Raw genomic sequence first — 57671 nt, 5'->3', positions numbered from 1 at the left:
TCAATAGTAATAGTAAAAGGGGTATGAAACTTACTGGTATTTACCTGCACCATTGGGTGAAGTTCCAGCCGATCTGCGTGGTCGGCAGTCAGACACAGACATACGATACCGCTGCACTCGCGGATCATCAGGGCCATATCTGAAACACTCATGTTCTCTGCGGGAAAAATCAGATCACCTTCATTTTCTCTGCTCTCATCATCTACAACAAGGACCCCTCTCCCTGCCTTAAGGCTTTCAAGGGCATTTTCAACTCTCTCCTTATAATTATTCCCGAATAATGACAGTTCATTGTGATCTTCCATAAAAAATATTAATTGTGATTACGGCTGCAAAGGTGAAGATTAAACTGTTCATTTCAAATTAAAGAAATCATTCCCTGATTTTTCAGGCAGGGAAGGTCAGATAAAACCGGGTGCCTTTGCCCAAAGTGCTTTCCAGACGGATTTTACCATGCTGAATATCCATGAAATCTTTACACAATACCAGCCCCAAACCGATCCCTTTTTCCTGGTTAGTACCAAAAGTATTCTCGGACTGCAGGCGGAAGAGGCTCTTAATCCGGTCATCGGCAATGCCAATACCGGTATCAGAAATACAGATTATGCAGGTGCCTCCATCCTGGGACTCTTCTGCTTTAATCTGAATGAGCCCTCCCGAAGGGGTAAATTTGATGGCATTGTTCAACAGGTTCCTGATAACCAATTCCAACATATCCCTGTCTGCGGTTAACCGCATTTCTTCTGGCACAGACGCCTCTATGGTAATATTTTTTTGTGCAGCCAGGCTTCTTTTAAGTGCCAGCGTTTCTTTAATCGCCTCTGCCAAAAAGATTTGCTGCAGTTTGACATGGATACCTTCCATCTGACTTTTGCTCCATGCCAGGAGGTTTGTCAATAATTGTCCGGTATACTTTGTCTCTTTTAATAGTCCCTCACTAACCATTCTGGTCTCATCTTCGGTGAGATCGGTATGAAGAGACAATTCCAGATAGGACTGTATTGAATTCAAAGGAGAACGAAGGTCATGTGCAAGAATGGAAAAAAGCCGGTTTAATGAGGAGTTTGAATGCTTTAAAGCCGCCGATCTTTCTTCAACCAGAAAACGTTCCCGGTTATATTGATTGGTTAAAGTACGCATGAGGACATAAATAAAAAGCAGCGATAATGCGTAAAGAAAAACGGCATCCACATATCTGAGATACATACTATCGTATTTACCCTGGAGCTCATCCGGATTATGATACTGAAAATAAAACAAACCTGAAACAACACCTAAATTTACGATCATCCAAAACCAGCGTTGCTTTAATGGAACCATTGCCATGAGCAGGAGAAAAAAGACAAGGTAGATTGACAGACCCGGGCCGTCAATACCTGAGCTGTTCAGAAAGTAAAAAACGAACAACGCGTTTCCCTGAACTGCATAAATCAGAATACCTAACCCCAATCTACCTTTAAATCTCGACTGGTAACATGCAAAAACAAGTGCAACCGTCGCCGGCGCAAGAATAAACAGCAAGTTATCTAACCCTGCAAAAAAATCGAATAATAAACCGGAAATGAACAGAATAAGACTGGCCAGACAGGTGACATGAAAGATACGGCTCTCCTGAGAGTGTCCCAATGCCTTGTTCCTGATGGTTTTCCAGGTTTTCGAAGATACTTTACTGCTCATGCTTTTTCCTGCTCAAAATATAGTGTCCTGATATTTATGACGCAGATCACATTTTGCATGTATCAGTGTCATTTTTATAAAGCAGGATCAAAGCGACTTTTGAGGAATTTCCTCCCGTATGAATACACTTACAAAACCCAGCATTGAAACCAGCTGCTATCATTGTGGAGATAGCCTGCCCGCTAAACCCTATAACTCAGGAGGCAAACTATTCTGCTGCCTGGGTTGCAAAGGTGTTTACCAGATACTGGAAAAACATAACTTATCTGCTTACTATACTTATAATATTGTACCGGGCAAATTAGGAAAAAAAAATCATCAAAAATTTGATTACCTGGATGAAAGTTCAATTAATGAGAAACTCATCGATTACCAGGATGAAAAAATTTCTGCTATTACCTTATACATACCGGCAATTCACTGCAGCTCGTGCATTTGGCTACTGGAACACTTACATCAGCTGAACCCGGCAATTCTTCAAAGCAGAACGGACTTCCTGAAAAAACAGGTATCTATAACCTTCAGCCACGACATCACACTGCGAAAAGTAGTGGAAACACTTTCCGCTATTGGTTATGAACCACTCATTAGCCTGCAGGACATGGTACAAAAACAACAGGCCGATCAAAGTGGGCGTAAACTGGTGAGCAAAATTGCTGTCGCGGGTTTCTGTTTTGGAAATGTAATGCTGCTGAGCTTCCCCGATTATTTTGGACTTTCAGCCCTGGAATCAAATTTTAGAAATTTCTTCGGCTATATTAACCTGGCCTTATCTCTTCCTGTATTACTCTACAGTTCCCGGGATTACTTCAGCTCCGCCTGGAATAACCTCAAAAACGGCATACTGAACCTGGATTTCCCATTGGCGCTTGGAATTGCCGTTATGTTTATTAGGTCGGCCACAGAAATCCTGCTGCAAACGGGACCAGGTTTCGTGGACACCTTGTGTTCTCTTGTGTTTTTTCTGCTCATTGGCAGATGGATGCAGCAGCGAACCTATCATTACCTTTCATTCGAAAGAGATTATCGCTCCTACTTCCCTGTTGCGGTGACCAGGTTAATAAACGGCCTTGAAAAGTCTGTGCCTTTACAGGAATTGCAGATTGCAGATCGGATCCTGATCCGAAGCAATGAAATTATCCCTGCAGATGCAATTTTACTTAAAGGGGAAGCAAAGCTTGACTTTAGCTTTGTAACTGGCGAATCGGCTCCTGTAAATAAGGTCCTTGGCGAGATAATCTACGCGGGTGGCAGACAACTCAGCGGTGCGATCGAACTGGAGGTTGTTAAACCTGTATCTCAGAGTTACCTGACCAAACTATGGAATAATGAGAGTTTTCAGACTATTAAAGATCCAATCAAAACGTTCAGTGATAAAGCAAGTAAATATTTCAGTATTGTATTATTGCTCATCGCTTTTGGTTCTGGTTTTTATTGGGCAGGAACCGATTTAAACCGGGCAGCAGCAGCTTTCACTGCCGTTTTAATTATTGCCTGCCCTTGCGCTCTGGCACTTAGCTCGCCTTTTACACTTGCTGCAGTGCTTAGCATTTTCGACAAAAATAAGCTCTATCTGAAAAGTACGGAGGTTATCGAGGAACTCGCAAGAATTAATACTATTGTATTTGATAAAACAGGTACGATTACTAATCCAGACGCAGGGGATCTGCATTTTACAGGAACCCTCAGTCAGGAGCAGAGACAGGCTGTTTCGGATCTGGCCAGAAATTCAGGCCATCCTCTGAGCCGGGAATTGGTTAAATGGCTTGGCCTTTCACCGCGACATGACGTATTCCATTATCGTGAAATGGTAGGCCGGGGCCTGAGTGGGATGGTGAACAATCACCAGATCAGAATTGGAAGTGCAAACTTTCTCGGTTTGCAAACCACAGTTAAGGGAAGTGCGGTTCATATCGAGATAGACAATTATTATTGCGGTTATTTTATAGCTGCCCAGCAATGGAGGGACGGCTTTAAAGCACTATCGGGCCAGCTATCTGTCCGCTATGACCTGCATTTACTTTCTGGTGATCAAGATCATGACCGCCAATGTTTAAGCCCGTTTTTTCCGGGTACACAACAAATGAAATTCAGGCAGAGTCCGCAGCAAAAATTAGACTACATCAAAAATCTGCAGAAAAACGGCAGAAGGGTTCTGATGGTCGGAGACGGTCTAAATGATGCGGGAGCACTGCGCCAAAGCAATCTGGGTATTGCAGTAACCGACGACATCAATAACTTTTCTCCGGGCTGCGATGGAATTCTCGATGGTAAAGCCTTCGGCCGCTTACCGCTATTTATTAAACAGGCCAAGGATGCGGTAAAAGTTATTCATATGAGCTTTGCCATCTCCCTGCTATATAATGCTGTCGGGCTCTTTATTGCAGTTCAGGGCAAACTCTCCCCGCTCATGGCAGCTATCCTGATGCCCATGAGTACGATCACAATTATCCTGTTTACCACACTGTGCGCGAGGTATTACGCCAGAAAAAACAAACTCTTATGAACATGATATTTATTTTAATCGGTTTCAGCATGCTGCTGGCACTGATTTTCCTCATCGCGTTTTTCTGGGCCAGCAAATCCGGACAGAATGATGATCTCTATACACCCGGTGTCAGAATCTTATTTGATGACGACAAACCGGCAGAAGACACCTTAAAAAGTGACGAAGATCACCAAGCCAGATAACTCCTGTCACACTCCTGCACAGCGGTACAGGCTAATTTTACAACCATAAACTATTCACTATTTTTCTCATGACTGAAAAATTTCATTACGACAACAAGATCGTCAGAAACTTCGCTATCGCCACCATCGTCTGGGGTATAGTTGGAATGACGGTCGGGCTGCTCATAGCCATGCAGCTGATTAAACCAGCACTCAATTTAGGCTCACAGTACACAACCTTCGGCCGGATAAGACCTTTGCATACCAATGCAGTAATCTTTGCCTTTGTCGGTAATGCTATTTTCATGGGGGTCTATTATTCTTTACAAAGACTTCTAAAGGCAAGAATGTTTAGTGACGTGCTGAGTAAAATCCATTTCTGGGGCTGGCAGCTGATTATTGTAGCTACAGCGATTACGCTTCCCCTGGGTTTTACCACCTCCCATGAATACGCGGAAATGGAATGGCCCATTGATATTGCTATTACCGTGATCTGGGTTGCTTTCGGGGTAAATATGTTCGGGACGATCATCAAAAGACGGGAAAAACATATGTATGTGGCTATCTGGTTTTATATCGCCACATTCGTAACCGTCGCTGTACTTCACATTGTAAACTCTATACAATTACCTATATCTGCTTTCAAAAGTTATTATCTGTATGCAGGTGTTCAGGATGCACTCGTACAATGGTGGTACGGCCATAATGCTGTTGCATTCTTCCTGACTACGCCATACCTGGGAATGATGTATTATTTCCTGCCTAAGATGGCCAACCGACCGGTTTATTCCTACAAGCTGAGTATCCTGCACTTCTGGTCCCTGATCTTTATTTATATCTGGGCAGGGCCCCATCACCTGCTTTACACGTCGCTGCCCGGCTGGGCACAATCTTTAGGTGTGGCATTCTCTATTATGCTAATTGCACCGAGCTGGGGTGGTATGATCAACGGCTTACTGACTCTCCGCGGTGCATGGGATAAAGTACGTGATGATCCGAAATTGAAATTTATGGTCGTTGGTCTTACTGCTTATGGTATGGCCACATTTGAAGGTCCTCTGCTGGCACTGAAACAGATCAATGCAATTGCACACTATACAGACTGGATAGTTGCACACGTACATGTGGGCGCACTGGGCTGGAATGGATTCCTGACTTTTGGAATTTTATACTGGCTGATACCTAGGATCTATAATACGGAGCTTTATTCGAAAAAACTGGCTTCGTTCCATTTCTGGATCGGAACACTGGGGATTATTTTCTATGCTGTCCCACTATATTTCGCGGGCTTTACACAAGGCCTGATGTGGAAAGAGTTCACTCCGGAGGGTGTACTGAAGTATCCAAACTTCCTGGAAACTGTGTTGCAGATTATTCCAATGTATATGTTGCGTGCCATTGGTGGTGCCATGTACCTGACCGGTGTAATCGTCATGACCTACAATCTGATTAAAACCATGAAAGCCGGTCAGCTGGTTGCAGATGAACCTGCAGAAGCTCAGGCATTACAGGAAGACTATGTACCTCAGGGTGCAGAGAAAAAATTCCACCGCATGCTGGAACGCAAACCAATGGTATTTATGATCCTCTCTTTAGTGGTCATCCTCATCGGAGGTATGATTGAAATGATGCCAACTTTCACTGTAAAATCAAATATACCGACGATTAGCAGTGTTAAACCTTACAGCCCGCTGGAACTCCAGGGACGTGATGTATATATCCGTGAAGGATGCGTAAGCTGCCATTCTCAGATGATCCGTCCATTCCGTTCCGAAACTGAACGTTACGGCGAATACAGCAAGGCCGGTGAATTTGTTTATGATCACCCTTTCCTTTGGGGATCAAAAAGAACAGGTCCGGATCTGCAGCGCGAAGGTGGAAAATACGGTAATGCCTGGCATTATAACCACATGCTTGATCCTGAAACGATGTCTCCGGGAAGTATAATGCCACCTTATGAATGGCTGATTACTCAAAAACTAGATACAACAACTACCCGTTCCAAAATCAATGCTATGCGTACACTCGGAGTTCCTTATGCATTAGGATATGAGAACAAAGCGAACGCAGACCTTGATGAACAGGCCAGAATAATTGCAGCAGATCTGAAGCAGAATAATATTAAAGTCAAAAGTGACAAGGAAATTATTGCGCTGATTGCTTACCTGCAGCGTTTGGGTACAGATATTAAAGTTAAATAATTAAACGTCAAGACTATGTTTAAGCAATTTTTAGAACGGGCAGAAGGTAACCAGGTATACCTGCTCACTTCATTAGGTATTTTCATGCTCTTTTTTCTTGTGGTTGGTATTCTGTTGCTAACAATGAAAAAAGAAGAGATAAACTATATGAGTAACCTTCCTTTAAATGAGGAAGAAGGACAAAACCAAAACAATTCAACAGATGAAAGAAGTTACAACTAGCGCCTGGTTTACAGGTAGTATATCTACAGACCTGGTCATTTGCATGCTGTTGATTTTCGCAGTTCTGCTTTTATGGGTAGCCCTGTTGTTATCAAGAGTAATTAAACTGTATATCACGGAAAAAATCAATCCGCAGCCTTTTGCTTCAGCCGCCGAAAAAGCCGCTTTAGAATCGCTGAAAGTTGTGCTGGAGCCAAAAATAAAAAAACCGTCGATATGGGAAAAGCTAATGCAGCTTAAACCGCTGGAACAGGAAAAGGATCTGATGATGGACCATAAATTCGATGGCATCGCAGAGCTTGACAATCCTACACCTGCCTGGTTCATGGTCTTATTCTACGGTACAATCATTTTTGCATTCGCATACATGATGAATTACCATGTATTGGGTTACGGAATGTCTCAGGATGAAGAATATGCAGCAGAATTAGTGCAGGCCGAAGAGGCTAAAATAGCTTTTCTTGCCAATCCTGCTAATGCAGGAATGGCTGTTAATGAGAATAATATTGAAGACAATAATGAGCCTGCCGTACTCCAGAAAGGGGCTGCATTATATGCAGGCCGCTGTACTCCTTGTCATGGGGAACACGGTGAAGGAATTGTCGGCCCTAACCTGACAGATGAATACTGGTTACATGGCGGTACAGTAAAGGAAGTTTTCAAGACGATCAAATATGGCGTTCCCGATAAGGGAATGGTACCATGGGAAAAATCACTGAGCCCCCAGCAGCTCTCCGATCTAACCCACTATGTATTATCACTGCAGGGAACAAATCCTGCTGGAGCCAAAGCTCCGCAGGGCAACAAAATGTAAAATGTCACAAAGTCCGCTAAATTTCCGCGATCAATTACCCAGCATTACGCAGGATGGTAAAAAAAGGCAATGGATCTATCCAAAGCTGATTAAAGGTAAACTATACCAATACCGGTCGGCGGTCAGTTACTTCTTTCTGGGGTTGCTCTTTGCAGCCCCATTCCTTAAATTGAATGGAGAACAGCTTGTACTGCTGAATGTACTGGAGAGAAAATTCGTCTTTTTCGGTGTGATCTTCTGGCCACAGGATTTCTACCTGTTTGTATTGGCATTGCTCACATTCATGGTTTTCATAGTCCTGTTTACTGTTGTGTTCGGCCGCGTATTCTGCGGTTGGGCTTGCCCCCAGACGATCTTTATGGAAATGGTATTCCGTAAAATCGAGACCTGGATCGAGGGCGACAGCAAAAAGCAAAAACTATTGGATCAGGCACCTATGAGCGTAGAAAAGTTCTTCAAAAAACTAATTAAGCACATCCTGTTCCTGACCATTTCTTTCTTGATTGCCAACATCTTTCTCTCCTATTTGATCAGTAGTGAAACACTGTTGAAAATTATCACAGAGCCTGTGTCCCAGCATATCAGCGGTTTTATTGCCATTAGTGTATTTACATTCGTTTTCTATCTGGTCTTTTCCAGAATGCGGGAACTGGTTTGCACCGTTGCATGCCCATACGGCAGGTTACAAGGAGTGCTGCTCGATAACAAGACGATTCTTGTAGCCTACGATTATCAACGTGGCGAACCCCGCGGTAAGATTAATAAAGCAGAACAATCTGCCAAAGGCGATTGCACAGACTGTGGTTTATGCGTTCAGGTATGCCCTACTGGAATTGATATTCGCAACGGCACCCAACTGGAGTGTGTAAACTGTACCGCTTGTATTGATGCCTGTGATATGGTTATGCAAAAAACCGGCAGACCTCTAAGGCTCATCGGTTTTAAATCCGAAGATGAAATCGCTTCGGCTACGCCTTTCAAACTGAATAGAAGAATCTATGCTTACACTGCTGTTTTATTCGTTTTGATTACTGTGTTAAGTGTCCTGCTGTTTAGCAGAAATGATATTAAGACCACCATTCTCCGGGCGGGTGGAACGTTATATCAGCTTCGTAAAAAGGAAAAGGAGGTGAGTAACCTTTATAATGTGGAAATGGTCAACAAAACGACCAGAACACTTGATTTTAAACTTAAAGCAGACGACCCGGCTGTCAGGATTCAATATATACAGCAGGAAACTAAAATTGGACCTGGGGCAAGTACCAGAATGACTTTCTTCGTTATCATGCCGCAAAATCATGTGAACAGCTATAAATCAAAAATCTCTTTCTCCCTGCTGGCGGAAGGTAAAACTGCCGATCGGTTTGAAACCACTTTTATTGCACCAATAAACGAATAATTATGAATTGGGGAACAAAAATAGTACTTGGATTGGGCACATTTATGAGTTTTATTATTGTGCTCGCCGTTATGATGTTTAACAGTAAAACAGATGCACTGGTAGAACAGGATTATTACGAGAAGGGTATCCATTATGATGAAACCTTTGACCGCAAAGAACAGGTTTTGAAAGACCATGCTGCACCTTTGATAAGCATTAAACCGGAATTCCTGCATATTACCTTCAGCAAACCTGCAAAAGGCACTATCCGCATGGTGCGTAATTCAGATAAAAAGCAGGATAGGGTTATGCCCTTTAAAACAGACACAGCCATGCAGGTTAATTTACCATTGGGCGGGCTAAAGAAAGGAACCTGGAAATTAATTGCAGAATGGGACAGTGCAGGTAAAGCTTATCTTACTGAACAGGAAATACAACTGCCATGAACCAGTATTATCTTGCCTTTCTGATCGGTTTGCTTGGCAGTGTACATTGCCTGGGTATGTGCGGCCCGCTGGCACTGGCGCTGCCTTCGGGTAAAAGTACCTGGTTGGGTGTCTTTTTTGATAAATTCTCCTATCAGATAGGCAGAGTTATTTCTTATGCGTTGCTTGGACTTTTAACCGGTTTAATCGGTGGCCGGTTGTGGATGAATGGAATGCAGCAAACGATTAGCCTGATCTGTGGCTTTTTAATCCTGCTGGCGGCTATTTATCAACTCGGCAAATTTAATTTCCCGGTATTGCAGCAGTCTTTATTATTGCCATTCAACAAATTGTTAGGCTTTGCTTTCAAACAGAAAGCAGGCCATTTGGTAATTGGCATATTAAACGGGTTGCTTCCCTGCGGAATGGTCTATATGGCACTTGCCGGTGCCCTGAATACGGGAAGCATGCAAAGTGGAATGATCTATATGATATGTTACGGATTAGGCACACTTCCTTTAATGTTGTTCGCCGCTATGGCAGCCGGAAAACTAAATCAGTCTTTCCGAAGGAAAATGAATAAAGCGGTGCCTTATTTTCTGCTCTTACTGGGGGTTTGGTTTATTCTCAGAGGTCTGGAACTTCATATTCCCTATCTCAGTCCTGCACCTCAGGGAATCACCGTCTGCTAAGCCGGCAATTCCCTGATATTTAATCGGCCATACTAAATAACCTGGTTTCCTGTCTGCTTGCCCAGAGTCTGGCGTCTAATGCCATACAGATATTTCTGAGAAAGCGTTTCCCATCTGGTGTTACTTCCAATTCATTTCCGTTAACAGTAACCAGGCCATCAGCCGATAGGTTCTCCATTCTCTCCAAACCTGCGCTGATTACAGGATGTAACCGCTCCTGCTCTGTCAGTTTGGTTTTACCCTGACACATGAGCTGCAGTATATGTTTTCTGATGAGCAGGTCTTCTTCATTTAATAAATGGCCTTTAAATACAGGTATCTCTCCTTTGGCCGTCAGTGCTATATAATCCTCTACCTTTTTTACATTTTGTGCGAAGCCGGCCCAACTGTCGCTAATCGACGATACACCCAAACCAATCATCAATTTAGTAGATTGATGCGTATATCCCATAAAATTGCGGTGCAGCTTTCCGTTCACTGCTGCATGATATAAACTATCTGTCTTTAAAGTAAAGTGATCCATACCAATCTCTGTATAACCACCACTCCGCAGCATTTCCCTACCCATTTCATAAAGCTGTTGTTTAAGGGCCGGTTCCGGAAGGTGCTTTTCGGTATATCTGCGCTGTCCTGGTTTTACCCAAGGTACGTGTGCATAGCTATAAAAAGCAATCCTATCTGGCCGTAACTCCAGCACAGCGTTTATAGTTTCTTCCAAGCCGGCCAGCTGTTGTACAGGGAGCCCGTAAATCAAGTCATAATTAACAGAGGTATAACCAATCTGCCGGGCAAGCTCAGTAATATGCGCTACTTCTTCCACAGTCTGAACCCTGTTGATCATCAATTGCACTGCCGGATCGAAATCTTGAATACCCAAACTCAATCTTTTGAAACCCAACCTATACAGATCATGCAAATGCGCTGTAGTCGTATTACCTGGATGCGCTTCGAAGCTGAATTCTGCATCTTCATGTAAAACTGATTTCTCCAGAATACCGTTAATTAACAAACAAAGGTTCTCTGAACTAAAAAATGTCGGTGTCCCTCCACCCAGATGTATTTCCCTGATTAACGGAGCTTCTCCCAAAGTATCCAGGTATAGGTCGTATTCCCGTAGTACTGCCTGCAGATATGGTAACTCCACTCCATGGTTTTTAGTGATGCGGGTATTACATCCGCAATAGGTACAAAGATTTTCACAAAACGGCAAATGGATATAAAGACTAATTCCTTCTTCGGTTGTTGCAGCTGAAGAGAAGGTTTCCCGGACACTTTTCAGCCATCCTTCCCTGCTGAAAGTTTGTTCATCCCAGAAAGGAACTGTGGGGTAACTGGTATAACGCGGCGCAGGTACGTGATATTTCTCGAGCAGATCTTCCAGCTTATTCATCTCCTGACTTTTTAAGATTCACCTGATCACATGATCTGGAGCAGATACAGGCTTTACCTAAACAGCGGTTCTGCTGCCATTTATCCAGATTCAAAATAGTTTCCCTGGCCAGGGCCATAGCCTGTTCTTCCAGAGGAATGTTCTTCATCGACTGTTCTGGAACGCTGGCAACTCTGATATGCTGCCGTGCTGCCTCATCCAGATCAATATGACTGGATGTAGTAGACCGGGTTGCAATATATTTTACGCCCATTGCCGCGAGCTTCCCGATTACTTCAGCCGACACTTTGTCGTCATGCACAACAATCACAGCTTCTTTCCCCTGAGCATAACTGATTGTCTCTGCTGTCAGCGAGTTAGATATTAATGTAATATCATGTTTTTTATGATTGGCTATGGCAAGAGGTTCTTTTTCCGAAGACTTTATATTATAGGCTACTGCTCTCATTTGTTATTGATTTATACAATACCAAAATTAGCAGCTGGCCTGTCCGTATAGAATGAGTTTAGTCAGTCAGAAATATGATGTTTATCAGTTTTTCATTTGCTGCAGACGGATCAGGTCAAGAATTCCGATCTGACTTCCTTTTCTTTCGATAATTCCTTCATCTTTAAAATCACTCAGGATCCTGCTAACTGTTTCTGTAGCCATTCCTGCCATTGCAGCCAGGTTATCCCTGGAAATTTTAAGCAGAAACTTGTCCTGCTGTTTTTCTTGTTTGCATAAACGAATCAGGACTTCGGCCATTCTTTTACGTACCGAATGATAAGCCAGCTGCAAAAGCTGTTCCTCTTTCTCAATCAGATTATTCGACAGAATATGAATAAATTGCCGGCCTACATCCGGGTATTTATTTAATAACTCTTCCAATACTTCGCGGGGCAGCTGGCATACGGACGAGTCTTCTACAGCCTCTGCAGTTTCGGTATATGGTTCATTAAGCAGTAAAGATGGAATTCCAAAATATTCGTCAGCTACATACATTCCGGTAAGTAATTCCCGTCCGTCGGCACTTAGTTTTATCGTTTTTACTCTTCCGCTGATCACCAGGTAAATTCCCGAAACAGTATCTCCTTCGTAATAGATGATCTGCTTCTTTTTAATATGCCGAACCTTACGTTCCTGGATCAACTGATCGAGCTGCCTCACCCCGGGAGATCCGGCAACCAGGCTGTTTAACCTGGCAATAGACTGGCTATAAAAACTCTCCTGCTTGGCTTTTTTATCCAGCCGGCTTTCAATTGCATTCAGTAATTCTACGTCGTCGAAGGGCTTAATCAGATAGTCATCTGCACCCATTTCCATTCCTTTACGCATATCTGTTCTCTCCGCTTTCGCCGTCAGAAAAATAAAAGGCGTCGCAGAAGTTTCCGGATTTTTATTAAGCAGATATAAAACCCCGTAACCATCCAGTTCCGGCATCATAATATCGCACAGGATCAGATCGGGTAAGTGTTTACCAGCGAGCTCTACACCGGAACGCCCGTTATTCGCTTCATATACTTCGTATCCGGCCAATTCCAGTATTTCTGCCGTACTTTCCCGGATATCGTCATTATCTTCTATAATCAGTATTTGCTGTTTCTTCATTTTTGGGGAACCTGGTTAAAGGTGAGTATAAATGTTGTGCCTTGGTTTTGTTTACTTTCAAAGTCTACATTACCTTTCATTAAACCTGCGTAGCGCAATACAATATTCAGCCCCAGGCCTGTTCCGGGAATGCTACCTGTATTATGCGCGCGGAAAAATGGCTGGAATAAATATTTCTGGTCTGTTTCCGGAATGCCGATACCATTATCCCTGATCGTCACAATACACTGTGATTCATTAAGTTCGGTATTAAATTCGATAAAGGTATTTTCACCGGAATATTTAATCGCATTGTTAATCAGGTTAATCATACAGTTTTTTAATAAATTCTGATCCAATTCAACCATACTTTGCAAACCAGTGTGCTGATAAATAATATGCTGATCCTGTTTAGCAATCATCTGCATCTCTTCCGTAATTTCCTCACTCAGTTTGACCAGATCAAAAGCTTCCATTGCAGGCTCAACACGTCCGGCTTCCAGTTTTTCCAGCGATAGAAAATCGTTTAAAATGGTGGTCAGATTGCCGACTGCATTTTTAATTTTCTGAACGTGTTTTTCAATATGTTTATTTTCGAAGGGTTGTGCATACTTCTCAATCAGGGACGACGAAAGCTGCACTGAGCTTAATGGTGTTCTAAATTCATGTGAAGCCATAGAAACAAACCGGCTTTTCATCTGGTTCAGCTCTTTTTCTTTTTCCAGCGATAAACTCACTTCTTCTTTAGCTTCTCTTAAAGCTGTGACAGTCTTCTTTAAACTTTTGGTTCGCTCCTCGACGAGGTTTTCCAGTTCCGCAGCATATTCCATGAGGCGTTCTTCTGCCTCCTTCTCTTTGGATAAATCGTGGATAAAACCAGTATAAATGATGCGATCTTTATACTGTACTTCACTTACTGCCAGCCGAAAGGGAAAGGTAGTACCATCTTTACGCAGTCCTTTTACTTCCCTGCCTTTACCAATAATATGTTTTTCACCTGTATGCTGATAATGGGCTAAATAACCGTCATGGGAGGATTTATCCGGCTCCGGCATCAACATGGAAATATTGCGGCCGACAACGTCTTTAATTTCGTACCCAAATAGTTTTAATGCGGCAGGATTGAGGCTTTCAATCGTTCCACGCTGGTCTATAGTGATAATCCCATCAATAGCAGTCTCGATAATTGCCTGCAATAATTTAGCATTTTCCATGGTGTGTTTTTACAAATATAGAAATTTTAGCCTGATGAACAGATGCGACTAAAATCACCTTAAAACGTGATTTCTGTCATATTTTAGGCCATGATTTCTAGTCTATTTTGTAGTCAGATTTTAAATCCAGATTGCATGAACCATACTTTTCATATCCCCGTCCTTGGCTTAGGTTACTCTATCGACACTCCACTAAAAGTTGCCAGATACGGTATTTCTTCTGTCGTATCTATTGTAGATGATGAGCTGACAGAGAGAATGCGGATGTTCCATACCGTCTCTAATAATAGAACATATACACTAATCAGCAAAAATTCACCAGATAGCAGGGCCGCAAGGATTACAGCCTATCTGGACTTACTGGCAGATCTTGTTGATGAGCAATTCTGCACCTTACAGGAAAGCCCGTTTACAGCTGGCTCAGCCATACACCAATATTTTGAGCTGCTGCCGGAGTACTCCGAAGTTAAACAGTTATATAATGAACTTGGACAGGTGGCAGACCCGATCCTCAGGCTCTCGATGGAGACGCGTCTTCGTGAGAAGATGAAACCTGGAAGCATAGATGTTAATATCATGTCAAAAGTAGATAAGGCTAATTATAACACCGAAGGCGAAAACCTGGGTAATGACTACACCGACGCACTGGCAGCTATGCGCGGTTTTGCCAATAGTAAACTTAGCTCTGCTGTTGTAATTTCAGCAGGCTTGAATCCGCGTCTGTATACCTACATGGAGAACTGCCGCGATTTCTACCCAAAGGCAGACGGCACATTCAAAAAACAGATTATTTTAAAGGTGAGTGACTTCCGCTCTGCTTTAATCCAGGCCAAAATGTTGGCAAAGAAGGGTCTCTGGGTAAGCGAGTTCAGAATTGAATCCGGATTAAATTGCGGCGGACATGCCTTCGCAACGGAAGGACTTCTGCTTGGACCTATTCTGGAAGAGTTTAAGATAAAAAGAACTGAATTGCTTGACGAACTAAATGGCTTATATCAGCATGCATTGCTACAAAAAGAAATCAGTGGGATTAAACATCCTGGAATAAGAATCACAGCCCAGGGCGGAATTGGAACGGCTGAGGAGCATGAGTTTCTGCTAAACTATTATCAACTGGATGCTGCCGGCTGGGGAAGCCCTTTCCTTTTAGTTCCGGAAGCAACTAATGTTGATGACCAAACTATAAAAAATTTGCAAACCGCAGAAGCAGACGATTTTTACATTAGCAATTCATCTCCATTAGGAGTGCTTTTCAATAATTTCAGAAAAAGCTCCATAGAACAGCAACGACTGGAAAGGATTGCCAAAGGCAGACCCGGAAGCCCTTGTACCAAAAAGTTTTTATCAACCAATACAGAATTCACAGCCCTACCTATCTGCACAGCATCCAGGGAATATCAGAATTTGAAAATAAAAGAACTGGACAGTCTGGAGCTCCAGCCCGCCGTCCATATGGCAAAATTGGAAGAAATCACAGAAAAAATTTGTCTTTGTGAAGGATTGTGTGCTTCGGCCTATCTTAAAAATGGTTTAATGAAACCCAGAGAAAATAAGGCTGTAAGTATATGCCCAGGTCCGAACCTCGCCTACTTTGACCGCATTTATACGCTGAAAGAAATGGTGGGGCATATATACGGAAGAGAAACGATACGTTTCAAAACTCAAAGACCTAATCTGTTTATCAATGAATTGAACTTATACCTGGACTATCTGAAAAAAGATATGGGTTTGCAGTTAGAGGAATTTACAGCAAAAAGAATCAAGTATTTTGAAAAGTTCAGTACTCAGTTACGCAACGGAATTCAGTACTACAGATCAATGATCCCTGAACTGATTTCACAGACTAATATGGCCGGACAGGAAATTTATCAGCAACTGCTCCAGGCAGAGGAAAAACTGGGATATTTAACCGGCAAACTACAGTTTACGGAGTTAACTCCTGCAGCTCAGGACGATCAGGGAATAAAACTTTAACACCGATATTCTGCAATAAAATTAAAAAGGGCGAATTAAATTCGCCCTTCAGACCTTTCCATCGGATCCCTCGACCTTTGAAAGAGGATTTTTCGCCTGCAACAACATTTTATTTGAGTTGTGCCTGCAATGCTTTTGCTTTCTCAAAGTGAGATTCGATCGTTGGAATAGCCTTGATGGCAAACTCACTAAGTTCTTTTTTCCTGTTAGAAGCACCTGCTTTAAATAAAGCTAAAATTTCTTCGTGATCGGAGATCACCATACCAATATAGTGTTTATCAAGTTCTTGCCCATTTGTTTTTCTCATATTTTCTAAATGGGTTTTCTCTTCTGTAGTCAAACCGGTAGGTAATACAATACCCAGTTTTCCTGACAAGTTTTTAAGATCTTTATTCAGCTGTGTATGATATTTCTTCAGGTTCATTGCAAAATCTTTAATTTTAGGATCAGATGATTTTGCTGCTATGTCTGCTAACTGTAACTCCCACATAGAATTCGCGCCTGCTTTTTTCATAAAGTCTGCGCCTTCACTATCAATATTTGACTGCATTAAATTTCCTGCTGTTTTTCCCTTGCCGTCACTTTTTGAGCTATCATTTACAGTACTGTCACCCTGCGCAGTACTGTCGCTGGCGGTAGAATCACTGTCAACTGCTCTGCTTTCCGGGCTACGGCAAGACTGGATACCTAATGCAACCAGTATAATTAAACTTAAAAATCTCATTTTCTTCATCAGTATATAATTTAAAAGGATTAATAAGGGCTTATTATTAATCTTTTGCCCTATAATATAGCTAGAACACCTGCGGGGATAAAAAGTTTGTATAACAGTCCTTACAAACCGTATTTTTGGGAAAGCCAATCAGGCGTGATCTAACCACAATAATCAGTATAATTATGAAAACGATGTTAAAAACAACACTGGCACTTTTGCTTACCGCAGGTCTGAATTACACTGCTGTTGCCCAAGGAATTTCCCTGCCACAACCAAGTTCGGGCCAGACGGTTATCCAGGATTTTGGACTTGGTAAAATAACAGTTAAATATTCCCGTCCGAATACAAAAGGACGTGAGATATTCGGCGCGCTGGAACCCTATGGACAGGTATGGAGGACAGGTGCAAATAATGCGACTTCCATTACTTTTACAGAAGATATATCTCTTGAAGGCAAAAAAGTACCGGCCGGTGAATATGCCTTATTTACAATCCCTGGTAAAAATGAATGGACTATAATTCTGAATAAGACTGTTAAACAATGGGGTTCTTATGAGTACAAGGAAGCTGACGATGTGATCAGGATAAAAGTTAAACCGGTAACACTGAAGGACAAAACAGAAACTTTCTCCATCAACTTTACCGATGTGTATCCTACAAAAGCAACACTTCAGTTATTATGGGGCAGCACAATGGTACCCGTAAATCTAACTACAGATATTGATGCACGTGTTATGGCGAGTATTGATGAAGCAATGAAGGGCGATAAAAAACCTTACTTCCAGGCTGCCCAATACTACTTTGAAAACGGTAAGGACCTGAATAAAACGCTGGAATGGATGAATGCTGCAGAATCTGCAGATCCTAAAGCACCCTGGGTTAAATTGTGGAAAGGTCGCGTACAGTTAAAAATGGGCGATAAAAAAGGAGCGGCTGAAACTGCACAGGCAGGAATTAAGCTCTCCACTGAATTGAATAACGCCGAGTACATCCGTTTAAATACTGGTTTACTAGAAGAAACTAAAAAATAAACAAAAGAATATCATCAGAAGATGGTTCGACTATTGAGGTCTAAAGAGACCGTTTCTTAACTGGAAACGGTCTCTTTCGGTTTCATAAAGAATTGCAGAAGTATCGCAATCCCCACAACCAGCACACATCCAATAACATTCAGCCATAGATACGCAACCTGATCAAAATAGCCGCAGATGCAAACGATAGCCTCGGCGGCCAGTGCAGCAATAAATACTGCCCTTCCTCCGACATGTTTACAATAAAATGCGACTAGAAACACGCCTAGAATAGTCCCGTAGATATAAGAACCCAGAATATTAACAGCCTCGATCAGATTGCCTATTTTACTGGCATATAAAGCCATTATAATACAAATACCACCCCAGATCAGAGTTGACCACCGGGAGGCCCTCAGATAATTTTCCGGGCTCGCATTTTTATTAATCAGTCTTTTATAAATATCAACAACACTGGTTGAAGCCAGCGAATTTAGCGCACTTGCGGTCGAACCCATCGAGGCGAGGAAAATAATCGCAATCAGTAAACCAACTAATCCCTGCGGGAGGTAGCTCGTCACGAAACTCAGGAATATATAATTATTGTCATTGGTATCTGCTCCCGGATCATTTTTGTGCATCAGATCGGTCAACTCGGTTCTGATGGTCTTGGTCCGTTCATCAGCTATTTTTAAAACTTCACGCTGTTCATCTATTTGCTGTTTGTCGCCCTTATCTAACGCGGCATTCAGTTTCCTCAACTCACGTTGTTTACTTTCAAAAGCGGCATCACTTTTCTTTTCCAGTTGCTCGAGTTCCGGTTTATATGCACTCTTTTGCAACTTATTCAACTCAAAACTGTTAAAAAAAACAGGCGGCTTATTATACTGATAAAAGGTAAATACCAATACTCCGATAAGAAGAATCAGGAATTGCATCGGTATTTTAACTAAACCATTCATTAACAGGCCCAGCCTGCTTTGGTTGACGGAAGAACCAGTCAGATAACGTCCAACCTGACTCTGGTCTGTTCCGAAATAGGATAACTGCAGAAAAAAACCGCCAATAAGCCCGCTCCAAACCGTATAAGGATTATTAAGGTCAAACTTAAAATCAATAGCTTCTGTACGTCCCATCTTCCCGGCTATGCTGATTGCTTTACTGAACCCGATATCTGCAGGCAGTAAATGAACGACCATGATACCGGCTGCAAAAAGTCCGCAGAAGATAATACTCATTTGCAGCATCTGCGTATAGGATACTGCCTTTGTCCCGCCATAAGCAGTATAGGCTACAACAATTCCTCCAATCAGTAAAGTGGTAACCGTCGTATTAATCTGCAGGATTGTGGATAAGATAATAGACGGTGCATAAATCGTGATCCCTGTGGACAGTCCGCGTTGTATTAAAAAAAGGAAAGCTGTTAGTGCGCGTGTCTTCAGATCGAATCGTTGTTCGAGATATTCGTAGGCTGTATAGACCTTAAGCCGGTGAAAAATAGGCACAAAGGTTATGCAAAGCACAATCATCGCTAACGGCAGCCCGAAATAAAACTGTACAAAGCCCATGCCTGTAGAATAGGCTAAACCGGGAGCTGAAAGGAAGGTAATTGCGCTGGCCTGTGTGGCCATTACCGAAAGACATACGCTATACCACGGCATACTCTGATTACCAAGCAGGTAGCCATCTATATTCTGCGCTCCACGGCTCTTATAAACGCCGTAGGAAACAATCAGGATTAAGGTGAGGCTTAATACAGCCCAATCGGTATAACTCATTTATAGTATTGTGTAAACAGGTAAAATAAAACGATAAGCAGAATCAGCCAGTAAATCAGCAAGCGATAAAACTTTCGCCAGCTGCTGGCAAAAGGAGGTAGTTCCGGGTCTCTTTTATTGACTTTCATGATTTGGATTATTACTGGAAATCAGATTTACAAAAAGGCGATAGGCTCCCGGTACCCCAGCCGGTAATTCTCTGAAAAATGCAAGAGAAGTATAGACGAATTTCCCTTTTCCGTACTTCGTCAGCAGCAGGGACCCATTAGCTGGCGCAGCTCCCAGGTCATGCATACTGAATAAAGCTGTATAGCGTGAATCAAATTCAGAGGCAAAATATAATCCCCTCTCCTGGATCCAACCTTCAAAATCTGCTTTAGTTATTTTATTCGGATAATTTAAGGCCGGATGATCTGGATGCAGGAAAGTAACTTCGGCGTCTTCTTCGGTAACTCTTTCCCTGGTCAGTTTCATCGGATAAGGGCCAGGCGACTCCAATTTTAATGGCGAATCGACGTTATATTGTACAAGCAGTGTACCACCTGCGGATACGTATTCAAGTAAACGAGGCTGCATGGCCTTAATCTCATTACTTATATTGTACAACCTGACTCCGGTAATCACAGCATCATAAACAGAAAGGTCACTGCTTAAAATCTGCGCAGGACTTAACTGGGTAACTTGATAGCCAATCTGTTGAAGGGACTGCGGAATAAGGTCTCCGGCGCCAGCTATATAAGCAATTTTCTTACCGCCATAACGAAGTTCTGTCTGTACTGCTTTTGCTTCTGCTTCTGGAAATAAGGTCAATACCGGTATGTGGTCATAACGGATTTCCTGATAACCTTTCGTATAAGATTTCCCTCCTGTTTCGATTTCCAATGTTATCGTACCGCCTTTGCTGCTACGCTCAGGGGTCACAGCTACTTCTATATCCTGAATGACACCTTTGCCATTCAGCTGAAATGGTATATTATTCCGGTCCGCTTTCCAGCCTTGTGGCAAACGGATTTTCAGGTTACCTGAACTCCTGGTCATAAAGCTTCTGAGCTTAATTCTTATTTTTTTAGTTTCACCGTTTAAAAAAAGATAAGAAGCTGCGTTCATCGTCGCCGTTACGGGCGGAGCAATAACTGCAGGGTTAATCAGCTCGCCTTTTACCGGATCAGTTTCTGAGAAAACTAAAGACCTTTTAAGTTCAATCTCCTGCCCCCCGATTTCCAGTTTTAGCGGTCCTGTTCCCGCGCCGGGCGCTTCGGGTTGTCCCAGTTCTTCATAAGATTCTACTTTAAATGAACCCAGCGTATGTTTCTCTCTCAACCAGTAGGGCTGGCTAATTTCAAAAGTATTTGCGTCTATTTTCCACTCTGCCTTTAAAGGAATACCTGGTTTCAATGCTAATTTACGTCCATCGGATAATATCAAATTAACAGGTATTTTTGAGTCTTTTCCCAAACGCGACAAAACATCTAGTTTTATCGGAATTTCTTCCTGCAGGGCGTATATCGGTTCTGCTACTTTTGCCTGAATATAAATTCCTGCACAATCAAGAATCAGCTCATCAAGCAGTTCATGCCGGAACTCAAGGCCGCGGACTGCAGTCTTCAATTCAAGCAACCCGGGTAATGAGGCCGCCGGATCGGCAGAATCATAATTCCTGATAATTGTTCGCAGTAAGTCTTGTGTCTTTTGGGGGATTTTGTTGCGGCCGAGCGTAAGGTCTATACCGTCAAAAATATCCTGTTTTGCAGGTTCGCCGGCAACAGGAAGGAAATATTCGGGCGCCGGTCCTCGCTGCCTTGCCGTGCCGAAACCCTGGCTTTTGTGATTTGTACGGCTCTCTGCCGCTATCTCACCATAACTCTTACCTAGAATTGGGTTGTACACCCCAGCATCTATTTTCAACTGGTCTTCTGCTGTAGTATTTACAGAGCCAAAACTAAATGTATTCCACATTATCCTTTTCGCCTGCCAGGTTTTCACATAACGGAGTTGTTCGGGAAATTTTTTAGGATCAGCTGCTGCAATGAATGCCTCCCTGGCAATAATAGCAGATGCTGCATGATGGCCGTGACCTGCTCTTTCATCTTCTGGAAAACGTGTTATAATCACGTCCGGACGGAATGAACGGATAACCCAAACAGCATTCCCAAGAATCTTCTGGTGGTCCCAGATTTTGAGTGTCTCTGCTGAAGTCTTAGAGAAACCAAAATCATTGGCTGTGCTAAAAAACTGTACTGCACCATCCATTCTTCTGGCAGCCAGTAACTCCTGAGTTCTGATCAAGCCCAGTAATTCCCCTTGTTCGGTACCGATAAGGTTCTGGCCGCCGTCACCGCGGGTAAGAGACAAATATCCGGTTCTTACTTTTCTTTCTTTAGCCAGATAAGAAAGTAACCTCGTATTTTCATCATCTGGATGGGCTGCCATGTATAAAACACTGCCGGAAACCTCTAAAGCAGCCAGTTGAAGCCTGATCTCCGCTGAAGTTCGCTGGGTAGCCGGTTGCGCATGTCCGGATAGTGGAAACAGTATTAGCAGGCAATACAAATATTTTCGGTGTAGCATAGTCTTGTTTTACGACCGAAAATAATTAAAAAAACCTGTATCCAGGGATTTCGCAACAGCGAAATCCCTGGATACAGGTAACAATCCTGTCCGTTTAATCACAGCCAGGTAATTTCTCCGATTAGAGCAGAATTTTGCTGCTTACTTCTTTGTCAATACTGATAAAACCTGGGTATTTGATTAATGAGTTTCCGACCTTAATACTCGGTCTGACTTTAAGTGTAATCAATCCTTTTTTCTCGTTGGGACCACTTCCACCTTTTAAAAATTCTGAGATTTCAGCCATAACCTTTCTGTTGGAAACAAACTGATAAATATTAGCAGTCATATCAACCGGAACAACAATAGTCCCACCTGCAGGAATATTAACCTCCTGATCTACAAATCCTGTAGCCAATTCCTGTTTATTGATCAAAACTTTATATTCGAATTGATTAATTGCAGCGAGTACGCCAGAAGGATTCGTAATTTCAAGATTTAACCTCGCACGCAAAGGCACGTCCTTACGCAACAAGCTGAAAGCTACCGCGGGTAAACTGCCCAGATTGATTTCATTATTATTTAAAAGCTTCTTAATATCTGTGCCAGCGACACTGATCTGATCGGCAGATACAACTTTGTACCGGCATTTCTCCAACGCCTTAATTTGTTTCGTCTGCTGATTCAGCCCGCAGCCTGCAAGCGTAAATAATGCCAGGGCAATAATTAGTATTTTTTTCATGGGTAGAATGTTAACCTTTCCGGCAAATATATCCGGAATAGGTATAACGGCAAAATCCGGGAATATTGTCCCGGATTTAATAAATCGATCTTTCAGGCGATCTATATTTTCGGATCCTGATGTTTTTCTGGTTTAATCTCGGACTGCATCTTTTCCTTTTCCCAATTTTTACGGTCAGCACGATTTTTAATCATCAGCCATATAATCAGAATCAGTAAAAAGAGCGCCGCTCCTGCGATAAGCATTAAATCTATATTCATACACTGAAATTACTTCAACAAAATGAACCCTGTTTAAAGCGTTTATCATTAAACCGTTAAGTTTAACCGTTAATAATTAATACCCTCTTCTGGCTCTGGTAATCTTCCTGCTGAGTATCTTATCAATACTGAAGCCTCCTGCGCCAACAATAAGCAGTACAAGATAGGAAACCAAAAAGTGTATAGCCAGTTCTTTTTCTTTTAACCCATCATTGCCATGTGCAATAAAAATTGCGATCAGCATAGTTGTGATTAAAGGAAGCACCGCCAGTCTAGTCGCCAGGCCGAGCAAAATCAGAACAGAACAGAACACTTCAGCGAATACGGCAAGTATCAACGTCGTTTTGGCACCTATGCCGATAATATCCGGAAACTGAACCTCACCACCCGCAATCAAACTATTTAATTTAGGTATTCCGTGAGAAAGCATTAGTAATGCAAGGCTGATTCTGAAGATCAGAAGTGCAATATCCAGACTGTTATGGTTAAAATTGGTGTTAAAGATTCTATTCATAGTCTAAAAATAAAAAAATAAGGCTGAATTATACTAAAGATTTGCAAAAACCAGCCATAGCATCTTGCAAAACTAGTTTTCCTTTATGATCGGGTTGACGCCCTTTATCTATCATCTGTATGGAAACTAATCCGTGAAGGATTGACCAATAGGTATGAAACTTAAGGAAGAAATCCGCTCCGGGATTTGCTGAGACCTCAAGCGCCTGCTGAATAGTAGAGATCATAATATGCGTCATTTTTTTGATCTCTTCATGCTGATTAACCATCTCACAGGCAGGAATACCTAAACCGAACATCAGCTGATAATATTCCTTATGTTCGAATGAAAAGTCCCAGTAAGCGTCAGCCATTACTTTAAGTTGTTCTTCCGGCGTCGGCACCGTCGCTCTGGCTTGCTCAAGTTTACAGGCAAGCAGCTGATAACCCTCCTTCGAAAACTCCAGAAGAATGGCTTCCTTATTTTCGAAATGATTATAAATTACCGGTATGCTGTACTCTATGGCATCAGCAATCTTTCTGATCGAAAGAGACTGCCATCCTTCGGAAAGCACCATGTCCCAGGCAGCAGTCAGAATGCTTGATCTGAGTTCTTCTTTGTGTCTTGTTTTTCGCTCCGCTATTCCCATTGTTAAGGATTTAAGTTAACACCGTTAACAAACATAAAACTATTATATTTCTTTCCGGAATTTGAGAATGTATTTTGACCTGTAAACAACAAATATTAATTAAACAGAACAAATACCTGTTTTGAATTATTTAGCATTTAATAAAATACTAAATACCTAACGAAATGACAGCTACTCCGCACAAAAAATTCACTATTAAAGGTCTCTGGAAAGTTCTTAGTGACACTATTTCTGGATTTTCAGATCATAAAGTAACAAAGCTCAGCGGTTCTCTCGCCTACTACACCGTTTTTTCTATGGGCCCACTGCTCATCCTGATTATAGCGATCGCCAGTATAGTATGGCGCAAAGAAGCAATTGAGGGTGAGGTTTATGAACAGCTTGCCGGTTATCTGGGAAAAGACACTGCTTTGCAGTTACAGGGAACAATAAAAAGTGCGGCCATTAGTGACAAGAGTGTTCTTTCTGTTATAATCGGCGGTGCCACCTTGCTCATCGGTGCAACAACCGTATTTGCTGAAATACAAGATTCAATAAATACGATCTGGGGATTAAAACCCAAACCAAAGAGAGGCTGGTTAAAAATGCTTCAGAATAGGTTCTTGTCATTTTCTGTTATCGTAAGCCTGGGTTTCGTCCTGCTTGTTTCACTGGCGGTCACCTCGTTAATCGATGGTTTCAGTGCGAGACTGGAAAGAAACTTCAGCGAAGTATCAGTTGTTTTCTTCTATATTCTGAATCAACTGATCACACTGAGCGTGGTTACTGTTATTTTTGGGGTAATATTTAAAGTATTGCCCGATGCAGATATTAAGTGGAAAGATGTATTTTCCGGAGCACTGGTCACCGCAGTTCTATTTATGATAGGCAAATTTGCTATCTCAATTTATATCGGTAAAACTGATGTCAGCGGAACTTATGGAACGGCAGGGTCGCTGGTTGTATTGCTGCTCTGGACCTATTATTCTTCCATTATCTTATTCTTTGGCGCAGAGTTCACCAAGGCCTATGCAATCAATTATGGTTCCGAGATTAAACCGAACCATTATGCAGTTACCACGCGTGAAATTGAGGTGGAGACTGGAAATCAATCGATCCAGGAAAATGAAGCGAAGCCAAGCCTGCTCAAAGAAGAGAACGATAAACTTGTTGTTCATCCGGAAGATAAAAAAGATAAACCCATTACCTGAGAAGGTCATGGAAATTCATTAATAACAAAAAAGGCCTCATTTAAAACGAGGCCTTTAATAATTTAGGCTGTTTCCAGCTTTACAATATTCCTGTAAGGGAATGAATTGAAAATATGACGTCTGGCGAAGCGGCCAGGAGAATCTGCATTAACTAATTTAACATAAATCGCCTTAGGCACTTCGAAGTATTCATAAGCACTACCATCCAGGAAGTGAACAGTTAATACCAGGCCAGCCCAGTTATAGTCTGCAATTCCGCAAGATGAAATCGTATTGGTATATTCTTCAATAAAACCTTCTAATGTTTCCGGTGCGATACTTACCAGAAAATGGTATGCTTCAATAATTTCTTTACTTTTTACTTCAGCTGCTGTTTTGGCTTCGTCGCTTTCCTGAAATTTATCCGGATGATATTCCTTCATTAAATTTCTGTAAATCGTTTTTAATTCTTTAAGCTCGGCATCTTTTTGTACTCCCAGCAACTTTCTGTAATCTACAATCTTCTTCATAAAATTCTTTGTGTATTTGTTTGTGATTAACAGACTGAATAACAGGATTGAGCTGCGCCACAGGCAAACATTTTCGCAAAGGTACTATTTTTAAAATAATTTTTAGGTTAAGGAGCGATTAGCTTTATGTAATCATATTTTAATGTCGTTTTAATTTGCCTTTTTATAGATTTACCGCCTCATTAAAAACGGAAGAAAAATGATAAATACAACATTACTTGCTGCATTGGGCACACCAGAAATTTTAGTTATTCTGGTGGTAATTATGTTATTGTTTGGCGGAAAAAAAATACCAGAACTGATGAAAGGACTAGGTCAGGGTATCAAAGAATTTAAAGACGGGCAAAACGGGAAAGAATAGTTCCGTCGGATCTTTATCTTTGTATAAATCAATCGAATTGGTATGTACAGAATAGGGATTGCAGAAGATGACATTAAAATAGCTTCGCTGATTAAATCGGGTCTGGAAGAACATGACTATTCTGTTGAAACTTTCCCCGATGGAATTACTGCTCTCCAGGCTTTTCTGGAAGAAGAGTTCGATCTGATCATTCTGGACGTGATGATGCCGGGTATGAACGGAATGGAGATTTGCCGTAGACTCAGGAAAGTGAATACAGATGTTCCGGTAATGCTGCTGACGGCTCTTGGAACGGTTGACGATAAAGTTGCCGGATTGGAAACCGGAGCAGATGATTATCTGGCAAAACCTTTTCATTTCCGGGAGTTGCTTGCCAGAATCTCTGCCCTGCTCAGAAGAAAAAAATCTTCAGAACCGAAAAAGGCTACTAAATTAAGTTTCGAAGATATTGAGCTGGATCTGGACAGTAAAACTGTACAACGTTCTGGTACGGATATCAGACTAACAGCCAAAGAGTTCGTCCTATTGGAATTATTCCTTAGGAATACCAATAAACTATTGTCCAGACAATACATTGCAGAAAATGCCTGGGATATCAATTTTGATACCGGCACGAATGTTATCGACGTCTATGTGAATTTCCTTCGGAATAAAATAGATAAAGGATTTGAAAGGAAACTGATTCATACCAAAATAGGTATGGGTTATATAATGAAATAAAGCTGATGAAAATCAAAGACCGCCTGGGACTCTATTTCACGCTGATCAGCACATTAACATTATTAGGAGTTCTGACAGTAGTCTATTTCACTTTTCTAAAGGTGATGGAGGCCGAATTCTATGACCGGCTGACTGACCGGACCATGGTTACCGCCAAACTCTATCTAGAAGCAGATGAAATTTCCAGCGACGCTTTAGATAAAGTCCGTGAAAAATACCTGGAAAGCCTCAACAGTGAAGTAATCAGGATCTATAATGACCGTAATAGCGCTTCTTTTATTGGTGATGACGAACAGTTCTGGACCAACAATATCATTAATAAAGTTCGTAAAGCAGGAAAGCTTAGATTTAAAGAAGGTGATCGTCAGGTTGTGGGTATTTTTTATAAAGATAACCAGGGAGATTTCGTAATTCTGGCGTCTGCCATTGACAAGGGCACCGCTATGCGCATTTCAAAACTGCTGAAAGTGATGATCGTTGTGTTCATCATTATTTTTATAGTGTTGCTGTTTTGCGGTCGCTGGATTGCTAAAAGAATGCTTAGCCCGCTGACTATATTTATGGAGCAGGTGAAAATGATTAAATCTAATAATTTGCATTACCGGGTGGCTGAAGGCAGGAATAATGACGAGATCACTTTACTCGCCAGAAGTTTTAACAATCTTATGGAACATCTGGAGCACTCCTTTATCCTGCAAAAAACGTTTGTCGCAAATGCCTCCCATGAATTGAGAACGCCTGTAACGAGAATGGTAATCAGTGCAGAACTGGCTCTCAGCCGGGAAAGGGATATTCCTGCTTATAAAGGCACTTTGAATTCGGTACTGGAGGATGCGGAGAAACTTGACCAGATAATCACAGCACTGCTCAAACTCGCTCAGGCAGATCTGGAATACAGTGCCGCATTAAAGGAAGATGTGCGTATAGACGAACTCCTCTGGCAACTCCAATCAGAATGGAACGAGCGCAAGGGAAACGGAAGCCTTCAGATTGAGATGATCAATATGCCGGACACTGTAGAACCACTTACAGTCAACGCCAGCTATACTTTATTACAGATCGCGCTGGACAATATCATAGGAAATGCTTTTAAATTCTCAGCGGATAAAACCGTCACCTGTATTATGGAGGTTAGTCCAGCCGGCATCAAACTGGTAATCAGCGATAAGGGGATGGGAATTTCATTAGAGATCTTACCCGAAATTTTTAAACCATTTTACACCAACAGTGGTAAAAGCGGTCAGGAAGGACATGGCATGGGCTTATATCTGGCGCACAAAATTATTACTCTTTTCGGGGGAACTATCACTGCTTCGTCAAATCCGGGACAAGGAACTTCCTTCACAGTTACATTTCCTGCATTTTAATCTCGTTTTAATCTCACTTTAATTCCCCTTTAATGTACTGCGGATAGCTTTGTTCAAACTAACAAAGAAATGATATCCAATCTGGTTAAAATCTATACTTTGTGTGCCGGGCTACTCCTGCAGGGTGCATCCCTGCGGGCTGGCACACCTATAGTAACCGACACGCTCCATCTTACACTGCCACAGGCAGAAAAACAATTTCTCGAATCCAACCTTCAACTTATCTCCCAGCATTATCAGACCGATCAGGCGAAGACAGACATTATCACTGCCCGGCTGTTTGATAACCCCGAGTTCAGTTTTGAGAATCAACTATACAACCCACAGACCAAGCGTTTTTTTGAGACCTCAAAAACCAATGGACAATACCAGGCTTCAATCTCACAGCTGATTAAATTAGCAGGAAAAAGAAACAAAAATATTCAGCTTGCCCAAACAGGTGTAAAACTCGCAGAATATGAATACTTTGATCTGCTCCGAACCTTACGTTATAAACTGCGTACGGACTTTTACAAGACCTATTATGACCAGCAATCTGCCAAACTTTATGCCAGGCAGATCGCATCCCTTGAACAGCTAACAAATGTATCCGAACAACAACTAAAATCTGGCAATATAGCTGTCAAAGATGTGATCCGGATTAAATCTCTCCTTTACAGTCTCCAATCCGAATTTAATGCACTGCAAAATGGAATTGCCGATACAGAAAGTGAGTTAAAAATCATGACTGGCATTAATGCGGAAGCTGTTATACAACTGATTATGGATCCCGCTGCCGAACAAACTTATCAGCCACAGCAGACTGTGTATATACATCTGCTGGATTCTGCCATGGTGAACCGCGCAGATTTAAAACTTAGTCAGACAGGCATCAGTTACGCAGAACAAAATTTGAGGCTACAAAAAGCCAATGCTGTACCTGATGTAGCTGTATCTCTGGTTTATGATCTGAAATCCTCGTATCCGGACAATTATACCGGCTTGGGTATACATGTTCCCCTTCCCCTTTTTAACCGGAATCAAGGCGAAATTAAAAAAGCAAAGATTGCGATAGACGCAGGCAAAAATCAGCTTAAACAACAGCAGCTTACTTTGGAGAATGAAGTATTCAATAGTTATTCCGCAGCCTTAAGAACAGAAAAACTTTACACCGGGATAGACAAATCTTTTAGTACAGACTTTGACAAACTCATCACAGAAGTGATTAAAAATTTCAAAAACAGGAATCTCAGCCTGCTGGAGTTTATGGACTTCTACGAGTCCTATAAAGCTGCCACCTTGCAAATGAATGCACTTAAATACCAGCGCATGGATGACAAGGAAGAAATCAATTACGTTACCGGCTCTCAAATATTCAACTAATATGACCACTATTCAGATTAAACGCCTCAGCAATATGCTGGCTATTTTATTTGCCGTCAGCGTGCTTTTTTGCAGCTGTTCAGAGCAGGAAAAAGAAAAACCAAAAGAATTAAAATTCGAATTAACAGACTCCCTGATCAGCAGGCTTAAAATAGATACAGTCGGAGATCCGAACGGAGAAACCCAGCTCAGCTTTTCGGCAAAGATTACCCCGAACGAAGAAACAACTGCACGCATTTTTCCAATGGTTAGTGGAAATGTTCGTTCTGTGCCCGTAAGATTGGGCGACAGGGTCTCCGCAGGACAGGTTCTGGCGGTTATGGGCAGTCCGGAGATGGCCGGTTACGATAAAGAAGCGATCAGTTCTTCAGCGGAATTGCAAACAGCGTCAAGGAATGTGAAACAGGCGGAAGAAATGTACAAAAGCGGACTGGGTTCTGCGCGTGAGCTCGAAGAAGCCAGGAACGATTTTTTATCTAAACAGGCAGAGAGCACCAGAAGTAAGGCCGTATTACGTCTTAATGGCGGTGGTACGAACGGCAGTTATATTATCAAATCTCCGGTATCCGGTTTCATCATTGAAAAAAACGTAAACAATAACATGCAGCTCAGACAGGATCACAGCACAAGTCTGTTTACAGTAGCAGACCTGAGTCAGGTCTGGGGAATCATTAATATTTATGAGTCTGACATTGCCAGTATTAAAGAGGGAGATGAAGTTAAGATCTCTATCCTCTCCTACCCGGATAAAATTTTTACAGGAAAAATCAATAAGATTTACAATGTCCTGGACGAAGACAGTAAGGTTATGAATGCCAGGGTTATAATTCCGAATCCAGGTTTTCTGCTCAAGCCAGGTATGATGGCGACCGTACAAGTCTCTGCAAAAAATGATATCAGCCTGCCAGCCATAAAAGCAAACAATATCATATTTGATGAGAACAAAAACTACGTGCTGGTACTGGATAAGCAAAAGAAAATCCGCATTCAGGAAATTCAGCTGGAACGCAAATCCGGAGAAATGGCTTATATCAGCAAGGGTCTGAAGGCTGGAGACCGTATCGTTGCCTCCAAACAAGTATTTCTTTACGAGAGCCTGAAAGATTAGTCTGCTCCATTTAATCAAAAGATAATGAACAAATTCATTAAAGCTATTATAGGTTTTTCGCTGAAAAACAAATACATCATTTTCTTTGGTACTTTTTTGTTGGTACTTGCGGGATATCTGAGCTTTAAACACACTACAATAGAAGCTTTCCCTGACGTAACCAATACCAATGTTACTATTATCACCCAATGGCCGGGAAGAAGCGCCGAAGAGGTAGAGAAATTCGTTACGCGTCCTCTGGAAATAGCGATGAACCCAACTGAGCGGAGGACAAGTATCAGATCATCTTCTCTATTTGGGTTATCCATTGTCAAAATTACTTTTGATGACGATATAGACTATGCCTTTGCCAGGGTTCAGATTAACAATCATATTGCAGATGCAGATCTGCCAACTGGTGCCGATCCACAAGTACAGCCACCCTATGGGCCAACGGGTGAGATCTTCAGGTACACTTTAAAGAGTGACCAGAAATCAATCCGGGAGTTAAAAACATTACAGGACTGGGTGGTAGAACGAGAACTGCTTTCTGTTCCCGGCATTGCCGATGTCGTGAGCTTTGGCGGAGAGGTTAAAACTTACCAGATCACGGTCGATCCTCAAAAATCCATTCAATATGGTGTAACTGCTACGGAACTGTTTGACGCAGTATCCAAAAGCAATATTAACGTTGGCGGAGATGTAATCAATCAGGGCGGCCAGGCCTATGTCGTTCGTGGTATTGGGGTGTTGAATAACATTGATGAAATCAAAAATGTAATTGTCGACAACCTGAATGGGACACCTGTATACGTCAAAAATATAGCAGAGGTAACAGAAAGCTCATTACCCAGACTGGGTCAGGTCGGCAGAGATCTGGACCCCGATGTTGTCGAAGGCATCGTTGTGATGCGTAAAGGCGAAAACCCGAGTGAGGTTTTAACCAGACTGAAAGAGAAAATTGCTGACATCAATGAAAATATTCTGCCTGCAGATGTCAAAATCAATACTTTCTATGACCGCGAGAATCTGGTAGACTTCGCCGTTCATACTGTCATGCATAATATGATGGAAGGAATCATCTTTGTAACAGTAATTGTATTCCTGTTCATGGCAGACTGGAGGACGACGCTCATTGTATCCATTATTATTCCGCTAGCCCTTTTATTCGCATTTATTTGCCTGAAGATGAAAGGAATGTCAGCAAACTTACTTTCAATGGGGGCGATTGATTTTGGGATTATCATTGACGGGGCCGTTGTTATGGTCGAGGGAATATTTGTAGCCCTGGACCGTAAATCTCACCAGGTTGGTACAGATAAATTCAATAAACTGAGTAAGCTTGGGATTATCAAAAGAGCATCTCTGGAGAACGGAAAAGGAATTTTCTTTGCCAAACTGATTATTATAACCGGCCTGCTTCCGATTTTCACTTTTGAAAAAGTGGAGGGAAAGATGTTCTCTCCACTGGCATGGACCTTAAGCTTTGCCTTATTAGGTGCATTAATACTCACCTTTACCCTGGTTCCGGCATTGGCCAGCGTGCTGTTAAAAAAGAATGTCCGGGAAAAGGATAATATCTTCTTGCGCACAATTACCAGAGCGACCATGAGCACATATAATTGGTGTTTTAAGCGTAGAAAACCCGTATTTATCGCTGCCTTGATTATCCTGGTCCTGGGTATATTCAGTTTCAAATTTCTAGGCACAGAATTTCTGCCCTCATTAGATGAAGGTTCTATTTATGTGAGAGCGAGCGGCCCTTTAAGCATCTCATTGGAAGAGACGACTAAGCTGTCAAATGACATCCGTAAAATATTGCTTCATTTTGATGAAGTGAAGCAGGTCTTATCACAAACGGGCCGTCCTAATGATGGAACGGACGCAACAGGCTTTTATAACATGGAATTCATGGTTGATATCTATCCGAAATCTGAATGGAAACGTAAAGAAACCAAAGAACAGCTGGTCGAAAGGATGCAGGAAAAACTCAAAGGTTTTCCTGGTATAAGCCTCAACTTCTCCCAACCTATTTCCGATAATGTGGAAGAAGCAGTATCAGGGGTAAAAGGCTCTATTGTTGTAAAAATGTTTGGTGATGACTTTAACTTCATTGAAAATCAGGAAGAGAAGATTGAGAGCATTCTGAAAACAGTTCAGGGTATTGAAGATCTTGGAATCTTAAGGAACCTGGGGCAACCAGAATTGCAGATCAACCTTGATCAGACTAAAATGGCACTGTATGGAGTTCGTACTGAAGATGCTAATGCTGTTATAGAAATGGCTGTAGGTGGTAAATCGGCAACTCAGATCTACGAAGGGGAAAAGAAATTTGACCTGCGGATCCGATATCCTGATTCCTTCAGACAAAGTGAGGAATCAATTGGCAAACTCCGTATTCAGAGTCTGTCGGGAGCGAAAGTACCACTGAGTGAGATTTCCACTATCCACAAGGTTACGGGCCCGAGTATTATTTACAGGGACGGTCATAAACGTTACGGTGCTATTAAGTTCTCCATCCGTGGCCGGGATATGGGAAGTACCATTGCTGAAGCGCAGGCAAAAGTTAATGAAGCAATTAAAATGCCTAAAGGTTACCATCTGCAATGGGCCGGAGATTTCGAAAATCAGCAACGTGCAACAGCCAGATTATCTACAGCTGTACCTATCAGCCTGCTGCTAATTTTCTTTATCCTCTTTGTTCTGTTCGGCAATATCAAAGATTCCCTGCTCGTATTGAACAATGTACCTTTTGCGCTGGTAGGCGGGATTCTCGCGCTGCTCATCACAGGAGTGAATTTTAACATTTCTGCAGGGATCGGCTTCATTGCCTTATTTGGGATATGCGTGCAAAATGGCGTGATTTTGCTGACTAGGTTTAAAACTAATATCGCGGAGTTGAAATATCATCCGACCTGGAGCTTCTCAGATGCGCTGCAGGATGGTATCGCAACCAGAATGCGTCCGGTTATTATGACCGCTTTAATGGCTGCAATCGGATTAATGCCCGCAGCATTATCTACCGGAATAGGTTCAGAAGCGTCTAAACCACTGGCAATAGTTGTTATCGGCGGGTTGATTACGAATACGCTTTTCAGCTTGTTCGTCTATCCGATCGTATTTTACTGGTCATACCAGAAAAAAGCGAAGCACCTAACGGACACCAGAGATGAGTTCGGAGTTGCAATACATTAAAAAAGATTTGGTTTGCGTTTGGATATGGGGATATAATGATTGGCAGATTATTGATATCCCAAACAGTAAAAGGGGTTCCCGTTGGAATCCCTTTCTGTATTTAAAAAATTTCATTTTTTGAATTGAAGGCTATCGGTGTCCCCTATTTTTTCTGAAACAGAATTAACCTGTTTGCTGTTATTGGATTGTAACAGGTAAATCAACAGACCTTTAAACTCGAGAATATGGCAGATTTAGAAACTAACAATCCCACCTTTGAGATTGCTGTTAAATTGCAGCAGAATGAAAAGCTGATCAAGGTTCAGCAGGATGAAACCAGTGATGGAGTTCCCGTCTTCAAATGCTATTCTGACGGTAAAATGCTAACTGAAATCAGACAGGACCATGAAGGCACCTGGGATCAGTTGTGGGGTGAACTCGAACAGGAAGATATTAACCGGGTTGGTGAATCAATCTTAAACTATTTAGACTAATGGAAACACATCATCAGCTCAAATTACATTCAGGAAAATTCAGCATTGAAAAACAGCATCTGGTAAATATTGGCCTGACTGAACGCTTTGTCTCTGTGCTTGCAGGCGGTGTACTCATTGGCAGCGCACTTTCCCGGCCATTTAAATCACGTTTTTTATACGGCGCTTATCTCGCTTACAGGGGAGTTACCGGACATTGCCTGGTTTATGAACAATTAGGAATTGATTCAAAAAGGCCTCATGCAGTTAATATTCGGGGGGAATTTATTATTGACAGGGAGGCTTCAGATTTATACAATTACTGGAGAAATCTAAATAATCTGCCCGGAAGCCTTAAACATCTCCTGGATGTACAGCAGCTGGATGAAACCACCTCTGCCTGGAAGTCAAAAGTATTGGGCCATGTATTCCCGGTAAGATGGGCCGCTGAGATTGTTAAGGATGAGCCTGGCCGGCTTATTGGCTGGCGGGCGACAAACGACCCGGTCTGGAAGCATGTTGGCCGTGTTGAATTTGAACCGGTTGCCGAGACAGGACAAACCAAACTGAAAATTGTGTTATCTTATCATCCCCCGGCTGGAGGCTTAGGCCTTGGCGTGGCCAGGCTGATCAACCCTTACTTTGAAGGATTGCTCAGCAAGGAAATTATAAATTTCAAACATCATATCGAAAGCCAGCAGAATATCGGGGCTTAAAGCATTGAACTACCTACTCCGACAGCGAGTACCATTAGAATCATCATGATGTAAAACCCAATGACAACCATTGTGATGATTCCACAAAATTTAAAAAAGGACTTCAATTTCCCCATGGCAACACCCAGACTAGGCTGATCGGCGTAAAGCACAGCTGTATTTGCTGCTTTAGAAAACTTAAACAGCATTAGACTTGGGTAGAACTGAATAAGAGCGATAAGCAGATAAAAAACAGTGAAACCGGCAGCCCCCATTTTCAACAGCGGGTTTGCCGGGCTAACTGCTGAAAGCGTAGATATAATTGCACCTGCGGAAAATGCAGACATGGCTACCATAGCTGAGAAAACAAAACCGACAATCGAAAGAAACCTTGCCCATTTGGCCATATCATACAGGTAACTTCTGACATCTTCAGTAACCCATATCGCATTCACTTCCTCTTCTTCTTCCTGGTGTTGAGGTTTTATTTCTTCAAAGTTGTCCATAATATTATACTATTGGTAGTTTATTGGATAAACATAAAGAATATTTGAAAGCCCCGCAAGTTTATTAACAGCAGGATTTAAAAAAATTGATACCTTTGCGCCAAATCTAGAAAATTAAAATTCATGGCATTACAATGTGGTATAGTGGGTTTACCAAATGTTGGAAAATCTACCTTATTTAACTGTTTATCAAACGCGAAAGCGCAAGCAGCTAACTTTCCTTTCTGTACTATTGAACCTAATATTGGTGTAATTACTGTTCCTGATGAACGTCTGACCAAGCTCGCTGAGCTGGTTAAACCTAATCGCATTGTGCCAAATACTATCGAAATTGTAGATATCGCAGGTCTGGTTAAAGGAGCTTCCAAAGGTGAAGGATTAGGAAATCAATTCCTGGGAAACATCCGTGCAACTAACGCAATTATCCATGTGCTTCGCTGTTTCGATGACGGAAACGTAATTCACGTTGATGGTTCTGTTGACCCTATCCGCGATAAGGAAATTATTGACACTGAATTACAGCTGAAAGACCTGGATACAGTGGAGAAAAGAATTCAAAAAGTAGAAAAATTAGCTAAGACCGATAAGGATGCTAAAAAGACTTTTGAAATTCTAAGTGTTATTAAACCTCATCTGGAAAGCGGAAAATCTGTACGTTCTGCAGCACTGGAGGCAGAAGACTTTGCTTTTATCCAGGACCTGGGCTTGCTTACACAGAAACCAGTAATGTACGTATGTAATGTCGACGAAAACTCCGTCTTAACAGGTAACGCTTATGTTGACCGTGTGAAGGAAAGTGTAAAAGATGAAAACGCAGAAGTATTGGTTATTTCTGCTAAGATTGAATCTGAAATTGCAGAACTGGAAAGTTATGAAGAACGTCAGGAATTCCTGGGCGATCTTGGTCTTACAGAGTCAGGCGTAAATAAACTGATTGTTGCAGCTTACCGCCTGCTTGATCTATACACCTATTTTACCGCAGGTGTGCAGGAAGTTCGCGCATGGACAATTACCAAAGGATTTACTGCACCTCAGGCAGCAGGTGTAATCCATACAGATTTTGAAAAAGGATTTATCCGTGCAGAAGTTATTAAATATACCGACTTCGTAACCTTAGGTTCAGAAAATGCTTGTAAAGAAGCTGGTAAACTCGGCGTAGAGGGTAAAACATATGTCGTGGAAGATGGTGACATCATGCATTTCCGTTTTAACGTATAACACACCTCGTCAGTACCAGAAAGGTACACATGAGGATATAAAAAAAGAGGATACCACATGGTATCCTCTTTTTTTATATCCATAATTATAATTTTGATGAATTATCAGAGCAGTACACCACTCAGGAACATCACAGCTACTGAGAAATAAATGATTAGTCCGGTAACATCTACAAGCGTTGCTACAAACGGCGCCGAAGAGGTTGCAGGATCGGCCCCTAATTTTTTCAACAATAAAGGAAGCATAGAACCAGCTAGCGAGCCCCAAAGAACAACTCCGACCAAAGCCACACCGACCGTCATACCGATTAGTGCCCAATGTTCACCGTACATATCTGTAAACATGGTCCATACGAAAATACGCAGAAAACCAATTGCACCTAATACAATACCCAACATTAATCCGGATATGATTTCCCTGCGCATGACGCGCCACCAGTCTCCTATTGTTATCTCACCCAGAGCCATTGCCTGAATGATCAATGTAGAGGCCTGTGAACCACTATTACCACCGCTGGATATGATCAATGGCACGAACATCGCCAGAACCACAGCCTTCGCTATATCGGCTTCAAAATGCGCCATTGCAGTAGCAGTAAGCATCTCACCAAGAAACAAAACAACCAGCCACCCAATTCTTTTACGAAAAAGCCCAAAAATAGGCATATCCAGATATGGTTCATCAAGGGCTTCTGTTCCCCCGATTTTGTGCATATCTTCTGTATATTCTTCATTGGCAATCCACAGGATATCATCTACAGTAACAATCCCCAGCAAAACGTTGTGATCATCTGTTACCGGTAGAGCCACACGATTATTCATCCTGAATACGTTAATCGCTTCTTCCTGCGGATCATTTGCATTCAGCGCGATCAAACGATTATCTGTTAACTCACCGACAGGTACATTAGGATCGGCGAGTAAAATTTCACGGATCCGGATATCATCGATCAGCGTACCATCATTATCAATTACATACACGACATCAATGGTTTCCGAATCTTTACCATATCTTCTGATATGTTCCAGTACAGTTTTAACGGTCCAGTCCTTTTTAACGGCTATATAATCCGGCGTCATCAGACGACCGACACTATCTTCTTTATAGCCTAATAAGGAAAGGGCCTCTACCCTATCTTTAGCGGGTAATAGAATAATCAGCTTTTTAACAGCATCTCCTTTCAACTCAGAAAACAAGGAGGTCCTGTCATCCGGTGGCATGAGATTAATCAGCTGTGCCAGCTTTTCACCAGGAAGTTTTTTAATAATCTTTTCCTGAGTAGGAAAATCAAGGATACGGAATACATTGACCGCCCTTTTTATAGATAAGGTATTGATAAAATGGACTGCGTAGTGTGGAAGCTCATCTATGAGATGTTCGACATCTGAAATATTGAGCGTATCTAAATATTCCCCCAATTTCCCCTCTTCATTAAGCTCAATTAGTCTGGTGACTTCTTCAACTACTTGTTCTTCCATATACAGCCCTCAATTTTACATGTTTATAATTCTAACCTGATTGCAAAAGTGATGTTTTATTTTTAAAAACCGCAGCAGAGCTCACAAAAAATTGTATTTCTGAGAGGAAATATTTTTTAAACTTTTATAACTAAAAAAACGACACATGAGTCACTGACAATCAAAAACTTACATATCCATAAAATTTACCCCCGAATTCAAACAGCAGCAAACTCAAAGAATGATTCCGGCCCAATTGAACGACTAAACCTTTAAAAACTGCCGACTTCCAGGTTTCCTGACTCTGCCTGCTGCTTTTTCCATTTCCTTAATCTGCCTCTGGCATTTTTATAAGGCGATGAACTATTGAACTGAATCATTCTCCCCATGGTCCATTTACCATACCAGCCCTCTCCGTACAATTCCTGATCTGTATGGCGCGAAATTAAAGTCTCTAAAAGAGAAACAGTACTTGCTAATCTTTGGATTAGCTGCGGATAATCCAGGTCTTCGTAATCTTTATAAAATTTACCGGCAAGCCGGCCCAGCTCATTCCACTTATATCCTGTTTCAGGAAAATCTACAACTTGCCCCTTCTGCCGCATACTGTGCCATTTCAGTACAAGCTCTCCCCATCCGATCAGATAAGCAATCAGGTTATTAATTGATATTAAAGTACCCTTAGCGTGTCCATCCATAGATTTTTCCAGCATTTTACCTGGAGGAACTGTGCTCAACTCTTTCTGTAGCAGCGTGAAGCTCTGATGAATTTCAGCTAATAAAGCTGCCTTTGTAGTAGGAACTGCCATATAAGTATTATTTAAATCTTAAATTAGTAAAAATAACCAATGAGGCAAATACAGATTTAAACGGTTCATCTATGTAGAGTTATCATATGATTCAACAGGATCCCGAAAGTCATTTAAGGGTTAAAGTAAATGATATTGAATATATCCTTGACAGGATTTTATATTTTTCCGAAAATAAAAAAATGAAGATCTTACTTATCGAAGATACGCATGACCTGATCTCAGTGATTGTACGTGGATTAAATGATGCAAATATAGAAGTAAGTGTGGCTGTCGATGGTCAGACTGGATTGGAAATGGCACTCAATCATGAATTTGATTTGATTATATTAGATATTATGCTTCCTGGATTAAATGGTATTCAAATTTGCCGGGAGGTTAGAAAAGTAAAAGAAAACGTCCCCATTCTAATGCTGACTGCCCTGGCGAGTACAGAAAATATTGTTACCGGACTTGATAGCGGCGCCGATGACTACATGGTTAAACCTTTTAAATTTGCGGAGCTGGAAGCACGTATCAGAACTCTGGTGCGCAGAGGCAACAGGGATTTAATCAAGTCTGATATGATATCCATATCGGATCTGGAGATTAATACGTCTTCCAAAACTGCATTTAGAAATAAAAATGCAGTCAGCCTGACTTCTACGGAATACAGGCTACTTGAATATCTGGTCAAGAACCAAAATAAAGTGCTGTCCAGAATACAAATTTTGGAAAATGTATGGGATATTGATTTTAATATGGGTACCAATGTGGTCGATGTATATATTAACTATCTGCGCAAAAAAATTGACACCAATTACCCGGACAAATTAATTCATACAGTGTTTGGAATGGGCTACATTATGAAAACAGAAAATTTAAATGCGAATTCAGTCTAAAATTACATTACTATTTTTCACAATTGCAACCGCAGGTCTGATCCTGATCAATGCAGTTATTTTCTACTTTGTCTCAGCCTTCAACTTTGATGATTTCTTCAAGCGGCTCGAAGCCAGGGTTAATCTGGCTGCTGAGATCAATGTCCATCCGGATCAAAATTCAGCATCTTACAGAGAAGTAAGAACCCGCTATCTGGAAAAACTGGAAATGGAGCGCGAATACATCGTTAAACTCGAAAACTCCGGTCAATTCAAAAAACCGCTGGAGCTGCCCGCATCATTCTATCAGGATGTAATCCAGAAAGGTAAAGCCCGCTATAACCGTGACAAAGACTTTTTTGCAGGCTCGCTTTTTAAAACCGATCAAGGAGATTACATGGTGATCATTACAGCATCCAATCCATCAGGTTTTGAAGAGCTTACTACTTTAAAAAAAATATTGATTATTGTTTTCTTCATCGCAATCTTCTTAACCTACCTCGTCGGAAAAATTTTCTCTCATTACACGGTTAAGCCCGTAAAAACCGTTATCCGCAGCGTAAATAAGATTTCAGCTGATAATCTGCATATGAGACTGAGTGAGCTGGAGGGAAAAGACGAAATATCTGAACTGGTCCAAACCTTTAATAATATGCTTAACCGACTGGAAACGGCTTTTGCTACACAAAACAACTTCGTTAGTAATGCTTCTCATGAGCTCAAAACACCAATGAGTGTTATAACCAGCGAGTCGGAACTGCTGCTTTCTCAACCGGACCTTTCGGAAAAGGCAAGAGCATCGGCGAAAGTAATTCTTTCCCATGCTGAAAAACTTGCCGCTATAACAACCAGCTTACTGGGGCTTGCACAAACCGGTTTTGATGGTAAGAGACAAAACTGGCAAAAGATACGGGTAGATGAATTGGTGATGATGGTTGCAGATTCTGTCAAAAAAATAGATCCTGAAAGTAACGTCCAGATTAATTTTGACACACTTCCCGAAGATGACACTTCCCTTTACACGGATGGTAACATTAATTTATTGCAGCTTGCTTTAAGCAATATTGTACTCAATGCATGTAAGTATTCCAACAATCAGCTAGTGGAAGTCCGGGTTGCTTCTGACAAGGAAAGAATAAGTCTGATCGTGACAGATAAGGGAATCGGTATTCCACAAAATGAGCAGCAGCATATCTTTGAACCTTTCTTCAGGGCTTCCAACACCACAGAGTTTGATGGATTTGGTATAGGCCTGCCGCTGACCCTGAATATTATCCGCATTCATAAGGGTTCGATCGGTATCATATCTGAAGAAAAAATAGGCACAGAAATGCGAATAATCTTGCCCGTCTCCAGTGAATTCTAATCAAATTTTAATAACTCTAAATAACACCCCGCTAAAACGAGGTATTTCTCTTATAAGCCCCCTGTAATCTAATCAAAATCTAATAACTCTCTTATCCCATCTTAATGACTCTGCGGTAAAATTGCATAAGTAATAATTGTTATCCTAAACTTTTAAATAAAACTTATGAAAACCATTTTTATCCCCACCGACTTTAGCCTGAATTCGTTAGACTGTATAACTAACCTTTGTGAACAATATGAAAATGAATCCTTAAACTTCATTTTTGTTCATGCATTCAAGCTTTCTGATTCTATCAGCGAATTGTTGATGTTATCCAGAAGATCCAGAGAATATGATTATATCCCGGACGGTTTTTATGAACGGTGCAATCAGATTAAAGCAGAATGCCCTCAGGTAGTATCTATCAGAACCGAATTCTTCTTTGGCAGTACAATGGCCACATTCAGAAATTTTCTTGAAGCAAACGACGTGACCTGTATCCTCAATCCTAAGGATTGCTCTTATACGAGTCTGAATAAATCCAGCCTGGATCCTTTTGTCCTTACTTCCAAATGCGGGCTGCCGATCGTTTCCTTACTGACAATTAAAAAATTGGTTACCGAACAGGTAGAAAATGCTCCTACCGCAAAGCAGATGATTGCAGAAGCTTATTAAAAACCTTTTAAACTGAACACTATGTTATTAAAAGAGAATATACCCGTAAAATACATTTTCGGAAAAATTATAAAAGAGATAGTTTTCGTTACCCTATACGCTGGACTGATAGCGATTTTATATAATACCTTTCATTTTACCAGAATATCCATACCCATTGCCGTACCGACGATCTTAGGTACAGTTATTTCACTTTTGCTAGCCTTTAAATCTAACCAGGCTTATGACAGATGGTGGGAGGCGCGTACGCTCTGGGGGGCAATTGTCAACGATACACGTACGTTGACCAGACAGCTGATGACTTTTGTCAGCAGTCCTGATACGGAAGATGAAAAAGCATTCTGCATACGCCTGGCTAAAAGACAAATCGCCTGGTGTATCAGCTTAAGCAAACATCTGCGTGACCAAAACCCATTAGCTGGTATTGACCGGTTAATCAGCGCAGAGGACATGGAACACATTAAAAATTATTCTAATGTCCCGCTTGCACTACAGGAACTTCAGGCTATAGATATCCGGAATGCCCATAAACTTGGATGGCTTAATGATTTCCAGCAAATCCAGCTTGACAATACGCTTACTGCCTTTTCAAATGAAATGGGTGGTTGCGAAAGGATCAAGAATACTGTATTCCCGGCAACCTACAGTCATTATATCCATTTCTCACTGGTATTGTTTATTATGTTGCTTCCATTCGGCCTGATTGAATTTTTCGGAGTTATAGAAATCCCACTGGTGATTGCTATTGCCAGTTCATTCTTCCTGATTGAAAAAATGGCTATTCATCTGCAGGATCCGTTTGAGAATAAACCGACAGATACGCCTACTACTGCGATTTGCAGGACAATTGAGCGCGACATTAAGCAAATGCTGAAAGAAAATTACAAGCAGGATGAGAAAATAAGCGGTCCGGCTAGTCAGAAATCTAAAATATTCTACGTGCTATAACAGCTTCCAAAGCTCATTTATAGTTGACCAAAAAAACAGTCTTTAATGCCCCGGTAAGTTTCTAACTTGTTGGGGCATTCAAAGGTGTAAGATTGAAAAATGAAGCTTGAACACGTTTCAAAGTTCCCACCAAATGCAAAAAGTGGTATCTGAACGGCTTAAAAAGCTGAACACCAATGCCCTTATTGAAATTAGTCCAAGTTTGTAAAAATCGACCTCGAAGATTCAATCAATTTTTATATATTTGACCGAATGTTTCCGTAGTTCAATGGATAGAATTTTGGTTTCCGGTACCAAAGATGGGGGTTCGAATCCCTTCGGGAACACATTTTGAGTTTTCAAGCTCTAATCGTAAAACACAACACGCCTTAAATTATCTTTAAGGCGTGTTTCTCTAAAAAAGTCCTCATTTTTTTAACATCACGGTGTCAACATTGTGTCAACATCATTTTTGGACATTTTTTATGGAAAAGAGAATAGATACGATCTGTAGTATTTATACAATGATTAACAAGCAGCGGCCTAAACCGGACGGTACTGCAAGATTATATATTCGAATAACGATAAGAAAAGAATCTAGGAAAATCGCTCTTCCGATTTACTGGCCGCTTCGTTGTTTTAATGAAAAATCAAAGACCATCGAACCTAGGATGGAAAATGACAATGATTATCTTCCTTTTCTAGCAATAATCGAAACTGAAAAATCTAAGTATTGGAAAGCTGCTAAAATATTTCTATTAAAAGATATGAACTTTGGAGTTTGTGATCTGATATCAAGTGTCTTTATAACAGAAAACTCACATTTATTAGTGGAATGGATGAAGTATAAAATCCGTCAGCAAATTGTGGATGGAGAAATCAAAGTCAATACCTCAGGAAATCACAAGACAAGCGCAAACACTGTACTTCTATATTTAGGTAAAGACATCGATATGAGTTTAATCGATTCAAAATGGCTTACCAAGTATACAGTATGGTTGTTGAGTAAAATGTCATACGGTGGTGCTTGGGCAAGAGTCAAGGACCTTAAAACCTATATGAGGTTAGCAGAAAAATTAGGGACGACACTTCATCCTGATTTCAAAAATCATTGCTTGCCTAAACCAGAAAGTAACCCAATTTATCTAGAAAAATTTGAGTTGGAAAAACTTATACAACTATTTTCAGGTGGCGATTTGTCAATCGAAAACTTTGACTGTTTGAGATCTTTCCTTTTTGCCTGCTTTACTGGTTTAAGGATATCAGATCTGAAAAGATTTGACAACAACTGGATCGTTAATAATGAAATAATATTTAAACCGACAAAAAAAAGGTTGACGGACAAGAAGGATCATAATTTAAAAATCCCGTTAATACCGATAGCAGCAAATTTCTTATCGACATTGAACGGCCAAAACCTTGTAATTAGAAGTGATCAGAAATTTAACGAGCGACTTAAAACAATAGCGAAGTTGGCTGGGATCAATAAAAATTTAACCACTCACGTTGCCCGGCACACCTTTGCAACATCTCTTGCTCTTTTAGATGTTCCAGTGACGATTATTTCACAGTTACTTGGCCATAAAACAATCGCATCTACAATGATCTATATCCACATCGCTGACAGAGTTAAGTCTGATGAAATGCAAAAATTGCAAAATGCTTTCAGTAGTTTTTCCCTGAAATTGGCTTAAGGCTACCAAAACTAGATTTCATATTCCAACCGATCCATCGCCTCCAAAATGGTTTCAGGACAAGTTTTTAGCAATGGAACGGTTGGATGAAAATTAGAATCCTTCTGATATTGATGGTTTGCTCATATTCTCTCTGAAAGAACTGATTAAATTTTGAATACTTGATATTGATTCTTTCTTAATGAAATTGATACCTTTTTTCATCATCCCAACTTTCCAAGGATTTACTTCCTCTTCGAACGTCCAAGGCTTAAATTGACCATTACCGCTAAAAACTATATCAGTAATTGTATATCGGAATTTATTGTCCTTGACCAATATTATGATGTTGGCATCTACTGGCCCACCTTCGGAGTTATATACGATAAATGACCCAACTAATTTCCCTGCTTCTTTATCCTTTACCTGTAATACGTCCTTCGAAGATTTAAAATTTAAAGCGAACCAATCAACCGATTTGTCAAAAAGTTCTGCTTTTGATCCTTTGCAGTCAATCGTCTGTGTGAAACTTATTTTTTTTGTTGTTGAATCTATAGGTAAATTTGTTTGTGCGGTCAAACTGGCGGACGCGGTAATAAATAGTAGAAATGCAGTAAGTTTTTTCATAATTTTATTTAAATCTTGCATACGCCCCTGTAGATATTATAACTTTAATAAAGCTTCAATTTTCTCAAACAACGGTAAAAAGGCAATAAATTTTTCTTTAGGAAGCAACCTAATTGCTTCGGTAAACTCCCTTTTTTTATTTTCTTTAATAGCAACTATAGTTGTTTTAACTGCCGGGGATGACACGAAAAAATCACTTAATTCTTCAATTCCATAAAACAACAACTCTATTGTTAAGCATGATTTATTTTGGTAGGTTTTATATTCGTCTAAAATAACCTGCGAAGCTACTACGTCATTATAAGGAACTGGAAGTAGTATTTTATACGCATTATCACACAACAAACTCTTTCTAGTAAAACACTTCCTAGGATCTAGTTCCAGATTGGCTGTGAAGTTCGGATTTTTACCGCCTCCAGTTTTATTCCATTCGTTATATCCCTTTTCGTCAAAATCGAACAAAGCAATCATAATTTTTTCATCATATTGAATGAAAATACCGTCAGGTTTATCAGCGCCTCGTTGAAAAAGATTTCCCAAAAAACCGGCATCGAAACTATCTTGTATAAAAAAGTCCATTTCTTTTTCTTCGTACAACTTGCTCCATGCTATTTCTAAAATGATTTTATCAGTAATGCCTTCAGTGAAGAGGATATGTTTTTCTGATCGCTCTATGTTATGAGATATACTCAAATGTCCTTCTTGTAAGGTCATAGTAGCCATTCCATTACTTAAATTATGTACTGCTGTTTGTTGATTTGCTTTTACAGGATAACCAACACCTTTTTCCATTATAAAAATCGACTCCGCCGGTGCCAAAGCAACTGTTGATGGAGAATGTGTCGTCATTATAATTTTTAAGGCGTTTTTGCTACTTGATTGGATATTCAAAAGTATATCAATAAAAACCTTTGCAAAGCTTGGGTGTAAAAAAGCATCAGCCTCGTCCAATAATAATACGTCTGGAAACTTTCCTCCAGTTGAAGAACTATAAACTGCAAATATTAATGCCAGTATACTAGTCTCACCTGATGATAGGCCTTCAAACGGTACTTTTACGTTGCTATTGTCTAATCTAATTAGCTGAATACTTCCTAATTTATTATAGGAATCGCTTGGTGAGTATTCGATTTTATATCCGAACCCAGCATTTGTCGAAATGTCATTAAACACATCCCAAGGTGCCCTCACATCTACTGTTAGGTGCGGGTAATAGGTCCGTTTCAAACAAAATTGATGAAATAATAGTAGTAAGCTTGTGGAAAAAAAACTTGAACTGAATTCATAAAAAGTTAAAAAATCGATAAAAGTTAACTTTTGTATTTCTTTATTGCATTTAACAGCTAAATCTTTTACGATACGAATTTGTCCAGTGTCCACTATTATAGTGTTCTCGTACGCGAGTTGGCCTTTTGTAATTGTTTTAAATAAACTTTCGATCGTCTGATTTATAAGGTTTGCCTCTTCAGACGCAAACTCTATTTCAATTCCTGTTAGATCAATGTAACACTTAATAATTAGATTAAGCGGTGCCCATTCTGCCTGAATATTTTTAAATATCGAAAGTGTATCAAAATCTTGGTATAGCGGCGTGTTTTGTTCTGACCTCATCCCAGGCTTCGCATAATAAATATTTTTGAGAGCATTTCCGTTATCATCCGTTAAACAGGGAAATGTAGTTTCATCATCATTGTCAAATTGAAAATATTCTCGGAATTCATACATGTGATTATACATCCACGATAACAATTGTGTTTTCCCAGAACCATTTTCGCCAGTTAAAATTGTTAAATCTGGTAATTCAATGCTTTTAGCGCTTTTTATTGCCTTTCCATTATCAACAGTTCTTAATATCATCTCAAATCTTTTGTTTCTAAAACTAATTAATTTCAAATTGATTTTTGAGTATTCTGTCAAAAACAAAAGATTTCAAGCAGTGATATTTATCCCTTTTGAGAGAATTCTATTCTTTTCATTTCATTTTCAAAATCTTTATAATCGGAATAGATAAATTGTATTGGTTGTGCATTAACTTTATTCTGTGCGTCAATCATAGTTTGCATTAGGCTTTCAAGATTCGAAAAATCAAATTCCGTTACGGGATTCGATCGAGGTTGATCACCATTGTATCCCCCGGAGGCATATGATCTTTTCTCCTTTCTAGCCACTTCAAGCATATTTATTAGATTCGCATATCGAGGGCTAGTAACCATCCAGTTCGGTGCAATCCATTCTTTACCTGCCTCTCCAGCTTCAAATGGCCGTCCACTTGCTGAATTTTTGAATAATGTGCTCTGCCCAACAAATCCTTCTGGATCTTCATCTGAAAAACCGCCGGCTGCGAACTGCGGCGCAGGTGTTGCCATGATAACTGCAGTTTGAATTGCAGTTGCAGCAGCGATAGCAGGGATCGCAAATGGCGATAGAATACCCGTTTGAGCCAGTACTTTAGTTATTGCCAAAGCACCATTTACAACAGCCTGGGCTAAATCAGCAGCTTGTTGGGCTTTCCATCCTTTTAGCTTTTCCTCCTTGACCTTTTTATCATATTTCTCATTGATCTGCTCTTTTTGTTTCTCAGTGAGGTCTTTCTTTGATAATTCAGCTTTACGTTCATTCTCAATTCCAGCAAGCCTCTTTTCAGTTTGAGCTCTTTGGTTGTTGGCAATTATATTGAACGTGGCATCAGATGCTTGCTGAGCCATTTGGATTACGAAATCCCGCTCAGTTTGAAGTTCCTTTAGTTTAAACTGATCAGTTTCTCCCTTCCTATTTTTCTCAATCAAGTTTATGGCATCCTGATACTCACGTTTAAGCTGGATCTCTTTACCATATTTTTCTCTTAAAGCGAAAAGCTCGTCATCGTATCTTTTATTTATCGCAGCTAACTTATTCTCTCGTTTGTTGCCTGAAACGGTGTCATACCTTGATGCTATTTCAAGTTTCTCCTTTTCTAAACGTTCTTTTTCACGGAGCTCTGCATCGGATAATTCCTTTGCCCGGGCATTCTTTAATGCGGCTAAATTCTTATCATTTCCAATGTTCTTTTTCTCCTGCTGATCATAGAACTTATTGATCTGATTGGTCTGTTTAACCAGTTCTGATTCATGTACATCAGCAAGACTAGTGCGCAGCTGGGCGATACTCTCCAGCATTTCAGTTTCTTGGCGAATTCTCAGATTGTTTACAGCAGTTTGCTTATCGCTTTCTAAGCTTGATATCTTTTGCTCTGTGATCTTTTTCTGCTCAGCAGTAATACCTTTGAATTTGAGGAAGTCTGTCTCCTGTTTGATTAAAGCGTTATATTTTTGCGCTTCCTGGGAGACTTCTTTTTCATTTGCACTAAGCTGATCATCCAGACGCTGTAGGTTCAGTTTTTTATACTGCTCATCAAGTTTTTCGAATTCTTTTAGCGCCTGTTCTTTTGCTATCTGCTCTTTTGACTTGCCTGTTTTCTTTTTTTCGGTAAGCCCGCCTGTACTTACTCCTCCTGTGGTTAGGTCACCAACGCTTAAAAGACTGCTCGTATCGGACAATTCCTCTTTGTAGCGATCCTGAATTGTTTTGATACGTCTGACGTTCTCATCCATTTCAGCTTTAGCATTGTTTTTACCTTTTTGAGCCTTGCTTTTTTTGAAGGCGGCATAAGTTCCGTTTGTAAGCAAAGAGCCTGCATCTTGCCATATTGAAGTCTCGTCCTGGTTACCAGATTCGATCTCAATATTTTTTTGACGAAGCTTATTGATTTGAGCCTGTGCTGCCTCAGCAATGGATTTTTTCTCCAGGGCCTGGACATATTTGCTGATTGCAATTGTTCCCTTAGTGGTTAATGCTTCCTCCTCAGTTAAATGCTTCAGAGCAGCCGGCATAACTTCACGCAACTTCTTGATTGCAGCAAGCTTCTTCTCCCTGGTGGACGTTTCATTGATCAGGATCGCATTCAATGCTTTGATTCTGTCAATTTCTTCCATCTGCTTGCTTTTGGCAGCGGCATCGATAGCATTGAAATCTTCCTGAGAACGTTGTGCTGCAGATGTTGATTTACTATAAAGTGCCATCGCAGTACCAAGAGCAACAACAACGGCTAAGACTGCAGCAAATGGATTTGCGGCTGTTGCGATGTTGAGCGCTCTCATAGCTGCAGCTGCCCTGGTTAAATTACCAGTTAATAAAGCTTGAATACCGGCAAACGCGATTGCTGCATTTCTCGCTAAAATAGTCCGCAGAATATTTGCCTCCAGAGCAGTATTTACCAAGAAAATTCCAGTTGCGTAGGCACCCCAGGTTACGGCCCCAACGATCAGTAACTTAGTGATGTTAACGATCATCACAGAGTTTTTCTTCATGACATCTAAAAACTGGCTAAACTCGAAAACCATGTTTTTCAGGAAGTCCATGATAACCGGATTGGTGGCTAGTGCATCGAATTCTTTAACCAGCAGATCAGTTGTGGCTGCCAAACTTGCCATCTTCACATCAAACTCTTGCTGAAGGGAAGTTCCCAAGGCAAACTCCTCATTGGCTAACTTTTGCTTAGTAACAAGTTTGTCCAGGTTATTAGATAAAGCACCCAGGGCTGATACCGCTCTTGCACCTTCTTCACCAACTAGCCCCATTTTTTCAGCCAAGCCAGCTACACCCATCCCGGTGCTCTGCAGGTTTTTCAGTACCTCCAGTAAAGCTTGATTACCGTCTGTTTTTAGAATCTTCGTAAAGTCTTTTACACTTAATCCGGCAATTCTTGCAAATCCAGGGATGTCTTTACCCAAACCAACGATGAATTGGCCAATTGCTGTAGCAGAAGCTTCCAGAGGTTGCCCGAGCTCATCCATTGTTGCAGCTAATCCAAGAATACTCTGAATACTCATGTTAGCCTGGGGAGCAATACCACCCAAGCGGTTAGTGAACTCAACCATGTAAGATTCCTTGGCAGTTCCAGCTGCACCTACTGCATTGATTGCAGATCCCACCTTAATTAAGGAATCTTCCAGGCCGAATACATCTTTGATTTTAAATAAATCAACAAGTTTTCCTAAGCTGTTAACTGCTGCTTCTGCGTCGCCCAGATCTTCACCTAATGCGACTTTGATTTTATCAGCAGCACGCACGAAACCGAGAATATCCCTTTCTCCAGCTACACCTAATTTACCAGCTACGACTGCCAAACCGGTTAATTCCTCTCTGGAGGATCTAGTGTTTATTTTACCGAGCTCAGTATATAATCTGCGGACAGCTTCCTCACTCAAACCGGTGGTTTTACGCACATCTGCTAAACTATCCGACAGTTTAGCATTATTCAGAATGATATTTTGAAACTTATCGGTGATGAAATCGAATCCAAGATATCCAACAGCCAGCTGTCCGAGTTTTTGAATCTCTGCAGCAAGTAAGCTGAAGCCACCGCTAAGTCCTTTGATTTCGTCTTTTATCGCCTGCAGTCTTTTCTGGTGAAGCTGCAGCTTATCCATGCTTTTGTTATAGGCTTCAGATCCTATAACTAAGCCGTCTAATTCTCTTCTTTGAGCACGGACTACCTGAGTAAGATTTTTAAATGTATTCTCTACGGGTTTACCGTCGATATATAAGGTGGCCTTAATTGACCTTGGAGATTCGCCAGCCATTATTTTACCAGAATCCTTTCTAAACCTTGTAATACACGATCGCCATGGTATTCCGTAACAAGATTCGATAAAACAGGGAATTTCTCTTCTAGAACAGGGTTAAACCAAAGCTTTGCAACCCTCTTACCAGTAGCCATTTTATGCCAGCTGGTAGAATTGGTAGCTTTCTTTGTCCCATCGCGCCTTGTGAATTGGTGTACTGTGTTTCCCCCAAACTGATGGCCGGATCCACCATACCCACGACCTGCACCTTTGTGGACAAATACCAAATAGAATGGAAAAGTGAAACCGATTTTACTAGCCAGGCCCGCATAGTTTTTAACGCTTGATTCAAGCTCTTTCTTTGCACGACCGGAATAAACGGAAGTCATTTGAAGAATGTTGAGCTGGAGTTTTCGTTTAACGTCTTTTGTCCAGGAACGAACGTCCCGGTTATAGGTGTCTATGCGAGCCATATTACAGATTGATTTCTGCAAATGACGGGCTATGAAAAACCCTGGTAAACGACAGCCCGGTAAGCAGGTGCCATCGTTTAGTACAGTTAGGGAATAAACCTGGAGGTTTTTATTTTAAGGCGACAGAATACCGGAACTCTGAGCGACCAGGTTAAACTCCGGAAGCCCAAACAGGCGACAAGGTGAGCAGCTGCAGCTGACCGGCCACACCAGATCCGGAGGATATCAGGATCTGTGCGGGCGACAAAATTAAAAAACTATGAGAATTGGCATTCCATCTGTCGATACGAATCCAGGTGTAGTATAATAATCACCAACTTTATCAAACAGTACTTTACGTCCACCAGTATATCCGAATTTTGGAACCTTACCATAAATACGGTACGTATAGTTTGCAATCTCCGGTCTATTACCGGAAACAAGAATAACTGCACCAGCTTGGCCACCTACGCCATAAGGATCGCTGGGAGAGTTTGCTGCAGTAGTTGCAAATACAGCAGGTGAGCCAGGAGCAGGATATACTACGAGCTTGAAAGTCTCCGCCGGTAGGGATCCATCCTGGTAGCAAAATTTGTATTTGGTCAGGATTGACCCTATTGAAGTGTCTTCGGGAATTAAATAGCGTTGAATTGAAAACGGAGTCTTGAACGCAGTTACGATGGTTTGGCACTCTATTTTCACAGATAACAAGGAGGACTTGGAAGTTCCTAAGTTGTAAGAATGCTTTACGTTCATTGCAATCTTATCAGTTCCATTTTCAGATTTAAAACAAAACTTAGTTGTAGGTGAAAATCTGGATACTACATCGTATGGTATTTTAGCGCTTAAAATTCCCTTTTTGCTCTCATTTAAAAAGCGGTACCAGCTCGCATCATCTTCGGATAAATCATAGGCTCTGGCCTCGGGAAACATCTTGCCATTTGCAAGCCGCTTCATTCCCTTAAACTTTATCAGCCGTAATGGCCATTTTTCGTCAGGATTTAAATTGGAAAAATTGGTTAGTTGGTTCGCAGTAGGATAGAAATATCCTTCAGAAGATTCCACTTCTTTTAGGGTCGATACATCCATATTTAAAATACTTTCCCCTTCTCCAACAATCAATGTGTATAAGGGAACAAACACATCAATCTCAGAATCTTTCGCTTTTAGATTCTGATCTTTATCTGTATTATCGACAGCAAGCGTTACAGTATACCCCTTTTGTTCACTGGTACCGAGTTCTTCAATTCGTTCTACATATTTACTGATATCTACGTAATCATCGACTCGTAAAGCCGTTATTGGGCTCTCGATAGTCACCGTCCCATTATTCAAATTGTAAATGAAATTCAATTTCATCCGGTCACTAATTTGTTTGATAAAGTCAGAAATGGTCAACTCTGCAGGTAGGTAAAGCAAGCTAGGGAGTGTTGTTCTGCCAATTAATGGCCGGCGGGTATATAAGTATACTGAATTGAAATCCTCATCATTTAACAGATCGCCCTGCAGATCGAACTTCAAATATTTAAATATTGCTTTTAGAATGTAGCTTACTTTGAAAAACGGAACAATGGTGGTTCCTCTGGGATCATTTTCCCCTCCACCTCTGACATCAACAAATTTCTGTGCAGCATGATCCCAATTATTCATCCATGGATAAAGGATAGTCCCAGAGCCGGGATCCGTCCACCCGGAGTTATGTATCGGAAAAAATGAATAATTGTATTTACTCGGATTTTTACACGTATCCAACATGATATCTTGGAAATCTCCAACTTGTACGGATTGGTCGATATCCATACTCATAATTTCCCTTACAACAGTGTTTTTAACTTTTTTGGCAACTGTAGCGAAATTTACTTTTAATTCGAAGTTGATCTTGTCCGAAACTATTTTATACCTAAAAATTCCTTTAAAGAACATTGCACCGCGGTAAAGCACCGTTACTGGCTGCTCATAAACATCTATGTCGGCATCAATTCTATGCCCATGGGATATAAAGACCTTATTGCTTTCGGTGAGGCCGGCCTGAGCATTGTAAATAATCTCCTGGAATAGCTCGTTAGAAGGATTAAATAAGGGATTGTGTACTTCTACCGGCACCACAGTCTCCGGATCCGGCTGAAGCATTATTCCTTGATCATTTATGATTTCGATCATGCTTGTTATTGAAAAATGCGTTTTGGAAAATAAAAAAAACTACTTAAATCTTAATCTATAGCCTTCCTTAAAGTAGATGTGATTATTTTTATCTACCCAGGATATCTTAAGTTGACTGCCTAACTTTATCGCTTCCCATGTATTGCCCATATCTAAACTAACAGCATTACTACCTAACTGAAAGCCAGCAATTAGTATGTTATTCAAGTTCATTGTATATATGACCGGCTCGCTAATATCAAAAACAGATGCAAATTTGGAAGTGTCATCGATATCAGAAAGTTTTCCTTTGAGGATACCGGCCGAAGATCTAGAAGGGAGATTAGTACGGCCCGGTATTTTTAAAGATCCTCTATATCCTATGTAAGTATCAGAGCCACAGAACACCGTGGGATTTTCAGGGTCATCGTCAAGCATCCAAAAAGAGCATGGCCTCACAATTCCATTCGGCGCCGAATTTAGCCGATACGAGACAGGGTTTCTTTGATCAAGATTAACTGAGGCAGCGGCATCTATTAGTCTATTTTCTAAAAGCAGAGTCCACGTATAAGGATAATCTTCGCCTGTACCGAATGATATAAAATCTTTCAATGGATGGGTAAAATGAATATGTCTACATTTTAAATTATTTGACGGGTTGTATATATTTTCATGCAGTTCGAAGGTAGTTTCTGTCAAAACCCTCACTCTAAAAAACACACCGGTACCTTGTACAGCGTTTGTCTCACTCGCAGTATTGTTTAGTAACGGATCCCAATCATCAACGCTTCCTGATTTCCTTATCAAGCGCACTAACGGCTTGTCTAACGGTGAATTGACCATGCCGTGAGGCGATGCAGTTGTCACAACAGCCGGATCAGAATTCGTTATACTGCTGATCAAAATCTCCGGTTTAAAAGTGAATAACGACGCCGGTTCCTTTACTTCAGCATTAGGAAAATTGTTAAGTCTTTCTTGCATTGATAAATTGCCAGGCGTATAAGCATTGATCGCGCTCGTGTTAATAGTATTTCCGAATGATACATATGAATCAAATTCATACAAAACAAACATACTTCTTCCACCATCTTCTGTTCCCCATATACAAACCCTGCTTCCACTAAGCTGATAAACTCCCAGAGTACATAACTTAGGTGTCTTCGTTAAACTGCCCTGAATAACAGTCCAGGGGTTATCAACCAAATTGTTCGCCGGTTCTTTATATTGATAGAACCTTGATCGGACAAATGATCCTGTAGAATTTACTGCCGGATATCCTCCGTTTCCAAAGCCGTTATCTACATTCACACCTGGGGTAAATTCGTAGGCATAGTCAGGTAAGTAAGGAAAATACTTAAACCCCGATTTTGACTCTAATGGATCTTTGGAAGGATACCGACGAGACGTTACATTTGTCGGTAAATCCCAGGCAACGCTCTCATCAAATAGTAAATGATCCCCTGTTAAAATTATTCCTTGCGCATTCGCAGCTCGATATGGATAATTATGATATATCTGGCCCCGGTTGGTAATTATACATATTCTCGTAATACCGCCCTTAGACGGGAGAACATAAGCAGCTGAGATGCTACTACCTGTTCGTAAATTTGGAAAATTAGTAGCATTGAATAATACAGTGTTTCTTAAACCAGCGTAACCGGCTATTCCAAGTATGATTGACGAACTATTATATGAAAATACGAAAGTATCCATATAACAGTCTACAGTTACAGAATCTACCTTTTCTAAAATAAAAGTTTGCCCTTCATAAGCAACTTCCATTGCCTTATCTTTTAGTAGGCTCATCTCAACTTCAATCAGTCTAATTCTGATGCTCATAAACGTTCCGTTAAAAGCGAATTTTACGTCAGCAGTTTTTGTTAGGTCATAGTAATACGTTTGTTTTCCCCCGGTTTTCAATCTAAGATAATATCCCAATGCTGCGCTATTAACTGCTGCCGGAGCGAGTAAAGCATTTAGCTGGCTATCATATGGCGATAGATACATTGAACTAGCGGTATCAGTTACAATAAGTTCACTGTAGGGTGCTGAAGTATTTGGTGTCGTTAGTGGAGTAACTTCGACAATCAGGGTTTTAGCTGACCCGGTCTTAACTGCTTGTGCGGGAGAAATTCCTGCAAGCGTTTTCATTTTATAGTCAGAAGAACTATAAACCCCGGAAATTGGTTTCTGTATCGTGTCTTCCAACATTACAGCTCTTGCACTTAAATTAGCGCCGGTATAAATAATTTGTATTTTCTCGGCTTCGGTAATATTATAGTAAACAGTAATTGTTCCCTCTTGCGTTACCCGAATGTAAGTGCCCTGAGTAACCACCCTATTTAAGCCAGAACTACTGGCATCCGTTAAAGAATCAAAAGCTTCAAGCCAAGTTCCTTTATCTACGTTTACAACTCTAAACTCCGCAAATGGCGAACCTACTGGTGGAACGCTAAGTGTTTTTATTTCTAGCATGACAGTTTTTGCTGACCCGGTAGATAAGGTCTCAGCAGAGACCGGTACGAAAAGAGCTTTGATCTTTTTGCTGGGAAGCGAATATGCAGACTCGGGATCTTTCTTTTTCAAAAGAGGCGTAGCCATAACCCGACAAGACAAAAAGGCATTCCATTCAATTGGTGTAGTTCTACCGGCTAGCCGGATAAACAAAGTTCCAGTTTTAAAAAGGGAAGCGTCAAATTCAATGTCGTATGTTCCCGCTGTTGAAATCGATAAAAATGTTCCAGGTTGCAACACATCATTAAGAGTTATTGGCATTCTATCTATAACAGCCACCGATCCCTTCTCAATGCAGAAAATCTCAATTCTGCCGAAATCTAATGGTTGAGACACAATTAATTTGACAAATACTCGATTAATCGAGGCTATATTGCCTAAATCAGTGATTTCTTGCGTTGATATCTTTCCCATTACAGGAGTGAATATTTTTTGGCTCCTTAGAGCTACACTTGAATTAAGGTTCATTATGATAAAATTTTTAAAGGTATTATGATGATATCGCCGTCAATATTTCTGGTCACTTTCGGTTGTGCGAGCGTACGTGTTCTATCACTGACATGAGTAATGGTGTAGCCATCAAATGACATTATATCCTCATTATAGTCTGTCATGGTCAGCGTTCCAGAAGAACCGTCTTGCCAAACTATAGTTGCCTGAGACATTACCCCTTCTGCGTTGTAGGTTGCCAAAGAAATTGCAAAAATTTCATTCAACATCATGTCACCTACATTGGAGACTGGCTTAGATATTATTACGGCCTCAGCCAAATGAAGATTGAAATTTATTATGTCAGCGTTTGCGCAAGAGCACCTTATTGACTTAGCATTTGGAGGGGCTAGAATTATAAAATTTTTCGGATCAGTTGTGATGGGCGCGGTAATAACTTTTATCACCCGTAAGGAAGTGTCATAGAAAGCTATAGAAACACCTGAGCCGGCCAAATTACCCCTGTATCTGTACTTAATCTCTCCAAATGGTAATTCGATCCTATTTGTGGAGGAGATATTTCCTGTAGTGGAAGAAACAGATCCTAAAGAATTTATATAGGTTTTATCTGTCCAGACTAAACCATTTAAAGCTACAGAGTCACCTGACTTTGCGTAGGTGTCAGAGATGCTGGATATAAAATCATTAAAGACTGAAAAATACTCTACTAAGTCCGAGTCGCTGTAGCCACCATTCCACCAATACGTGACAAAACCTTCTAAGGAGTTGCCGATTTCAACAAATTTTCCTTCTCTGAAGTTAATACCGTTAACAACAATATTCTTAATAGCTTTATTTGCTTCTGCAATCGTAGGATAAGGCCCACGGTTTTTATCCAGCGGGCCTGAATTTAGATATTTAATTGGCTTTGCAATTTCTGTACTTGTGCTACTCATTTTTAAGCGTTATGATGTGATCGTTATTTATTGAATAGGCTATTGCCATTTCCATTATGGCAACCTTGTATGTAAGCCCGTCTATCTGCATTTGCACTGCAATATATTCGGAGGTT

The 57671-nt window shown here is 40.9% G+C and carries 50 protein-coding genes and 1 tRNA gene (2 of these 51 running past the window's edge); 26 read left to right on the top strand and 25 right to left on the bottom strand.

Annotated features, from left to right (window positions below; all coding sequences use genetic code 11):
* Together ribB and BLR53_RS14035 are read right to left on the bottom strand one after the other, a co-directional pair.
* On the bottom strand, positions 1 to 305 hold the 5' end (the start) of the coding sequence (ribB, locus tag BLR53_RS14040; RefSeq protein WP_037439102.1) for a 3,4-dihydroxy-2-butanone-4-phosphate synthase. It extends 346 nt beyond the left edge of the window; only the first 305 of its 651 coding nucleotides appear in the window; the start codon lies at positions 303 to 305; its stop codon lies off the left edge, out of view.
* Between the two features lie 82 nt (positions 306 to 387).
* On the bottom strand, positions 388 to 1677 hold the full coding sequence (locus BLR53_RS14035; RefSeq protein ID WP_037439103.1) for a sensor histidine kinase: 1290 nt from the start codon (positions 1675 to 1677) through the stop codon (positions 388 to 390).
* A 118-nt stretch (positions 1678 to 1795) separates the two neighbouring features.
* Here BLR53_RS14035 and BLR53_RS14030 point away from each other — a divergent pair, with 118 nt between their 5' ends.
* From BLR53_RS14030 to BLR53_RS13995, 8 genes are all read left to right on the top strand, one after another.
* Positions 1796 to 4183 carry a heavy metal translocating P-type ATPase gene (locus BLR53_RS14030; protein ID WP_074590550.1) on the top strand — a complete coding sequence of 796 codons (2388 nt, stop codon included), beginning with the start codon at positions 1796 to 1798 and terminating at the stop codon, positions 4181 to 4183.
* Positions 4180 to 4368, top strand: coding sequence for a cbb3-type cytochrome oxidase assembly protein CcoS (gene ccoS / locus BLR53_RS14025; RefSeq protein ID WP_037439104.1), 189 nt, complete (start codon positions 4180 to 4182; stop codon positions 4366 to 4368). The genes BLR53_RS14030 and ccoS overlap by 4 nt, the downstream gene beginning before the upstream one ends.
* 68 nt (positions 4369 to 4436) lie before the next feature.
* Positions 4437 to 6548 carry a cytochrome-c oxidase, cbb3-type subunit I gene (gene ccoN, locus BLR53_RS14020; RefSeq protein ID WP_037439105.1) on the top strand — a complete coding sequence of 704 codons (2112 nt, stop codon included), beginning with the start codon at positions 4437 to 4439 and terminating at the stop codon, positions 6546 to 6548.
* A 15-nt stretch (positions 6549 to 6563) separates the two neighbouring features.
* On the top strand, positions 6564 to 6770 hold the full coding sequence (locus BLR53_RS14015; protein WP_037439107.1) for a hypothetical protein: 207 nt from the start codon (positions 6564 to 6566) through the stop codon (positions 6768 to 6770).
* On the top strand, positions 6751 to 7584 hold the full coding sequence (locus tag BLR53_RS14010; protein WP_037439109.1) for a cbb3-type cytochrome c oxidase N-terminal domain-containing protein: 834 nt from the start codon (positions 6751 to 6753) through the stop codon (positions 7582 to 7584). The genes BLR53_RS14015 and BLR53_RS14010 overlap by 20 nt, the downstream gene beginning before the upstream one ends.
* A gap of 1 nt (position 7585) precedes the next feature.
* Entirely contained in the window at positions 7586 to 8983 is a 1398-nt protein-coding gene (ccoG, locus tag BLR53_RS14005) for a cytochrome c oxidase accessory protein CcoG (RefSeq protein ID WP_074590547.1), read from the top strand.
* A gap of 2 nt (positions 8984 to 8985) precedes the next feature.
* Positions 8986 to 9411, top strand: a complete 426-nt coding sequence (locus tag BLR53_RS14000; RefSeq protein WP_037439111.1) for a FixH family protein — start codon at positions 8986 to 8988, stop codon at positions 9409 to 9411.
* On the top strand, positions 9408 to 10082 hold the full coding sequence (locus tag BLR53_RS13995) for a sulfite exporter TauE/SafE family protein (protein WP_074590545.1): 675 nt from the start codon (positions 9408 to 9410) through the stop codon (positions 10080 to 10082). The genes BLR53_RS14000 and BLR53_RS13995 overlap by 4 nt, the downstream gene beginning before the upstream one ends.
* Positions 10083 to 10101: 19 nt before the next feature.
* On the opposite strand, the gene hemN is transcribed toward BLR53_RS13995, so the two are convergent.
* The 4 genes from hemN to BLR53_RS13975 form a co-directional block, all read right to left on the bottom strand.
* On the bottom strand, positions 10102 to 11472 hold the full coding sequence (gene hemN / locus BLR53_RS13990; RefSeq protein WP_074590541.1) for an oxygen-independent coproporphyrinogen III oxidase: 1371 nt from the start codon (positions 11470 to 11472) through the stop codon (positions 10102 to 10104).
* Positions 11465 to 11920: a Rossmann-fold NAD(P)-binding domain-containing protein gene (locus BLR53_RS13985; RefSeq protein ID WP_037439117.1), complete on the bottom strand. Its 456-nt coding sequence runs from the start codon at positions 11918 to 11920 to the stop codon at positions 11465 to 11467. The genes hemN and BLR53_RS13985 overlap by 8 nt, the downstream gene beginning before the upstream one ends.
* 84 nt (positions 11921 to 12004) lie before the next feature.
* Positions 12005 to 13063, bottom strand: a complete 1059-nt coding sequence (locus BLR53_RS13980; protein ID WP_037439119.1) for a response regulator — start codon at positions 13061 to 13063, stop codon at positions 12005 to 12007.
* Positions 13060 to 14256: a PAS domain-containing sensor histidine kinase gene (locus BLR53_RS13975; protein WP_037439121.1), complete on the bottom strand. Its 1197-nt coding sequence runs from the start codon at positions 14254 to 14256 to the stop codon at positions 13060 to 13062. The genes BLR53_RS13980 and BLR53_RS13975 overlap by 4 nt, the downstream gene beginning before the upstream one ends.
* A 135-nt stretch (positions 14257 to 14391) precedes the next feature.
* On the opposite strand from BLR53_RS13975, the gene BLR53_RS13970 reads away from it, so the two are divergent.
* Positions 14392 to 16230, top strand: a complete 1839-nt coding sequence (locus tag BLR53_RS13970; RefSeq protein WP_074590539.1) for a hypothetical protein — start codon at positions 14392 to 14394, stop codon at positions 16228 to 16230.
* Positions 16231 to 16339: 109 nt separating this feature from the next.
* Here the strand turns inward: BLR53_RS13970 and BLR53_RS13965 are convergent, their stop codons facing one another.
* Positions 16340 to 16963 carry a DUF4142 domain-containing protein gene (locus BLR53_RS13965; protein ID WP_083332088.1) on the bottom strand — a complete coding sequence of 208 codons (624 nt, stop codon included), beginning with the start codon at positions 16961 to 16963 and terminating at the stop codon, positions 16340 to 16342.
* 164 nt (positions 16964 to 17127) lie between these two features.
* Here BLR53_RS13965 and BLR53_RS13960 point away from each other — a divergent pair, with 164 nt between their 5' ends.
* A complete protein-coding gene (locus tag BLR53_RS13960) occupies positions 17128 to 17976 on the top strand; it encodes a DUF2911 domain-containing protein (RefSeq protein WP_176763547.1) in 849 nt (282 codons plus the stop codon).
* 56 nt (positions 17977 to 18032) lie between these two features.
* On the opposite strand, the gene BLR53_RS13955 is transcribed toward BLR53_RS13960, so the two are convergent.
* From BLR53_RS13955 to BLR53_RS13935, 6 genes are all read right to left on the bottom strand, one after another.
* On the bottom strand, positions 18033 to 19733 hold the full coding sequence (locus tag BLR53_RS13955) for a sodium:solute symporter family protein (RefSeq protein WP_037439125.1): 1701 nt from the start codon (positions 19731 to 19733) through the stop codon (positions 18033 to 18035).
* 114 nt (positions 19734 to 19847) lie between these two features.
* Positions 19848 to 22301 (bottom strand): PIG-L family deacetylase, encoded by a 2454-nt coding sequence (locus BLR53_RS13950; RefSeq protein ID WP_074590535.1) that lies wholly within the window; start codon positions 22299 to 22301, stop codon positions 19848 to 19850.
* Between the two features lie 121 nt (positions 22302 to 22422).
* Complete coding sequence (locus BLR53_RS13945; protein ID WP_037439130.1) at positions 22423 to 23022, bottom strand: LEA/WHy family protein; 600 nt, start codon at positions 23020 to 23022, stop codon at positions 22423 to 22425.
* Between the two features lie 101 nt (positions 23023 to 23123).
* Positions 23124 to 23282: a hypothetical protein gene (locus tag BLR53_RS19970; protein WP_157282800.1), complete on the bottom strand. Its 159-nt coding sequence runs from the start codon at positions 23280 to 23282 to the stop codon at positions 23124 to 23126.
* A 76-nt stretch (positions 23283 to 23358) separates the two neighbouring features.
* Positions 23359 to 23796 (bottom strand): DoxX family protein, encoded by a 438-nt coding sequence (locus BLR53_RS13940; RefSeq protein WP_074590533.1) that lies wholly within the window; start codon positions 23794 to 23796, stop codon positions 23359 to 23361.
* Between the two features lie 28 nt (positions 23797 to 23824).
* Positions 23825 to 24424, bottom strand: coding sequence for a TetR/AcrR family transcriptional regulator (locus BLR53_RS13935; RefSeq protein ID WP_037439134.1), 600 nt, complete (start codon positions 24422 to 24424; stop codon positions 23825 to 23827).
* Positions 24425 to 24588: 164 nt separating this feature from the next.
* On the opposite strand from BLR53_RS13935, the gene BLR53_RS13930 reads away from it, so the two are divergent.
* Positions 24589 to 25614, top strand: coding sequence for a YihY/virulence factor BrkB family protein (locus BLR53_RS13930; protein WP_051759701.1), 1026 nt, complete (start codon positions 24589 to 24591; stop codon positions 25612 to 25614).
* A gap of 62 nt (positions 25615 to 25676) precedes the next feature.
* Here the strand turns inward: BLR53_RS13930 and BLR53_RS13925 are convergent, their stop codons facing one another.
* A complete protein-coding gene (locus tag BLR53_RS13925) occupies positions 25677 to 26123 on the bottom strand; it encodes a KTSC domain-containing protein (RefSeq protein ID WP_037439136.1) in 447 nt (148 codons plus the stop codon).
* A gap of 199 nt (positions 26124 to 26322) precedes the next feature.
* Between BLR53_RS13925 and BLR53_RS13920 the strand changes: the two genes are divergently transcribed.
* The 8 genes from BLR53_RS13920 (at position 26323) to BLR53_RS13885 (ending at position 35383) form a co-directional block, all read left to right on the top strand.
* Entirely contained in the window at positions 26323 to 26484 is a 162-nt protein-coding gene (locus tag BLR53_RS13920; RefSeq protein WP_170844850.1) for a Sec-independent protein translocase subunit TatA/TatB, read from the top strand.
* Positions 26485 to 26526: 42 nt separating this feature from the next.
* The gene (locus tag BLR53_RS13915) at positions 26527 to 27204 is read left to right on the top strand and encodes a response regulator transcription factor (RefSeq protein WP_074590530.1); all 678 of its coding nucleotides are present in this window, start codon (positions 26527 to 26529) and stop codon (positions 27202 to 27204) included.
* Positions 27205 to 27209: 5 nt separating this feature from the next.
* A complete protein-coding gene (locus BLR53_RS13910) occupies positions 27210 to 28571 on the top strand; it encodes a sensor histidine kinase (protein ID WP_037439139.1) in 1362 nt (453 codons plus the stop codon).
* A gap of 69 nt (positions 28572 to 28640) precedes the next feature.
* Positions 28641 to 29933, top strand: a complete 1293-nt coding sequence (locus BLR53_RS13905) for a TolC family protein (RefSeq protein WP_074590528.1) — start codon at positions 28641 to 28643, stop codon at positions 29931 to 29933.
* Between the two features lies 1 nt (position 29934).
* Positions 29935 to 31041: an efflux RND transporter periplasmic adaptor subunit gene (locus BLR53_RS13900; RefSeq protein ID WP_074590525.1), complete on the top strand. Its 1107-nt coding sequence runs from the start codon at positions 29935 to 29937 to the stop codon at positions 31039 to 31041.
* Positions 31042 to 31065: 24 nt separating this feature from the next.
* Positions 31066 to 34215 carry an efflux RND transporter permease subunit gene (locus tag BLR53_RS13895; protein WP_051759703.1) on the top strand — a complete coding sequence of 1050 codons (3150 nt, stop codon included), beginning with the start codon at positions 31066 to 31068 and terminating at the stop codon, positions 34213 to 34215.
* A 224-nt stretch (positions 34216 to 34439) separates the two neighbouring features.
* Positions 34440 to 34688, top strand: a complete 249-nt coding sequence (locus BLR53_RS13890) for a hypothetical protein (protein ID WP_037439143.1) — start codon at positions 34440 to 34442, stop codon at positions 34686 to 34688.
* Positions 34688 to 35383, top strand: a complete 696-nt coding sequence (locus tag BLR53_RS13885; protein WP_037439144.1) for a YgaP-like transmembrane domain — start codon at positions 34688 to 34690, stop codon at positions 35381 to 35383. Before BLR53_RS13890 ends, BLR53_RS13885 begins: the two co-directional genes overlap by 1 nt.
* On the opposite strand, the gene BLR53_RS13880 is transcribed toward BLR53_RS13885, so the two are convergent.
* Positions 35380 to 35868, bottom strand: coding sequence for a hypothetical protein (locus tag BLR53_RS13880; protein ID WP_074590522.1), 489 nt, complete (start codon positions 35866 to 35868; stop codon positions 35380 to 35382). The genes BLR53_RS13885 and BLR53_RS13880 overlap by 4 nt on opposite strands.
* A 123-nt stretch (positions 35869 to 35991) precedes the next feature.
* Here BLR53_RS13880 and ychF point away from each other — a divergent pair, with 123 nt between their 5' ends.
* On the top strand, positions 35992 to 37086 hold the full coding sequence (gene ychF / locus BLR53_RS13875) for a redox-regulated ATPase YchF (RefSeq protein ID WP_037439148.1): 1095 nt from the start codon (positions 35992 to 35994) through the stop codon (positions 37084 to 37086).
* 104 nt (positions 37087 to 37190) lie between these two features.
* Here the strand turns inward: ychF and mgtE are convergent, their stop codons facing one another.
* Both mgtE and BLR53_RS13865 read right to left on the bottom strand, forming a co-directional pair.
* Positions 37191 to 38564: a magnesium transporter gene (gene mgtE, locus BLR53_RS13870; RefSeq protein WP_037441721.1), complete on the bottom strand. Its 1374-nt coding sequence runs from the start codon at positions 38562 to 38564 to the stop codon at positions 37191 to 37193.
* A 251-nt stretch (positions 38565 to 38815) separates the two neighbouring features.
* Complete coding sequence (locus BLR53_RS13865) at positions 38816 to 39352, bottom strand: ClbS/DfsB family four-helix bundle protein (protein ID WP_074590520.1); 537 nt, start codon at positions 39350 to 39352, stop codon at positions 38816 to 38818.
* Between the two features lie 182 nt (positions 39353 to 39534).
* On the opposite strand from BLR53_RS13865, the gene BLR53_RS13860 reads away from it, so the two are divergent.
* The 6 genes from BLR53_RS13860 to BLR53_RS13835 all read left to right on the top strand — a co-directional run bounded on the left by BLR53_RS13860 (position 39535) and on the right by BLR53_RS13835 (position 44856).
* Positions 39535 to 40233 carry a response regulator transcription factor gene (locus BLR53_RS13860; protein ID WP_037441728.1) on the top strand — a complete coding sequence of 233 codons (699 nt, stop codon included), beginning with the start codon at positions 39535 to 39537 and terminating at the stop codon, positions 40231 to 40233.
* Positions 40217 to 41578 carry a HAMP domain-containing sensor histidine kinase gene (locus BLR53_RS13855; protein WP_074590517.1) on the top strand — a complete coding sequence of 454 codons (1362 nt, stop codon included), beginning with the start codon at positions 40217 to 40219 and terminating at the stop codon, positions 41576 to 41578. Before BLR53_RS13860 ends, BLR53_RS13855 begins: the two co-directional genes overlap by 17 nt.
* A 165-nt stretch (positions 41579 to 41743) precedes the next feature.
* Complete coding sequence (locus tag BLR53_RS13850; RefSeq protein WP_074590515.1) at positions 41744 to 42235, top strand: hypothetical protein; 492 nt, start codon at positions 41744 to 41746, stop codon at positions 42233 to 42235.
* 21 nt (positions 42236 to 42256) lie between these two features.
* Entirely contained in the window at positions 42257 to 43183 is a 927-nt protein-coding gene (locus BLR53_RS13845) for a bestrophin family protein (RefSeq protein WP_037441711.1), read from the top strand.
* A 254-nt stretch (positions 43184 to 43437) separates the two neighbouring features.
* Positions 43438 to 43509 (top strand) — tRNA-Arg (locus BLR53_RS13840).
* A 138-nt stretch (positions 43510 to 43647) separates the two neighbouring features.
* Positions 43648 to 44856, top strand: a complete 1209-nt coding sequence (locus BLR53_RS13835; RefSeq protein ID WP_074590512.1) for a site-specific integrase — start codon at positions 43648 to 43650, stop codon at positions 44854 to 44856.
* Between the two features lie 93 nt (positions 44857 to 44949).
* On the opposite strand, the gene BLR53_RS13830 is transcribed toward BLR53_RS13835, so the two are convergent.
* The 8 genes from BLR53_RS13830 to BLR53_RS13795 all read right to left on the bottom strand — a co-directional run.
* The gene (locus tag BLR53_RS13830; protein WP_176763546.1) at positions 44950 to 45462 is read right to left on the bottom strand and encodes a DUF4468 domain-containing protein; all 513 of its coding nucleotides are present in this window, start codon (positions 45460 to 45462) and stop codon (positions 44950 to 44952) included.
* Between the two features lie 36 nt (positions 45463 to 45498).
* Complete coding sequence (locus tag BLR53_RS13825) at positions 45499 to 47319, bottom strand: AAA family ATPase (protein ID WP_074590508.1); 1821 nt, start codon at positions 47317 to 47319, stop codon at positions 45499 to 45501.
* 86 nt (positions 47320 to 47405) lie between these two features.
* Positions 47406 to 51083, bottom strand: coding sequence for a phage tail tape measure protein (locus BLR53_RS13820; protein ID WP_074590506.1), 3678 nt, complete (start codon positions 51081 to 51083; stop codon positions 47406 to 47408).
* Positions 51083 to 51538 carry a hypothetical protein gene (locus tag BLR53_RS13815; protein ID WP_074590503.1) on the bottom strand — a complete coding sequence of 152 codons (456 nt, stop codon included), beginning with the start codon at positions 51536 to 51538 and terminating at the stop codon, positions 51083 to 51085. Before BLR53_RS13815 ends, BLR53_RS13820 begins: the two co-directional genes overlap by 1 nt.
* A gap of 249 nt (positions 51539 to 51787) precedes the next feature.
* Positions 51788 to 53677 (bottom strand): hypothetical protein, encoded by a 1890-nt coding sequence (locus BLR53_RS13810; protein WP_074590501.1) that lies wholly within the window; start codon positions 53675 to 53677, stop codon positions 51788 to 51790.
* A 39-nt stretch (positions 53678 to 53716) separates the two neighbouring features.
* Positions 53717 to 56584, bottom strand: coding sequence for a hypothetical protein (locus BLR53_RS13805; protein ID WP_143007883.1), 2868 nt, complete (start codon positions 56582 to 56584; stop codon positions 53717 to 53719).
* Positions 56585 to 56637: 53 nt separating this feature from the next.
* Complete coding sequence (locus BLR53_RS13800) at positions 56638 to 57555, bottom strand: hypothetical protein (protein WP_074590496.1); 918 nt, start codon at positions 57553 to 57555, stop codon at positions 56638 to 56640.
* Positions 57548 to 57671, bottom strand: partial view of a hypothetical protein gene (locus BLR53_RS13795; protein WP_074590494.1) — the final stretch only. Its footprint extends 1766 nt past the window's final position; 124 of the gene's 1890 nt are visible here — the last part of the coding sequence; its start codon lies off the right edge, out of view — the gene reads right to left on this strand; it ends in the stop codon at positions 57548 to 57550. The genes BLR53_RS13800 and BLR53_RS13795 overlap by 8 nt, the downstream gene beginning before the upstream one ends.

The sequence above is a fragment of the Pedobacter antarcticus genome (assembly GCF_900103515.1).
Lineage (GTDB): Bacteria > Bacteroidota > Bacteroidia > Sphingobacteriales > Sphingobacteriaceae > Pedobacter > Pedobacter antarcticus.
Note: the sequence above shows the minus strand (reverse complement) of the source record. Positions and strands in the feature narration are given on the sequence as shown.

Bases quoted from the DNA above. Each gene is read 5' to 3' on its own strand.
- ychF (WP_037439148.1), top strand. From the start codon at position 35,992: ATGGCATTACAATGTGGTATAGTGGGTTTACCAAATGTTGGAAAATCT.
- BLR53_RS13820 (WP_074590506.1), bottom strand. From the start codon at position 51,083: ATGGCTGGCGAATCTCCAAGGTCAATTAAGGCCACCTTATATATCGAC.
- BLR53_RS13855 (WP_074590517.1), top strand. From the start codon at position 40,217: ATGCGAATTCAGTCTAAAATTACATTACTATTTTTCACAATTGCAACC.
- BLR53_RS13905 (WP_074590528.1), top strand. From the start codon at position 28,641: ATGATATCCAATCTGGTTAAAATCTATACTTTGTGTGCCGGGCTACTC.
- BLR53_RS14035 (WP_037439103.1), bottom strand. From the start codon at position 1,677: ATGAGCAGTAAAGTATCTTCGAAAACCTGGAAAACCATCAGGAACAAG.
- BLR53_RS13835 (WP_074590512.1), top strand. From the start codon at position 43,648: ATGGAAAAGAGAATAGATACGATCTGTAGTATTTATACAATGATTAAC.
- BLR53_RS13910 (WP_037439139.1), top strand. From the start codon at position 27,210: ATGAAAATCAAAGACCGCCTGGGACTCTATTTCACGCTGATCAGCACA.
- BLR53_RS13850 (WP_074590515.1), top strand. From the start codon at position 41,744: ATGAAAACCATTTTTATCCCCACCGACTTTAGCCTGAATTCGTTAGAC.
- BLR53_RS13940 (WP_074590533.1), bottom strand. From the start codon at position 23,796: ATGAATAGAATCTTTAACACCAATTTTAACCATAACAGTCTGGATATT.
- BLR53_RS14015 (WP_037439107.1), top strand. From the start codon at position 6,564: ATGTTTAAGCAATTTTTAGAACGGGCAGAAGGTAACCAGGTATACCTG.
- BLR53_RS13920 (WP_170844850.1), top strand. From the start codon at position 26,323: ATGATAAATACAACATTACTTGCTGCATTGGGCACACCAGAAATTTTA.
- BLR53_RS13885 (WP_037439144.1), top strand. From the start codon at position 34,688: ATGGAAACACATCATCAGCTCAAATTACATTCAGGAAAATTCAGCATT.
- BLR53_RS13810 (WP_074590501.1), bottom strand. From the start codon at position 53,677: ATGATCGAAATCATAAATGATCAAGGAATAATGCTTCAGCCGGATCCG.
- BLR53_RS13825 (WP_074590508.1), bottom strand. From the start codon at position 47,319: ATGATATTAAGAACTGTTGATAATGGAAAGGCAATAAAAAGCGCTAAA.
- BLR53_RS13985 (WP_037439117.1), bottom strand. From the start codon at position 11,920: ATGAGAGCAGTAGCCTATAATATAAAGTCTTCGGAAAAAGAACCTCTT.
- BLR53_RS13895 (WP_051759703.1), top strand. From the start codon at position 31,066: ATGAACAAATTCATTAAAGCTATTATAGGTTTTTCGCTGAAAAACAAA.
- mgtE (WP_037441721.1), bottom strand. From the start codon at position 38,564: ATGGAAGAACAAGTAGTTGAAGAAGTCACCAGACTAATTGAGCTTAAT.
- BLR53_RS13815 (WP_074590503.1), bottom strand. From the start codon at position 51,538: ATGGCTCGCATAGACACCTATAACCGGGACGTTCGTTCCTGGACAAAA.
- hemN (WP_074590541.1), bottom strand. From the start codon at position 11,472: ATGAATAAGCTGGAAGATCTGCTCGAGAAATATCACGTACCTGCGCCG.
- BLR53_RS14000 (WP_037439111.1), top strand. From the start codon at position 8,986: ATGAATTGGGGAACAAAAATAGTACTTGGATTGGGCACATTTATGAGT.
- BLR53_RS13845 (WP_037441711.1), top strand. From the start codon at position 42,257: ATGTTATTAAAAGAGAATATACCCGTAAAATACATTTTCGGAAAAATT.
- BLR53_RS13945 (WP_037439130.1), bottom strand. From the start codon at position 23,022: ATGAAAAAAATACTAATTATTGCCCTGGCATTATTTACGCTTGCAGGC.
- BLR53_RS13900 (WP_074590525.1), top strand. From the start codon at position 29,935: ATGACCACTATTCAGATTAAACGCCTCAGCAATATGCTGGCTATTTTA.
- BLR53_RS19970 (WP_157282800.1), bottom strand. From the start codon at position 23,282: ATGAATATAGATTTAATGCTTATCGCAGGAGCGGCGCTCTTTTTACTG.
- ccoN (WP_037439105.1), top strand. From the start codon at position 4,437: ATGACTGAAAAATTTCATTACGACAACAAGATCGTCAGAAACTTCGCT.
- BLR53_RS13860 (WP_037441728.1), top strand. From the start codon at position 39,535: ATGAAGATCTTACTTATCGAAGATACGCATGACCTGATCTCAGTGATT.
- BLR53_RS13950 (WP_074590535.1), bottom strand. From the start codon at position 22,301: ATGCTACACCGAAAATATTTGTATTGCCTGCTAATACTGTTTCCACTA.
- BLR53_RS13930 (WP_051759701.1), top strand. From the start codon at position 24,589: ATGACAGCTACTCCGCACAAAAAATTCACTATTAAAGGTCTCTGGAAA.
- BLR53_RS13980 (WP_037439119.1), bottom strand. From the start codon at position 13,063: ATGAAGAAACAGCAAATACTGATTATAGAAGATAATGACGATATCCGG.
- BLR53_RS13880 (WP_074590522.1), bottom strand. From the start codon at position 35,868: ATGGACAACTTTGAAGAAATAAAACCTCAACACCAGGAAGAAGAAGAG.
- BLR53_RS13965 (WP_083332088.1), bottom strand. From the start codon at position 16,963: ATGAAGAAAATGAGATTTTTAAGTTTAATTATACTGGTTGCATTAGGT.
- BLR53_RS13995 (WP_074590545.1), top strand. From the start codon at position 9,408: ATGAACCAGTATTATCTTGCCTTTCTGATCGGTTTGCTTGGCAGTGTA.
- BLR53_RS13800 (WP_074590496.1), bottom strand. From the start codon at position 57,555: ATGAGTAGCACAAGTACAGAAATTGCAAAGCCAATTAAATATCTAAAT.
- BLR53_RS14030 (WP_074590550.1), top strand. From the start codon at position 1,796: ATGAATACACTTACAAAACCCAGCATTGAAACCAGCTGCTATCATTGT.
- BLR53_RS13915 (WP_074590530.1), top strand. From the start codon at position 26,527: ATGTACAGAATAGGGATTGCAGAAGATGACATTAAAATAGCTTCGCTG.
- BLR53_RS13865 (WP_074590520.1), bottom strand. From the start codon at position 39,352: ATGGCAGTTCCTACTACAAAGGCAGCTTTATTAGCTGAAATTCATCAG.
- BLR53_RS14010 (WP_037439109.1), top strand. From the start codon at position 6,751: ATGAAAGAAGTTACAACTAGCGCCTGGTTTACAGGTAGTATATCTACA.
- BLR53_RS13960 (WP_176763547.1), top strand. From the start codon at position 17,128: ATGAAAACGATGTTAAAAACAACACTGGCACTTTTGCTTACCGCAGGT.
- ccoS (WP_037439104.1), top strand. From the start codon at position 4,180: ATGAACATGATATTTATTTTAATCGGTTTCAGCATGCTGCTGGCACTG.
- BLR53_RS13925 (WP_037439136.1), bottom strand. From the start codon at position 26,123: ATGAAGAAGATTGTAGATTACAGAAAGTTGCTGGGAGTACAAAAAGAT.
- BLR53_RS13890 (WP_037439143.1), top strand. From the start codon at position 34,440: ATGGCAGATTTAGAAACTAACAATCCCACCTTTGAGATTGCTGTTAAA.
- ccoG (WP_074590547.1), top strand. From the start codon at position 7,586: ATGTCACAAAGTCCGCTAAATTTCCGCGATCAATTACCCAGCATTACG.
- BLR53_RS13805 (WP_143007883.1), bottom strand. From the start codon at position 56,584: ATGGGAAAGATATCAACGCAAGAAATCACTGATTTAGGCAATATAGCC.
- BLR53_RS13975 (WP_037439121.1), bottom strand. From the start codon at position 14,256: ATGGAAAATGCTAAATTATTGCAGGCAATTATCGAGACTGCTATTGAT.
- BLR53_RS13955 (WP_037439125.1), bottom strand. From the start codon at position 19,733: ATGAGTTATACCGATTGGGCTGTATTAAGCCTCACCTTAATCCTGATT.
- BLR53_RS13830 (WP_176763546.1), bottom strand. From the start codon at position 45,462: ATGAAAAAACTTACTGCATTTCTACTATTTATTACCGCGTCCGCCAGT.
- BLR53_RS13970 (WP_074590539.1), top strand. From the start codon at position 14,392: ATGAACCATACTTTTCATATCCCCGTCCTTGGCTTAGGTTACTCTATC.
- BLR53_RS13935 (WP_037439134.1), bottom strand. From the start codon at position 24,424: ATGGGAATAGCGGAGCGAAAAACAAGACACAAAGAAGAACTCAGATCA.